The 56,203-nt window shown below is 63.9% G+C and carries 50 protein-coding genes and 1 pseudogene (2 of these 51 only partly in view); 15 read left to right on the top strand and 36 right to left on the bottom strand.

Features of this window, described 5'->3' with window-relative positions; genetic code table 11:
• A pseudogene (locus tag NKH04_RS13595) lies at positions 1–96 on the top strand (MarR family winged helix-turn-helix transcriptional regulator); its annotated part reaches 210 nt to the left of the window's first position; the annotation flags it as partial.
• A gap of 11 nt (positions 97–107) precedes the next feature.
• On the opposite strand, the gene NKH04_RS13590 reads toward NKH04_RS13595, so the two are convergent.
• Both NKH04_RS13590 and NKH04_RS13585 read right to left on the bottom strand, forming a co-directional pair.
• Positions 108–4,163: an AsmA family protein gene (locus tag NKH04_RS13590; protein WP_353044445.1), complete on the bottom strand. Its 4,056-nt coding sequence runs from the start codon at positions 4,161–4,163 to the stop codon at positions 108–110.
• 94 nt (positions 4,164–4,257) lie between these two features.
• Positions 4,258–5,673: an FAD-binding oxidoreductase gene (locus NKH04_RS13585; protein WP_353044444.1), complete on the bottom strand. Its 1,416-nt coding sequence runs from the start codon at positions 5,671–5,673 to the stop codon at positions 4,258–4,260.
• Between the two features lie 119 nt (positions 5,674–5,792).
• On the opposite strand from NKH04_RS13585, the gene NKH04_RS13580 reads away from it, so the two are divergent.
• Positions 5,793–6,278, top strand: a complete 486-nt coding sequence (locus NKH04_RS13580) for a thioesterase family protein (RefSeq protein ID WP_352471602.1) — start codon at positions 5,793–5,795, stop codon at positions 6,276–6,278.
• 147 nt (positions 6,279–6,425) lie between these two features.
• Positions 6,426–6,623: a hypothetical protein gene (locus NKH04_RS13575; RefSeq protein ID WP_023676715.1), complete on the top strand. Its 198-nt coding sequence runs from the start codon at positions 6,426–6,428 to the stop codon at positions 6,621–6,623.
• Between the two features lie 72 nt (positions 6,624–6,695).
• On the opposite strand, the gene NKH04_RS13570 is transcribed toward NKH04_RS13575, so the two are convergent.
• The gene (locus NKH04_RS13570) at positions 6,696–7,175 is read right to left on the bottom strand and encodes an Lrp/AsnC family transcriptional regulator (protein ID WP_352471646.1); all 480 of its coding nucleotides are present in this window, start codon (positions 7,173–7,175) and stop codon (positions 6,696–6,698) included.
• 90 nt (positions 7,176–7,265) lie between these two features.
• Here NKH04_RS13570 and NKH04_RS13565 point away from each other — a divergent pair, with 90 nt between their 5' ends.
• Positions 7,266–8,168: an EamA family transporter gene (locus NKH04_RS13565; RefSeq protein ID WP_352768967.1), complete on the top strand. Its 903-nt coding sequence runs from the start codon at positions 7,266–7,268 to the stop codon at positions 8,166–8,168.
• Here NKH04_RS13565 and NKH04_RS13560 read toward each other — a convergent pair whose 3' ends face one another.
• On the bottom strand, positions 8,169–9,068 hold the full coding sequence (locus NKH04_RS13560; protein WP_353044443.1) for a dienelactone hydrolase family protein: 900 nt from the start codon (positions 9,066–9,068) through the stop codon (positions 8,169–8,171).
• 275 nt (positions 9,069–9,343) lie between these two features.
• Here NKH04_RS13560 and NKH04_RS13555 point away from each other — a divergent pair, with 275 nt between their 5' ends.
• Both NKH04_RS13555 and NKH04_RS13550 read left to right on the top strand, forming a co-directional pair.
• Positions 9,344–9,493: a hypothetical protein gene (locus NKH04_RS13555; RefSeq protein WP_023676719.1), complete on the top strand. Its 150-nt coding sequence runs from the start codon at positions 9,344–9,346 to the stop codon at positions 9,491–9,493.
• Between the two features lie 9 nt (positions 9,494–9,502).
• Positions 9,503–9,934: a hypothetical protein gene (locus NKH04_RS13550; protein ID WP_352614313.1), complete on the top strand. Its 432-nt coding sequence runs from the start codon at positions 9,503–9,505 to the stop codon at positions 9,932–9,934.
• Positions 9,935–9,944: 10 nt separating this feature from the next.
• On the opposite strand, the gene NKH04_RS13545 is transcribed toward NKH04_RS13550, so the two are convergent.
• Positions 9,945–12,257, bottom strand: coding sequence for a glucose/quinate/shikimate family membrane-bound PQQ-dependent dehydrogenase (locus tag NKH04_RS13545; RefSeq protein ID WP_353044442.1), 2,313 nt, complete (start codon positions 12,255–12,257; stop codon positions 9,945–9,947).
• 252 nt (positions 12,258–12,509) lie between these two features.
• On the opposite strand from NKH04_RS13545, the gene NKH04_RS13540 reads away from it, so the two are divergent.
• Positions 12,510–15,233 (top strand): ATP-dependent helicase, encoded by a 2,724-nt coding sequence (locus NKH04_RS13540; protein WP_353044441.1) that lies wholly within the window; start codon positions 12,510–12,512, stop codon positions 15,231–15,233.
• Positions 15,234–15,245: 12 nt separating this feature from the next.
• Here NKH04_RS13540 and NKH04_RS13535 read toward each other — a convergent pair whose 3' ends face one another.
• From NKH04_RS13535 to NKH04_RS13515, 5 genes are all read right to left on the bottom strand, one after another.
• Complete coding sequence (locus NKH04_RS13535) at positions 15,246–16,295, bottom strand: ABC transporter permease (RefSeq protein ID WP_353044440.1); 1,050 nt, start codon at positions 16,293–16,295, stop codon at positions 15,246–15,248.
• Complete coding sequence (locus tag NKH04_RS13530) at positions 16,292–17,089, bottom strand: ATP-binding cassette domain-containing protein (protein WP_353044439.1); 798 nt, start codon at positions 17,087–17,089, stop codon at positions 16,292–16,294. Before NKH04_RS13530 ends, NKH04_RS13535 begins: the two co-directional genes overlap by 4 nt.
• A gap of 86 nt (positions 17,090–17,175) precedes the next feature.
• Positions 17,176–18,189, bottom strand: a complete 1,014-nt coding sequence (locus tag NKH04_RS13525; RefSeq protein ID WP_023676725.1) for a substrate-binding domain-containing protein — start codon at positions 18,187–18,189, stop codon at positions 17,176–17,178.
• A 164-nt stretch (positions 18,190–18,353) separates the two neighbouring features.
• On the bottom strand, positions 18,354–19,259 hold the full coding sequence (locus NKH04_RS13520; RefSeq protein WP_502907894.1) for a sugar phosphate isomerase/epimerase family protein: 906 nt from the start codon (positions 19,257–19,259) through the stop codon (positions 18,354–18,356).
• Positions 19,259–20,293, bottom strand: a complete 1,035-nt coding sequence (locus tag NKH04_RS13515; protein WP_353044438.1) for a Gfo/Idh/MocA family protein — start codon at positions 20,291–20,293, stop codon at positions 19,259–19,261. The genes NKH04_RS13520 and NKH04_RS13515 overlap by 1 nt, the downstream gene beginning before the upstream one ends.
• 196 nt (positions 20,294–20,489) lie before the next feature.
• On the opposite strand from NKH04_RS13515, the gene NKH04_RS13510 reads away from it, so the two are divergent.
• Positions 20,490–21,515 (top strand): LacI family DNA-binding transcriptional regulator, encoded by a 1,026-nt coding sequence (locus NKH04_RS13510; protein WP_353044437.1) that lies wholly within the window; start codon positions 20,490–20,492, stop codon positions 21,513–21,515.
• 10 nt (positions 21,516–21,525) lie between these two features.
• On the opposite strand, the gene NKH04_RS13505 is transcribed toward NKH04_RS13510, so the two are convergent.
• From NKH04_RS13505 to NKH04_RS13480, 6 genes are read right to left on the bottom strand one after another with little or no spacing between them, the layout of a single operon-like run.
• Positions 21,526–22,443: a ribokinase gene (locus NKH04_RS13505; RefSeq protein WP_352471588.1), complete on the bottom strand. Its 918-nt coding sequence runs from the start codon at positions 22,441–22,443 to the stop codon at positions 21,526–21,528.
• Between the two features lie 31 nt (positions 22,444–22,474).
• Positions 22,475–23,350, bottom strand: coding sequence for a MurR/RpiR family transcriptional regulator (locus NKH04_RS13500; protein ID WP_023721163.1), 876 nt, complete (start codon positions 23,348–23,350; stop codon positions 22,475–22,477).
• Positions 23,347–24,324, bottom strand: coding sequence for an ABC transporter permease (locus NKH04_RS13495; protein ID WP_352456543.1), 978 nt, complete (start codon positions 24,322–24,324; stop codon positions 23,347–23,349). The genes NKH04_RS13500 and NKH04_RS13495 overlap by 4 nt, the downstream gene beginning before the upstream one ends.
• Positions 24,325–24,340: 16 nt before the next feature.
• Positions 24,341–25,867, bottom strand: coding sequence for a sugar ABC transporter ATP-binding protein (locus tag NKH04_RS13490; RefSeq protein WP_353044436.1), 1,527 nt, complete (start codon positions 25,865–25,867; stop codon positions 24,341–24,343).
• A gap of 56 nt (positions 25,868–25,923) precedes the next feature.
• Positions 25,924–26,982 (bottom strand): sugar ABC transporter substrate-binding protein, encoded by a 1,059-nt coding sequence (locus NKH04_RS13485; protein ID WP_353044435.1) that lies wholly within the window; start codon positions 26,980–26,982, stop codon positions 25,924–25,926.
• A gap of 41 nt (positions 26,983–27,023) precedes the next feature.
• Positions 27,024–28,013, bottom strand: coding sequence for a TIM barrel protein (locus tag NKH04_RS13480; protein WP_353044434.1), 990 nt, complete (start codon positions 28,011–28,013; stop codon positions 27,024–27,026).
• A gap of 249 nt (positions 28,014–28,262) precedes the next feature.
• Here NKH04_RS13480 and NKH04_RS13475 point away from each other — a divergent pair, with 249 nt between their 5' ends.
• Complete coding sequence (locus tag NKH04_RS13475) at positions 28,263–29,741, top strand: esterase-like activity of phytase family protein (RefSeq protein WP_352614300.1); 1,479 nt, start codon at positions 28,263–28,265, stop codon at positions 29,739–29,741.
• Positions 29,742–29,887: 146 nt separating this feature from the next.
• Here the strand turns inward: NKH04_RS13475 and NKH04_RS13470 are convergent, their stop codons facing one another.
• Positions 29,888–30,673, bottom strand: coding sequence for a L,D-transpeptidase (locus NKH04_RS13470; protein WP_352501044.1), 786 nt, complete (start codon positions 30,671–30,673; stop codon positions 29,888–29,890).
• 191 nt (positions 30,674–30,864) lie between these two features.
• On the opposite strand from NKH04_RS13470, the gene NKH04_RS13465 reads away from it, so the two are divergent.
• The gene (locus tag NKH04_RS13465; protein ID WP_353044433.1) at positions 30,865–32,337 is read left to right on the top strand and encodes an MATE family efflux transporter; all 1,473 of its coding nucleotides are present in this window, start codon (positions 30,865–30,867) and stop codon (positions 32,335–32,337) included.
• A gap of 9 nt (positions 32,338–32,346) precedes the next feature.
• On the opposite strand, the gene NKH04_RS13460 is transcribed toward NKH04_RS13465, so the two are convergent.
• Positions 32,347–33,534 carry an MFS transporter gene (locus tag NKH04_RS13460; RefSeq protein ID WP_353044432.1) on the bottom strand — a complete coding sequence of 396 codons (1,188 nt, stop codon included), beginning with the start codon at positions 33,532–33,534 and terminating at the stop codon, positions 32,347–32,349.
• Between the two features lie 177 nt (positions 33,535–33,711).
• On the opposite strand from NKH04_RS13460, the gene NKH04_RS13455 reads away from it, so the two are divergent.
• Positions 33,712–34,287, top strand: coding sequence for a TMEM175 family protein (locus NKH04_RS13455; protein ID WP_023676740.1), 576 nt, complete (start codon positions 33,712–33,714; stop codon positions 34,285–34,287).
• 7 nt (positions 34,288–34,294) lie between these two features.
• Here NKH04_RS13455 and NKH04_RS13450 read toward each other — a convergent pair whose 3' ends face one another.
• Positions 34,295–34,576 (bottom strand): hypothetical protein, encoded by a 282-nt coding sequence (locus NKH04_RS13450; RefSeq protein ID WP_023676741.1) that lies wholly within the window; start codon positions 34,574–34,576, stop codon positions 34,295–34,297.
• Between the two features lie 130 nt (positions 34,577–34,706).
• Here NKH04_RS13450 and NKH04_RS13445 point away from each other — a divergent pair, with 130 nt between their 5' ends.
• Complete coding sequence (locus NKH04_RS13445) at positions 34,707–35,579, top strand: SDR family NAD(P)-dependent oxidoreductase (RefSeq protein ID WP_353044431.1); 873 nt, start codon at positions 34,707–34,709, stop codon at positions 35,577–35,579.
• A gap of 62 nt (positions 35,580–35,641) precedes the next feature.
• Here NKH04_RS13445 and NKH04_RS13440 read toward each other — a convergent pair whose 3' ends face one another.
• The 3 genes from NKH04_RS13440 to NKH04_RS13430 form a co-directional block, all read right to left on the bottom strand.
• Complete coding sequence (locus tag NKH04_RS13440) at positions 35,642–36,073, bottom strand: low affinity iron permease family protein (protein WP_031211766.1); 432 nt, start codon at positions 36,071–36,073, stop codon at positions 35,642–35,644.
• A 170-nt stretch (positions 36,074–36,243) separates the two neighbouring features.
• Positions 36,244–36,885 (bottom strand): DapH/DapD/GlmU-related protein, encoded by a 642-nt coding sequence (locus tag NKH04_RS13435; RefSeq protein ID WP_353044430.1) that lies wholly within the window; start codon positions 36,883–36,885, stop codon positions 36,244–36,246.
• A 96-nt stretch (positions 36,886–36,981) separates the two neighbouring features.
• Positions 36,982–37,470 (bottom strand): CreA family protein, encoded by a 489-nt coding sequence (locus tag NKH04_RS13430; protein ID WP_023676745.1) that lies wholly within the window; start codon positions 37,468–37,470, stop codon positions 36,982–36,984.
• 205 nt (positions 37,471–37,675) lie between these two features.
• On the opposite strand from NKH04_RS13430, the gene NKH04_RS13425 reads away from it, so the two are divergent.
• Together NKH04_RS13425 and NKH04_RS13420 are read left to right on the top strand one after the other, a co-directional pair.
• On the top strand, positions 37,676–38,254 hold the full coding sequence (locus NKH04_RS13425; RefSeq protein ID WP_353044429.1) for an SCO family protein: 579 nt from the start codon (positions 37,676–37,678) through the stop codon (positions 38,252–38,254).
• Between the two features lie 11 nt (positions 38,255–38,265).
• Entirely contained in the window at positions 38,266–39,138 is an 873-nt protein-coding gene (locus NKH04_RS13420; protein WP_353044428.1) for a 50S ribosomal protein L11 methyltransferase, read from the top strand.
• Between the two features lie 38 nt (positions 39,139–39,176).
• On the opposite strand, the gene NKH04_RS13415 is transcribed toward NKH04_RS13420, so the two are convergent.
• Positions 39,177–39,356 carry a hypothetical protein gene (locus NKH04_RS13415; protein ID WP_352450114.1) on the bottom strand — a complete coding sequence of 60 codons (180 nt, stop codon included), beginning with the start codon at positions 39,354–39,356 and terminating at the stop codon, positions 39,177–39,179.
• Between the two features lie 200 nt (positions 39,357–39,556).
• On the opposite strand from NKH04_RS13415, the gene NKH04_RS13410 reads away from it, so the two are divergent.
• Positions 39,557–41,401, top strand: a complete 1,845-nt coding sequence (locus NKH04_RS13410) for an aminopeptidase P family protein (protein ID WP_353044427.1) — start codon at positions 39,557–39,559, stop codon at positions 41,399–41,401.
• On the opposite strand, the gene NKH04_RS13405 is transcribed toward NKH04_RS13410, so the two are convergent.
• The 13 genes from NKH04_RS13405 to murB form a co-directional block, all read right to left on the bottom strand.
• Positions 41,391–42,281 (bottom strand): LysR family transcriptional regulator, encoded by an 891-nt coding sequence (locus NKH04_RS13405; RefSeq protein WP_352705175.1) that lies wholly within the window; start codon positions 42,279–42,281, stop codon positions 41,391–41,393. The genes NKH04_RS13410 and NKH04_RS13405 overlap by 11 nt on opposite strands.
• A 316-nt stretch (positions 42,282–42,597) precedes the next feature.
• Entirely contained in the window at positions 42,598–42,894 is a 297-nt protein-coding gene (locus NKH04_RS13400) for an AzlD family protein (protein ID WP_352501052.1), read from the bottom strand.
• The gene (locus tag NKH04_RS13395) at positions 42,891–43,619 is read right to left on the bottom strand and encodes an AzlC family ABC transporter permease (RefSeq protein ID WP_352501053.1); all 729 of its coding nucleotides are present in this window, start codon (positions 43,617–43,619) and stop codon (positions 42,891–42,893) included. The genes NKH04_RS13400 and NKH04_RS13395 overlap by 4 nt, the downstream gene beginning before the upstream one ends.
• 122 nt (positions 43,620–43,741) lie before the next feature.
• Positions 43,742–44,434: a DUF2461 domain-containing protein gene (locus tag NKH04_RS13390; RefSeq protein ID WP_353014979.1), complete on the bottom strand. Its 693-nt coding sequence runs from the start codon at positions 44,432–44,434 to the stop codon at positions 43,742–43,744.
• Positions 44,434–46,641: an NAD-dependent DNA ligase LigA gene (ligA, locus tag NKH04_RS13385; RefSeq protein ID WP_353044426.1), complete on the bottom strand. Its 2,208-nt coding sequence runs from the start codon at positions 46,639–46,641 to the stop codon at positions 44,434–44,436. Before ligA ends, NKH04_RS13390 begins: the two co-directional genes overlap by 1 nt.
• A 242-nt stretch (positions 46,642–46,883) precedes the next feature.
• Positions 46,884–48,557 carry a DNA repair protein RecN gene (gene recN, locus NKH04_RS13380; protein WP_353044425.1) on the bottom strand — a complete coding sequence of 558 codons (1,674 nt, stop codon included), beginning with the start codon at positions 48,555–48,557 and terminating at the stop codon, positions 46,884–46,886.
• Positions 48,558–48,570: 13 nt separating this feature from the next.
• Positions 48,571–49,440, bottom strand: coding sequence for an outer membrane protein assembly factor BamD (locus NKH04_RS13375; protein WP_353044424.1), 870 nt, complete (start codon positions 49,438–49,440; stop codon positions 48,571–48,573).
• Between the two features lie 204 nt (positions 49,441–49,644).
• On the bottom strand, positions 49,645–50,592 hold the full coding sequence (lpxC, locus tag NKH04_RS13370; RefSeq protein WP_352471566.1) for a UDP-3-O-acyl-N-acetylglucosamine deacetylase: 948 nt from the start codon (positions 50,590–50,592) through the stop codon (positions 49,645–49,647).
• A gap of 279 nt (positions 50,593–50,871) precedes the next feature.
• On the bottom strand, positions 50,872–52,542 hold the full coding sequence (gene ftsZ, locus NKH04_RS13365) for a cell division protein FtsZ (protein WP_254818983.1): 1,671 nt from the start codon (positions 52,540–52,542) through the stop codon (positions 50,872–50,874).
• Positions 52,543–52,610: 68 nt separating this feature from the next.
• On the bottom strand, positions 52,611–53,918 hold the full coding sequence (gene ftsA, locus NKH04_RS13360) for a cell division protein FtsA (protein WP_352471565.1): 1,308 nt from the start codon (positions 53,916–53,918) through the stop codon (positions 52,611–52,613).
• On the bottom strand, positions 53,915–54,856 hold the full coding sequence (locus NKH04_RS13355; RefSeq protein ID WP_352456163.1) for a cell division protein FtsQ/DivIB: 942 nt from the start codon (positions 54,854–54,856) through the stop codon (positions 53,915–53,917). Before NKH04_RS13355 ends, ftsA begins: the two co-directional genes overlap by 4 nt.
• Positions 54,844–55,770, bottom strand: coding sequence for a D-alanine--D-alanine ligase (locus NKH04_RS13350; RefSeq protein ID WP_352471563.1), 927 nt, complete (start codon positions 55,768–55,770; stop codon positions 54,844–54,846). The genes NKH04_RS13355 and NKH04_RS13350 overlap by 13 nt, the downstream gene beginning before the upstream one ends.
• A 314-nt stretch (positions 55,771–56,084) precedes the next feature.
• A protein-coding gene (gene murB, locus NKH04_RS13345; protein WP_353044423.1) for a UDP-N-acetylmuramate dehydrogenase crosses the window boundary here: on the bottom strand, positions 56,085–56,203 show its final stretch. The gene runs 847 nt beyond the window's last position; the window shows 119 of its 966 coding nt (coding positions 848–966); its start codon lies beyond the right edge, outside the window; the stop codon is at positions 56,085–56,087.

The raw sequence follows: 56,203 nt of genomic DNA, 5'->3' as shown, positions 1-56,203 counted from the left end.
GACGACAGTCTCGCCGATCTGTCAGCCGCTCATCTCGACGAACTCGGGCGGATCGAGCCGATGCTGAAGCGCTTGCTTGCTGGAGGCGACACATAAGGGATGCGCCGTCACCCGCCATTCAGCGATTTCAGCAGATCGTCGATCGACGAGGGATCGAGCTTGAGCTTTGGCGGGGGCTGCACTGGCGGTGGCACGTTGTTTGCGGCCGGTGGCTCCCGTTCCGCGCGCTCCGCCGCGGCCTTGCGTTCGGCGTCGAGCCTTGCCTTCTCTTCCGAGGCGATCCGCAACGCCTCTTCCGCCCTCTGGCGTTGCTGTTCTTCGGCCTGCGCTGCTTCCTCGGCAGCCTGTTGCGCCGCCTTGGCTTTGGCTTCGGCATCCGCTGCGGCCTTTGCAGCCGCCTCGGCTTTCGCCCTGGCCTCGGCTTCGGCTTTCGCCGCTGCATCCGCCTTTGCCTTGGCTTCAGCCTGCGCCCTGGCCTCCGCTTCGGCTTGGGCCTGCGCCTCAGCTTCGGCCTTTGCCTTGGCGTCCGCTTCAGCTTTCGCTTTGGCCTCAGCCTGCGCCCTCGCCTCGGCTTCGGCCTGGGCCTGAGCCTCGGCTTCGGCCTTTGCCTTGGCGTCGGCCTCGGCCTTCAGCCGCGCTGCTTCCTGTTGCCTGCGCAGTTCCTCCGCCGCTCTTTCACGCTCGGTTTGCAGCGCAGCGTAGTAGCGCACCTCACGCCGCAGCCTTTGTTTCTCGAGCAGTGCGGCTTGCATGGCTTCGACCCGCTGCTGCTCCTTTTCCAGCGCACGCTGGGTCAGGAACTGTGCCAGCGGCTCGCTGTCGAACTGCCGTTTGGTGGCGCCAAACGGCCCGTCGACGCTGAAATTCAAAATCGGTTCGGAGCCGACCAGCGCCTCATCGCCGGGCCGGTAGGCGATCTCGCCCTTGGCATCGACGGTGCTGGTGTTCAGATCGGCGGTGATGTCGGCGGACAGCGTCGCGCCCGTGCTTTCGAATTTGACCGGCGGCGCCCTTAGCGTGCCGCCGGCGATGGTGAAGGCAATATCGGTGTCCTGCGCCGGAAAACTGCCCGCCGCGGCGATCTGCGGCACAAAGCCGGCGGTCTTCGACGCGTCGATATCGCGCCCTATCGCGTCGGCCTTGGCAATGAATGCGCCAAAGGCATCGGGATTGAAGCCGGCAATAGTCATGCCCTTCAGCGTCGCCGTGCCGGAACCGGACAGCGCCGCGACCATCGCGTCGACCGATTTGCCGCTGGTCGAAAGCGCCGTCGAGAACTCGCCGCTTCCGCTGATGCCGGCCTCCGGCAGCACGGCTGCCAGATCGGCGCCGGCGAGTTTCATCTGACCGGAGAAAAGCCCGGTGCCGTCATTGTTCTTGAGCTCGAACAGGCCACTCAACGCGCCGCCGAGGAACTTTGCCTTGAGGTCGGAAACGCGGATGCCCTCCTGGTCGAGCTGCAGCGACAGCGCAGCGTCATAGGCGGTGGCAAGCGGACCGGCGGCAAGCGACGCCGCCGTCAGATCGAGATCGGCGGTAAATGGCAGACTGGATTTCTGGCTGAACGGTGCCGTCGGCCAGGTCCTGTCATTGACAAGGAAGGCCTGGTCGCCGAACAGCATCACCGCCATCGGATCGAGGTCCAGCTCGTCCAGCGACAGCGCGCCGGCAAGATGCGGCAGCCCCTCGTTGATGTCGATATTTACGTCACCGGAAACCGCCGCTTCGTTGACGGCGCCGCTGAGGCCGCTCAGCACCAGGAGACCATTGCCGTAATCGGCATCGGCTGCAAGCGACGTCGACATGCCGGTGCCCATGCCGGGCAGGCCGACCCCGGTCGTCATCAGCCATGGCTCGATGTCGGCCGTTTCAAGGCTGACCTTGCCCTTGGCGGCCGCGCCTTGAGGCGTGTCGGCAATTGTCCCGTCGAAACCAGCTTTGAAGTCATTGCCGGCCAGGCTGAATCGTGTCGCCAGGCCGCCGCCAAGCGTGCCTTTGGCCGAGACCTCGGTGGTCGCCTCGCCGAGCATGCCGAGTGGCAGCGCCGGCAGACCGTAAAGCGCCAGAAGCGCGGTGGCGTCGGCGTTCCTTGCGTTGAAGGTCAGCGTCACCGGCGCTTCGAGAGGCCGGTCGAGCGCCCCTTTGCCGGACAACGACGCCGAAAAGGCCGCGCCACCGGCCTTGCCCTGTGCGCTCATTGCCAGTCCAGTCGTACCGTCGCCATTGTCTGCGGCACTCGTGACCGCATCGATACGCGCATCCTGGAACAGCTCGGGATAGGCAGCAGCACGCTCCGCCAGGCCCTTCAGCACTGCATTGTCGGGATAATGCTGGACGGCGACGTCGATCAGCGGCTTGAGGTCGACGGCGACCACCGAGGCGTCGAGCTTGCCGGTCGGGCTCGCCGGGAAATCCTTGATTCGACCGGTAGCGCTGATCGAGGCGCCGGCAAGTCCGCCGACCGACAGGCGATCGATCTCAAGCAGCCCATCGCGCAATCTAAGCGCGGTGTCGACGCTATCGGCGGTCAACCCGCCGGCGCTGACCGGCCCGGCCTTGATCTGGAAATCGAGGTCGCGGTCGGAAAAGCGGTTGGCGCCCTTGTCGCTGACGAAGATCGAGGCGAAGGCGGCGAGCCCGTCGACATCGAGTTCGCCACCTTCCAGTTGCATCAGCACCGATGGCCTTGTGTCGTCGGGCTGGCTGGAATCGATGCGGCCGGAGAACTTCGCCTTGCCGAGGATGAGTTCGAGATCGCTGAAGGCCTGGTGCTTCTCGCTCAAATCCACCTTGGCCTTGAAGCCGGCGGCCGGCAAGCGGCGGATCGCCTCGTCGACGTCCTTCGACAGCCATGCGGCGAAGCCGGAGGGCTGCGCCACCGCCAGAAGCAGCGATCCGGTGAAACCGAAATGGTCCTCGACGCTGACCATGCCGTTGGCTTCCAGCTTGGCGCGGCCGGGCAGCGTGGCGGCCAGCGATTTTACCGCCCAGCCGCCCTCGGCTGGCTCGGCGGACAGGTGCACGTCGCGAACGGTGGTATCGCCTGCCACCACCGCCGGCAGTTTCACCTCGACCGTGCCCGGTATGGTCGGCTTCGGCAGGTCGAGCAGCGCCTGCTCCAGCGCCGCCACCCGCTCGGACAGCGTCAATCCGGCACCGGCCGCCGCCCCCACGGCCTCGTCGAACTGCACCTGCGCGCCATTGGCCTCGATCGAGAAATGCGGCTTCAGCCCAAGGTCGACCGCAGCCTTGCCGTCGGCAGTGTAGGGATTGTCGCGCGGCCCGGTCTCGAAGCGGAATTCGTCGACGCCGAGCTTCTGGTGGTCGAGCGAAAACTTGCCGTTCAGCCTGAAGCCCGGGTCCGGTTTGCCGGCGCTGACTTTCAGCGCCTCGCCGCCGGTGCCCAGCTGCCGCGCCGCAGTCTGGTCTGCGCCCGATATCTTGAACTGGCCCGAATAGACGGCGGCGCCCTCGACGAGGCCCACATTGCCGTCGGTCTCGATGACCAGCGGATAGGCGTCCGGATCGGCCTTGAGCCTGAGCCGCATTTGCCCGTCCGGTTCGGCCTTGCCGGTGGAAGCGGTGATCGTGGTCCGCAACCCGTCCAGCAACAGCGAGCCGTCCAGCCGCCAGGGGCCGGCCAGCGACTTGGCCGAGATCGTCGAGTTGATCTCGGAAATAAGATGGCTGCGCCCGCCGGCGGCGTGGCTGAGCGCGATCTGTCCTTCCGTCACCGTCAGCTTCTCGATGGAGATCTGGCCGGGATCGAAGGGCGAGGACGGCCGTATCGTCCAGTCGACCGTGCCGTCGGCGGCGATGTCAATCGTCGCCTTCGGCCGCACTAGGCGCATGTCGAAGATCAGCACCTCGCCGCGCAGGAATGGCGCGAGTTCTGCATCCATCGAAAAGGTTTCGACGGTCATCGCCGGCTGGCCGTTAGGGCCACCGGCAACGGCGACGTTGGAAAAGGTCACCGAGGGGAACGGCAACAGCCTTGCCGTCGCATCGCCTCGCACGGTCACCTTGCGGCCCAGGACGGCACTGGCCTCGCGCTCGAAATCGGCACGGTAACCTGTCCAGTCGACAAAGTACGGCACCACCAGCGCCGCACACAGCACCAGCACAAGAAGCCCACCGAAGATCACGAACAGGCGTGCGAGCATGAACTCCTGGACAGTTGATAGTAAAGTCAGTGGCACTCTACCCGCATCAGCGTGTCGATAAAGAGGCAAATCGGGGCGCGGCAGCGGCCTGATGTCAGTCCTTTCCCGGCAGTATCTTCCCCGGGTTCATGATGTTCAGCGGATCGAGCGCCTGCTTGATCGTGCGCATGATGTCGACGCCATGGCCGAGCTCATGCCGCAGGAAGCCGATCTTGCCTTGCCCTATGCCATGCTCGCCAGTGCAGGTGCCGTCCATGGCGATGGCGCGCAAATTGAGCCGCGCCACGAATTTTTCCGCCAATGCGATCTCTTTCGGGTCGTCCACGTCCATCAGCACCAGCACATGGAAATTGCCGTCGCCGGCATGGCCGACGATCGGCGCGATCAGGCCCATCTCGGCGATATCCGCCTCGGTCTCGGTGACGCATTCGGCAAAGCGCGAGATCGGCACACAGACATCGGTCGACAGGCCCTTGGCGCCCGGCCGTAGCGTCAGCGACGACCAGTAGGCATCGTGCCGGGCTTTCCACAATTTTGTCCGCTCTTCGGCGACGCTGGTCCACAGGAACGGACCGCCGCTATTTTCCTCGGCGATCATGCCGAAGGTCTCGGCCTGTTCGGCGACGCTGGCATCGCTGCCGTGGAACTCGACGAACAGGCACGGGCTCTCCGGATAGTCGAGCTTCGAATAGGTCTTCATCGCCCGCATCTGCAGCGCGTTGACCAATTCTATGCGCGCCACCGGAATGCCCATCTGGATGGTCGCGATCACCGCGTTGCACGCCGCCTCGAGGCTGGGAAACGGGCAGACGCCGCCTGAAATCGCCTGCGGAATGCCCTGCAGCTTCAAGGTCAGCTGGGTAATGATGCCAAGCGTGCCTTCCGAACCGATCAGCAGCCGCGTCAGATCATAGCCGGCCGAGCTCTTCTTGGCGCGCTTGCCGGTCGTCACTGCCTCGCCATCGGCCATCACCGCCGTCAGCGACAGGACGTTCTCGCGCATCGTGCCGTAGCGCACCGCGTTGGTGCCCGACGCTCGTGTCGCCGCCATGCCGCCGAGCGAGGCGTTGGCGCCCGGGTCGATCGGAAAGAACAGGCCGGTGTCGCGCAGATGCCGGTTGAGATCCTCGCGCGTCACGCCGGGCTCGACGATGCAGTCGAGGTCCTGCGGATTGACCGCAATGATACGGTTCATGCGTGACGTATCGAGCGAGATGCCGCCGCCCGGCGCATTGGTGTGGCCTTCCAGCGAGGAACCGACGCCAAAGGCGATCACCGGCACGCGATGTGCCGCGCATGCGCGCACGATCTCCTGCACCTCCTCCGTCGTCTCGGCAAAGGCGACGCCGTCCGGCGCCTGCGTCGGGATATAGGTCGTGGTGTGCGCGTGCTGGGCCCGGATCGCCTGGCCGGTCTGGAATCGCTCGCCGAGCCGCTGCTTGAGGATGCCGAGTACGGCGGCAATGCCTTCTTCGTTGCGCTCGACCGGATTGAGGTCGCTTAGAGCCATCGATTCCTCCGCGAATGGACCAGCGTCCACCCTTGTTCTGCATCTACGGATGCGTAGTCTCACCAACCACGCTCTGTCCAGTCCACGCTCATCCCGGCATGACGAGAAGGAAGTTTCCGATGCCCATCCCTGCCCCTTTCGTCTCTCGCGCCATGGACATCGAGGAGGCCTGGATCGACTACAACGGCCATCTCAACATGGCCTACTACAACGTGCTTTTCGATCGTTGCTCCGACGAAGCCTTCGAGATGATGGGGATGGGGCCGGATTACGTGAAAGAACGACGGCTGACCATCTACACGGCGGAAGTCCATGTCTGCTACGTCCAGGAGTTGCATCTCGACCACAAGGTCACGGTTTCGTTCCAGCTGCTGGACCATGACGAGAAGCGGCTGAGGGCCTATCAGGAAATCCGTCATGTCGACGGTTGGCTCGCCGCCACATCCGAAACGCTGTCGCTGCACGTCGACATGGCTGGCCCGAAGGTCGCGCCCTTCCCCGCCGACGTCCTGGCCCGGGTGGAAGCGATGCGCGCCGCCCACGCCGCCCTGCCGATGCCGGAGCGCGCCGGCCGCTCGATCGGGATTCGTCGTAAGCCGGCTTGAACCACCGTCCAACCGCCGTTAACCTTACCGAGGTTTTAACGTGAACAAGCCGAATTGAGACGTTGAACGACTCAGCGCGGCGTTGGAAAACCGTCCGCATCGAATTGCGATACGGGCGGCGGAGCAGCAGCGGTTCGGGGAACGTGCATGAAAACCGACATCAAGGTCGAGGCGGACAGGCTGGCGGCTGATCCACGCATCACCGACTATGATTTCTGGCGCTCGCTGAAGAACCTCAACAACGAGATCTTCCACATCGCCAACAACAACGAGCCGATCCCCTTCGCCATGATCCGCTGGCGCGCCATCCTGAAGCAGGCGCGGATGAAACGCGGCCACGCCTGAACGGTGGGGGAAGAAACAGACCGGCCGTCCGGTTTGCATTTCTGACGACGTGCTGACGAACGATCCCAAGTGTCAAGGCAGCCGCTTCACCGCCCCCAGCGGCGAACGCGCCACGACAGGCGACGACTGGATAATCGCCGTATTGGTCATCGCGAACGGAATGATCCGGTCGATCACCCGCTCGAGCTCGGCCACCGAGGCGACATGCGCCAGCGCGATGAAACAGTCTTCACCGGCGACCCGGTCGCATTGGGCGATTTCCGGTAGGTCGCGGATGATTTCGGCCACGACAGCGAGCTGGCCCGGCACCGGCCTGATCCGCAGCCACGCCGACAATTTCATGCCGAGCGCGGCCGGATTGATGCGCACCGTGTAGGCCTCAATCACGCCGCTTTCCTGCAGCCGCTTGATGCGCTCGGCCACGCTCGGCGCCGACAGGCCGACCGACCGCGCCAGTTCGGCGGTGCTGGTGCGCGCGTCCTTTTCCAGCAGGCGCAGGATTTTCAGGTCCGCCGGATCCAGATCGCTATTTTCATTTCGAAGGCGTTTCAGCGGAATACTCCTTGCTTTCGGAAAGGAAATGGCCGCAATGCCCGGCCATCATCCATATCAATGGCAAAAATCGCCTGCGATACTGATCCCATGCAAGATCGGACGCAAGCCCCAGCGGCAAGTCCGGCACTCGCCGGCCCCGCCTTTACCTTGGCAAACGCGGTCCCGCCGCATCTCTGGTTCGGCGTCAGCGCCGTGTTCCACTATCTCGGACCGGCCTTCGCGGTGCTGCTCTTCCCGCATGTCGGCGTGCTGGGCATGGCTTGGCTGCGCATCGCCACCGCGGCACTCGTCTTTGCCCCATTGACCCGGCCATGGGCGGTCTTCGCCCGCGCCGATCGCTCGACGCGGTTGTTGCTTGTGGCTTTCGGCGTCTGCCTTGGGGTGATGAATTGCTCGTTTTACCTGGCGCTCGACCGGCTGCCGATCTCGCTGGTGGCGGCGATCGAATTCGTCGGCACCATCGCCGTTGCGCTTGTTGGCCTCAAAAGCCCGCGCAATCTCGCCGCCCTCGCAATCGCTGTCGCCGGCACCCTGTTGCTGATCGACGTCAAATGGTCGAGCGATCCCGTCGGCCTGTTCTGGGCCTTCCTCAACGGCACGCTGTTCGTTAGCTACATCGTGCTCGGCCACCGCGTCGCGCGCGGCGGCGCCGGCGATGGCATCGCCGGGCTGGGTGCCGCCATGGCGGTCGCCCTTCTCGTCGTTCTTCCGATCGGTTTCGCCGATGCTCTGCCGGCTTTCTCGGCGCCGCCGCTGCTGTTTGCGGCGGTCGGCGTCGGCATCTGCTCGTCGGTTATTCCCTATATTTGCGACCAGCTTACCATGTCGCGGCTGCCGCGCTCCAGCTTCGCGCTGATGCTGTCTTTGCTGCCGGTCACCGCGACGTTGATCGGCATCATTGTGCTGCGGCAGGTGCCGAGCCTCACCGACTGCCTTGGCATCGCCCTGGTGGTGGCCGGCGTGGCGTTCCATAAGCCGGCGCCGGACTGATCAGGCCAGTTTCTCCTTGAGGAAGGCGATCGTCCTGCCCCAGGCGAGGTCAGCCGCCTTCTTGTCATAGCGGGCCGCCGACGTTTCGTTGTTGAAGGCATGGTTGGCGCCTTCATAAACATAGACCGAGTATTCGACATGGGCCGCGTCGAGTGCCTTCTTGAAGGCATCGATGCCGGCATTGGTGCGGGTGTCGAGCCCGGCATAATGCAGCATGAGCGCGGCCTTGATCTTCGGCACGTCCTCGGCCTGTGGCTGCATGCCGTAATAGGCGACGGCGGCGGCGAGGTCCGGCGCGTTGACGGCCAGCATGTTCACCGTGCCGCCGCCCCAGCAGAAGCCGACAGCGCCGACCTTGCCGTTGCCGTCCTTGTAGCCTTTGAGGTAGGCGACGGTTGCCACGGCATTGGCGGCGACCTGTGCTGGATCGAGCTGGGAAAACAGGTCACGTGCCCTGTTTTCATCGTCCGGCGTGCCGCCGAGCGGTGCCATGAAGTCCGGCGCAAGCGCCACGAACCCTTCCAGCGCCACGCGCCGCGCCACATCGCGAATATGCGGGTTGAGACCCCTGTTCTCGTGCACCACGATGACCGTGCCAAGCTTGCCGGTCTGCTCCGCCGGCCTGACCAGATAGCCCTTCATCTCGCCGGCGCTGCCGGGATAGCTGATGTCCTCGCCTTTCACACGCGGATCGTCTTCCGCCACGATTGCCGCCTGGGCCGAGTTCGCCGCCAGCAGCGGCGCGATCGCGGCAGCTGCCGCACCCGATCCGGCAAGCCTGGTCAATTGCTCCATGAAGCGCCGCCGGTCGAGCGTCAGGTGCGTATATTCGTCATAGGCATCGATCATCGCCTGGGTAATGACAGGCTCGGCGGCGGTGGGTTCGGCAGGTGTTGTCATGGCGCGCTCCTCGTCGGCGCCCCCCGCGGCAACATAGAGCCGAAGCTTGCCTGGTCCAGTCACGGCTGAGTGAGGCTGCCATAAGTCCCTGCGCGAGGGCCGTGATGCCGCTAGCCCCACTGTCGTTAAATTTTGGTCCTTTGTGGCAATGCTAAATGCACGCACCACAATGTAAAAAGAAGTTACCGGGCTATGCCTCACTCGGGCCATTTGGCGAACGACAATGGCCATTTGGCGGGAAAAGAATGCCTGATTGACGACGAAGGAACACGCCCATGACCTTTCCCTCCCCGCTTCTGGCAAGTGGGTTCGCCCTCGCCGCTATGGCTTTGCTGGCGCTGCGGTTCACTGCCTTCACCGCCTTCAAACGATCGTTGATCAAGATCCGCGCCAACCGGCACCCGCCCGCAAACACCAAAGCCTGAGGAAAGGTCATGGACGTTCAGGACATCATCAACACCGTCTCCCAGAAATCCGGTCTCAACCAGGCTTTGACGGAAAAGGTCGCCGGCACGATTTTCTCGGTGCTCGAACACGAGGCGGAAGGCACGACTCTGTCCAGCTTCTTTGCCAAAATCCCGGGAGCCGACGCCCTGGCCAAGCAATATGATGTCATGGCTCCCGGCGCGGCTTCCGGTGGTGGCCTCCTGTCCTCGCTGGAGGGCGCGCTCGGCGGCGCTCTCGGCGAAAAGACCGGCGCGCTGATCAACGGCGTCGCCATACTCAAGGCATCAGGCCTCACGCTCGCACAGATCAGCCAGGCCGGCACGATGCTGGTCCAGCAGGCCGAGACAGCCGCTGGCCCGCAGCTGACCAGTGAGGTACTTGCATCGGTACCCGACCTGAAAGGGCATCTCGGGCTCTGAAGGAACTTCTCTATTTCGGCAGCGTATAGGCCATCACATAGTCGCCCGGCTTGGTACCGACCGAGCCGTGGCCGCCGGCAACGATGACGACCAACTGGCGTCCGTCGGCTACCGTGTAGGTCATCGGTGTCGACTGCCCGCCGGCCGGCAGCCGCGCCTGCCAGAGCTGTTTGCCGGTCGTCAGGTCATAGGCGCGCACATAGTCGTCGACCGCCGCACCGAGGAAGGCGACGCCGCCGGCAGTGATCATCGGCCCGCCAATGCCGGGCACGCCGACCTTGAATGGCAGCGGCAGCGGCGTCATGTCGTAGACGGTGCCGTTGCGATGCTTGTAGACGATCTTGCCGGTCCGAAGGTCGGCACCCGCCACATAGCCCCAGGGCGGCGCCTGGCAGGGAATGCCGAGCGGCGACAGGAACGGCTTCAATATTACTGCGTAAGGCGCACCGTCATTGCGGTTCAGGCCCTGTTCGCTGCCCTTGGTGTCACCGGGCGGCGGCACGTCGGCGCGCGGCACCAGCTTGGAGATGAACGCCAGGTATGTCGGCATGCCGAACATCACCTGCCGGACCGGATCGACTGCCACGCCGCCCCAGTTGAAGGTGCCGAAATTGCCGGGGTAGATCAGCGAGCCCTGCAGCGACGGCGGCGTGTAGCGGCCCTCATAGCGCAACTTCCGGAGCTCGATCCGGCAGGCCAGCTGGTCGAACATGGTAATGCCCCACATGTCGGCACCGGTCAGCGGTTTCGGACTGAAGCTGAGATCCGAGACCGGCTGCGTCGGCGAGGTATGGTCGCCCTCGATGGCGCCGCCCGGTGCCGGCACTTCCTTGACCGGAACGATCGGCTCGCCGCTGCGCCGGTCGAGCACATAGAGGTCGCCCTGCTTGGTCGGCCCGACCAGCGCCGGCACCACGCCACTTTCCGTGGTGATGTCGACCAGCGTCGGCTGCGCCGGCACGTCCATGTCCCAGAGATCGTGGTGCACGGTCTGCCGCACCCAGCGCAATTGTCCGCTGTTGAGATCGAGCGCGGTGATCGACGAGGAGAATTTCTCGTCATTGGCGCTGCGCCCAGCGCCGAGCTGGTCCGGCGTCTTGTTGCCGAGCGGCACATATAGCAGCCCGAGCTTCTCGTCGACGCTCGCCGTCGACCACATGTTGGGTGAGTTGTTGGTGTAGGTCTGGTCCGGCGGCAGCGGCATCGTCTGGTCGGGATTGCCCGAATCCCAATTCCACAACAGCGCGCCGGTGTCGGCATCGTAGGCACGGATGACCCCGGACGGCTCCTGCGTCGAATAATTGTCGTTGACCGCGCCGCCGACGATGATCTTGTTGGCGACGATCAGCGGCGCCGAGGTCGAATAATAATAGCCCGGCTTCGGATATGGCATGTTGGCGAGCAGGTTCAGCGTGCCGCCTTCGGCGAAAGTCGGGCAGACCTGGCCATTCGCCGCATCGAGCGCGATCAGCCGGGCGTCGGATGTCGGCAGGTAGATGCGTGTGGCGCAGGGCTGGCCGGCGGCGACCTTGGCATCGGCATAATAGGCCACGCCGCGGCAGGTCTGGTGCTGGCGGTCCTTGTTGAGCTTGACCTGCGGATCGAAGCGCCATTTCTCCTTACCGCTCGCGGCATCGATGGCGATGGCGAAATTATGCGGCGTGCAGATGTAGAGCGAGTCGGCGATTTTTAGCGGCGTCACCTGATAGGTCGTCTCGCCGATGTCGTCGGGCCCTTTCACGTCGCCGGTGCGATAGGTCCAGGCCGGCTGCAGATTGGCAACGTTTTCGGCGGTGATCTGGTCGAGCGGCGAATAGCGCTGGCCGTATTGCGTGCGACCGTAATAGTGCCATTCGCCAGCCGGCACGTTGCCGCCAAGATCGGCCGTCGGCGTCACCTTGTCGGTGTTGAGTTCACCCGTAATATCCTTTGGATCGGTCGTCATCGAATAACCGGCGACGGCAAGCGATGCCAGTACGGCGAGGATAAGCGGTGCGCGTCCGTCGGGACCGGTAAGCCCGCGCCGCGCCCATGGCGTCAACAGCCATAGCGCGACAAGCACGATGATGCCGCCGCGCGGGCCGAGCTCCCACCAGTCGAAGCCGATCTCCCAAACCGCCCAGGCGAGCGTGCCGAGCACGATCGCCGCGTAGAGCCACAGCGCCGTGGATCTGCGCCTGTAGAGCAGCCAGGCCGCGACAAGGAAAGCTAGACCGACGATGACGTAGTACCAGCTGCCGCCCAGCGTCACGAGCCAGATGCCGCCGCCGCCAATCGCCAGGCCGATGAGGAAAAGGATCAGGGAGGTGATGACCACAGCCAAGACGGTGCTCCTTCGACTGGTGCGCTCCGCGACGCGTCCATGGGCAACCCCGCATTGCGTTCCTGCCCCCACGCAACTTTCTCCGGCCCGCTTCCACTGTCAAGCAAGCTCGGCGTTTTACGGTGCCGGCCCATCGCAAGCCCGGCGTTTTGGTTAGCAGACCCATCCAGATTGTGAGTCCACCGACTGGACAGAGAACAAAACGGAGACACTTCTGGCCTTTCGCTGCCGAATCACTACATTCGGGGGGAGATGTCCGGCTTTTCGGAAGACATGCCCTTTTTTGACGAACCGAACGCGCGGCCCGTGGCCCCGTCGGGCATTGCCGCGCGCGCCATGGCTGCCCGCAGCAACCAGAACAACGCGCCCGATTATCTCAACGGCCTCAACCCCGAGCAGCGGCTGGCGGTGGAAACCACCGAAGGCCCGGTGCTGGTGCTGGCCGGCGCCGGCACCGGCAAAACGCGCGTCCTGACCACCCGCATCGCCCACATCCTTGCCACCGGCAAGGCTTTCCCCTCGCAGATCCTCGCCGTCACCTTCACCAACAAGGCGGCGCGCGAGATGAAGCAGCGCATCGGCCTGTTGATCGGTGAAGGCAATGTCGAGGGCATGCCGTGGCTCGGCACCTTCCACTCGATTGGAGTGAAGCTGCTGCGCAGACATGCCGAGCTGGCCGGGCTCAAATCCGACTTCACCATTCTCGACACGGATGATGTCGTGCGCCTGCTCAAGCAGCTTATCCAGGCCGAAGGGCTGGACGACAAGCGCTGGCCGGCCAAGCAGTTCGCCCAGATGATCGACGGCTGGAAGAACAAGGGCCTTGGCCCCGCCGACATCCCCGAGGGCGATGCCCGTGCCTTCGCCAACGGCAAGGGCCGCGAGCTCTACAAGGCCTATCAGGAGCGGCTGCAAACGCTGAACGCTTGCGACTTCGGCGATCTCCTGTGCCATCCGATCCGCATCTTCCGCGCCAATCCGGACGTGCTGAAGGAATACCACAAGCGCTTCCGCTACATCCTCGTCGACGAATATCAGGACACCAACACCGCCCAGTACATGTGGCTGCGGCTGCTGGCACAGCGGCCGCAATCCTCCCCCCTTGAGGGGGAGGTGCCCGCGAAGCGGGCGGAGGGGGTTGCCGCAGAAGGCACCGCTAGAGCGTCGAGCACTGCCGCCGGTAGGTCAAGCACTGCCGCACGGACCCCACCCGACCGGGCTTCGCCCGGCCACCCTCCCCTCAAGGGGGAGGGAAGCCCGCGCCTGTCCACCGTAAATATCTGCTGCGTCGGCGACGACGACCAGTCGATCTATGGCTGGCGCGGCGCCGAGGTCGACAACATCCTGCGCTTCGACAAGGATTTTCCCGGCGCCACCATCATCCGGCTGGAGCGCAACTATCGCTCGACCGCGCACATCCTCGGCACCGCCTCCCACCTCATCGCCCACAATGAGGGCCGCTTCGGCAAGACGCTGTTCACCGAAAAGATCGCCGAGGACGACGAGAAGGTGCATGTCCACGCCGCCTGGGATTCCGAAGAGGAGGCCCGCGCCGTCGGCGAGACCATCGAGGCTTATCAGCGCCAGAAGCACAATCTCAACGACATGGCGATCCTCGTCCGCGCGTCCTTCCAGATGCGCGAATTCGAGGACCGCTTCGTCACGCTCGGCCTCAACTACCGCGTCATCGGCGGCCCGCGCTTCTACGAGCGCCTCGAAATCCGCGATGCGCTGGCTTTCCTTCGCGTCGTCGCACAAGGCGCCGACGACCTCGCCTTCGAGCGCATCGTCAACGTGCCGAAGCGCGGCCTTGGCGAGGCCACCATCCGCCAGATCCACGACACCGCACGGGCGCTGCGCATCCCGATGCTGGAGGCGGCGGCAAAACTCGCCGAGAGCGACGAGCTGAAGCCGAAGCCACGCGCCGCGCTGCGCGAGGTATCGGCCAATTTCGAACGCTGGCAAAAGGCTCTCGAAACCACGCCGCACGCCGAGCTCGCCGAGACCATTCTGGAGGAGAGCGGCTACACCGACATGTGGAAGAACGACCGTTCGATCGAAGCGCCCGGCCGGCTCGAGAACTTAAAAGAACTGATCCGCTCCATGGAGGAGTACGAATCGCTGCGCTCCTTCCTCGAACATGTCGCGCTGGTGATGGACGCCGAGCAGAACGCCGAGCTTGACGCCGTCAACATCATGACGCTGCATTCGGCCAAGGGCCTCGAATTCGAAACCGTGTTCCTGCCCGGCTGGGAAGAAGGCCTGTTCCCGCACCAACGCTCGCTCGACGAGGGCGGCCGCTCAGGGCTGGAGGAGGAACGCCGCCTCGCCTATGTCGGCCTGACCCGCGCCAAGAAGAACCTGCACATCTGGTTCGTCTCCAACCGCCGCATCCACGGCCTCTGGCAATCGACCATCCCGTCGCGCTTCCTTGACGAGCTGCCGGAAGCCCATGTCGAAGTTTCCGAGAGCGGCAACTCCTACGGCGGCTACGGCAATGCCTATGGCGGCGGCTCGTTCGCCTCCGGTCGTGGAGGCCAAGGTGCAGGCAGGCAGAACCCTTATGGGGCATCGCGCTTCGACAACATCGGCGGCAATAACGGCGCCGAAAAATCCGGCGCTTTCTCCAGCACCTATGCGACACCGGGCTGGCAGCGCGCTCAGGCCAACCGCACCGAGGCGACCGACCGCAATTGGGGCACGCGCTCCGGTCACCAGGTCGAGCGCATCGGCTATGGCGAAACCGACTCCGGCTACGGCGCCGGCCGCACCTCGGTCAAGGGCCGCACCATCGACGGCGAGCTGGTCGCCAAATCCGTCGCCGACACGCCGTCCCCCTTCAGCGTCGGCGACCGCGTCTTCCACCAGAAATTCGGCAACGGCAACATCTCGGCCATCGAAGGCAACAAGCTGACCATCGACTTCGACAAGGCCGGCCAGAAACGCGTGCTGGACGGGTTTGTCACCGGGGTGTGAGGCCGCCGGGCGCTAGCGATACCGCGCCTGGTTCCACTTATGGCCGAGCAGCGACAGGATGATGATCAGGCCGTTGAAGAACTGGACATAGAAGCCGCTCAGGCCTGCCGCGACGACGCCGGTCTGGATGAACGAGACCGTGACCGCGCCGATCGCGCCGCCGACAACCGTGCCGATGCCGCCCCAGGTCGGGGTGCCGCCGACGAACACCGATGCCAGCACCGGCAGCAGGTATCCGTCGCCCGCCGTCGGCCACCAGGTGAAGTTGATCATCACCGAGAAGGTGCCGGCGATCGCCGCGCCGATACCGACGAAGACGAACACTTTCACCCGCACGCGCTTGACGTCGATACCCATCTGCTGGGCGCTGTCTGGATTGTCGCCGACCACCTTGACCTGGGCACCGAAGCGATGGCGGTTGTAAAGCAGCGCCGACAGCACGACGAAGCCGATGGCCCAGAAGATCTGCACCGGAATGCCGTAAAGCTGGCTGGAGAAGATCTTGTAGGCCCAGCTGTCGGCAAGGCCGGTCAGCGCCGTCGACCTGCCCTCGTTGATGATCTGGATCAGGCCGCGCAGCAGGAAATTCATGCCGAGCGTGGCGATCAGCGACGACAGCCCGCCATAGACGACCAGCGAGCCGACCAGGAAGCCGAGCAGCATGCCGGTGACGATTGCGGCGGCGATGCCGAGGAACGGGTCGTAGCCAGCCTGCACGACCAGCGCAAACACCCAGGAGGCAAAGCCCATCGTCGCCGGAAACGACAGGTCGATCTCGCCGCAGGTGACGACGAAGACCAGCGGCACCACCACGAACAGCGCCACCGGCAGCGTGGTGAGTACGGAGCTGTAGAGATACCAGGTGGTGAACACAATCGGGTTGGCGATCATGAACACCGCCATCATGACGATGAACACGGCAAGCGTGCCGAGCGCGGCGCGGTTGTCGAGGATGAACCCGCGCAGCCAATTGTCGGACGGGTGTCTCCACTCTTTCCCGGCGGCCTCATTATGCCTGCCGCCGAGGGGGCTCTGCAGATCGGGTTCCATGGTCTTGCTCATCGTGCCGCCCTCCCCGAATCCCCCGCGTCGTGCAACCCCGGCAATCCGCTGGGGTGGGCGACGTCTTCCATGAAATTGATCAGGTCTTCGGCCGATTTGACCTCGCTGCGGTCGGCGCTGAGCGCGACCTTGCCGCGGTCCAGCACCACGAAGCGATCGGCAATATCGAAGACGTGGTGGATATTGTGGCCGATGAACAGGATCGAGCGCCCGCTCGCCCGCACCTGGCGCACGAAGTGGAAGACCTTGGCGGTCTCGGTCAGCGATAGCGCGGTCGTCGGTTCGTCGAGGACTATCAGCTCCGCCTTCTTATAGATGGCCCGCGCGATCGCCACGCCCTGCCGTTCGCCGCCCGAGAGCTGGCCGACGATCGACTGTGGCGTGAACACTTTCGAGGTGAAGCCGATCTCGCGCATCAGCCGGCTCGCCTCCGCGATCTCCTTGTTGACCTTCAGCCAGCCAAGCCAGCCGGTGAGCTCCCGGCCCATGAAGATATTGCGCACGATCGTCTGCTGCACGGCGAGCGCCCGGTCCTGGAACACCGTTTCGATGCCGGCGTCGCGTGAGCGCGCAGGGTTCCATCCGGTCACCGGCTTGCCGCGGACGAGAATCTCGCCGCTGGTCGGTTTGACCACGCCGGACAGGATCTTGATCAGCGTCGACTTGCCGGCGCCATTGTCGCCGATCAGGCCGACCACCTCGCCGCGATCGACGCTGAGATTAACCCCGCCCAGCGCATAGACCTGGCCGTAGGACTTGGTGATGTCGCGCAGTTCGATGATGCGTTCGGCCATGGCGATCCTCGCTTGATTGTCGCGTGCCGGCCTTTTCGCCGGCGGTCCCGCCGGCCGGGCTCGATCCCGGCCGGCGGCTTGGGAGGTCAGCGCAGCGCCTGCTTGGCGAGCTCGGCGACGATCTCGTAATTCTGCGGCGTGACGAAGCCGGCGCCGGTGTCGACATTCATCGGTGCGAGACCCAGCACAACCTGCTGGCAGAGGCTGAGGATCGGCAGATAGCCTTGCAGGAACGGCTGCTGGTCGGCCGTCAGCTGCACCCAGCCGCCCTTGAAGCCCTCGACGATCTGCGGGCTGGTGTCGAAGCCGAAGTTGAAGATATCGCCCGGCTTCCTGCCCGCCGCCTGCATATAGGTGGGCACATTGCCCAGCATCTGGCCGCCGGGATAGCCAACCGCCTTGACGTCGGGATTGTTGAGCAGTGCCGCGGTGATCACCGGAAGGGCCAGATTTGGGTCGGAAGCCCATTCGCCGCTCGGCGGCGAGGAGAGCTGTATGACCTCGACACCCGCTTCCTTGAGGGCAGCGACAGTGCCGCGTTCTCGCGCGCCGCGGCTCTCGTTCTCGAACGGGCCGATCATGATTGCCTTGTCGCCGGCCTTGAGCCCGGCCAGCTTGACCGCCTCGGCGCCGAGCGCGCGGCCCTGCTGCTCCTGCTGGGCGCCGACATAGCCGCCACCGAACGCCGCCGTGACCGTCGGCACCGGCACGTTCTGATACATCATCTTGATGCCGTCCTTGTGTGCCTGTTCGGCCAGCGGCATGATCGCGGCGTCGCCGGGGTGGCCCATCATGGCGATGCCTTGGGGCTTGACCGCGACAGCCTCGCGCAATTGCTGCACCATCTTCTCGACATCCCACTGGGAAAAGATGTAGTCGACCTTCGGCCCGAGATCGGCCGCGGCCTGCTTCGCGCCATTATAGACGATTGTGCCGAAGGCATCGCCCTCGGCGCCGCCGACGAAGAAACGGATATGGACATCCTTACACCACTGGGCATCGAGCGCCTGCGCCGGCAAGGTCGAGAGTGCGGCGGCGAGCGCCATCGCGGCCGCCGCGACGGTCGAGCGCAGAACTGTCCTTCTCATCGTAATGCTCATGCACTTATCCTCCCTTTGTTCCCTCGCTAGCCGAGGGGTGTTGACGATCGCTTCGGCATTGCGCCGCAATCTTTCGCTGGCCGGCACCTCCCGCCGGCTTGTCCTGTTTTATGCATGTCGTTATCGCAAAACCGCTGGGCACTTTTGCGCGACATGCATTAGCCTCACACCGGGTTCGGCAGATAGCTCGCGCCTCCCCGGCATTGTTGGAGATAGTCCAGTGCCCGCGCCTGGCCGGTGATCTCGAGATCGCCGCGGTAGACCGGGTCGTGCCAGCCCTCGATGTCGATGGCGCCCTTGTAGCCGGCCAGCCGCAGCTCGCTGATCACCCGCGTCCAGTCGCTATCGCCGAAGCCAGGGGTGCGCATCTGAACGAACGGCAGGCGGCCGAACACGCCATGTTCGCGGATCACGTCCCAGCGCACCGTCGCGTCCTTGCCGTGGACGTGGAAGATACGCGGCGCCCATTTGCGGATCTGCGGGATCGGATCGATCAGATAGACCAGCTGGTGGCAGGGCTCCCACTCCAGGCCGAGATTGTCGTCCGGCAATTCGTTGAACATCAGCTCCCAGGCGTCCGGATTGTGGGCGATGTTCCAGTCGCCGCTGGCCCAGTTGCCGTCCATGGCGCAGTTCTCGAACGCGATGCGCACGCCCTTGTCGGCGGCCCGCTTTGCCAGCTTCCCCCAGACCTCGCGGAAGCGCGGCAGGCTGTCGGGCAGCGGCTTGCCGCGGATGCGGCCGGTAAAGCCGCTGACCACATTGGTGCCGAACAGATGCGCGTTGTCGATGATCGTTTCCCACGCCTCGAGCACGCCGCGATCGACTTCACCGCTCTCCAGCGGGTTGCCGAACACGCCGATTGACGAGACGACGACATCGGCATCGCCGATCGCCTCGCGGATCTCGCCTGCCAGCCGTGGAATGTCCTTGCCGCCCAGCGTCTGCCAGAAGAACGGCTGGATGCTCTCGAAGCCGAGCGGCAGGATCTGCCTGACATAGGCGGCCGGGTCGTCGAGATTGGCCCGCACCATTGTGCCGATCCTGATGTCGAGCAGCGGGTTTGGCATCATGATCCTTCCTGTGCAGCGATAGCGACCCGGCGCCCGGTCTCGGCGCTCTCGATCGCAGCGAAAACCATGGCCAGGCTCTTGATGTTGTCGGCGCCGCGCGTCTCCGGCTCGGTGCCGGTCTCGACGGCGCGGACGAAATCCTGGAGGATGCCGAGATGGCCGCCGACGCGATCGGCCGGGTCGAGCGGCGGCACGGCTATCGATTCGGTGCGGTCGAACAGGCCTTCACGGACCGGCCGCACGACTTCCGCCTTCAACCCGTCCGCGCCGTCCCAGACAATGCTGCCGCGCTCGGCGACGATCCGCCATGTACTGTCCCAGCTGGTACGGAAGCCGGCCGCGCACCAGCTGCCGGCATAGGTGAACAGCTTGCCGCCGCCGAGGTCGAAGCTTGCGGTTGCCGACGACCCTTGCCGATACCAGGAATTGACCGGCTCCCACTCCTGGCAATAGACGCCGGCCGGTTCGCCGGCCACCATGTAGCGGGCTGCATCGAATGTGTGGATCGCCATATCGAGCAGCAGCACATGGCGCATCTCTTCGCGAAAACCGCCGAAATGCGGCGCAACGAAGAAATCGGCGTGGATGCTGGTTGGCGCACCAATGGCGCCGGAATCGAGAAAGCGCCGGATGCGCCTGACGTTGGCGACATAGCGGCGGTTCTGCACGACGGCATGGATGCGGCCGGCGCTGCGGGCCGCCTCGACAATGGCACGCGCATTGTCCGGGCTGTCGGCGAGCGGCTTTTCGGTCAAGAGATGGCAATGGTGGGCAAAGGCGGAAAGCGCGACCTCGCGGCGGGCGGCGGGAACCACGACGTCGAATACCGCGGCGGGCCTGGTCTGGTCGAGCACGGCGTCGAGCTCGGTTCCGATGACGGCGCCGGAAAGCTCGTATTCGCGCGCCCTTGCCCGCGCCCTTTCGGCGTCGATATCGACTAGGCCGACAATGGCGAGCCCGTCGATCTGCTTGGCTGCATCGAGCCAGGCCTTGCTCATCGCTCCGCAGCCGACCAGGACGACATTGATCATCCAGCACTCCTCCCTCTCGGCCCCTCCAGACCGATCGCCACGGCGTTCACGGCAGAGCCGCAAACGTTCTTCCGTAAACGTTTACGAGAACACACCCGATGGCGTAGAATGTCAATTGGCCGGCTGTGAAAAATCGTGGCGTCGGCTTGGCCCGGAGAGCAGCCGGTGCTAGCCAAGCAAGGGGGAGAACTGTCCTTTGGCGTCCAGCATTCACGACCTTGCACGTCACCTGAATATTTCCATCGGCACGGTGTCGCGCGCGCTCAACGGCCGCGCCGACGTCAATGCCGACACACGCCAGCGCGTGCTCGATGCGGCCAAGAAGCTGAATTATTCGCCGAACCAGTCCGGCCGCAGCCTGCGGCGCGGCGCCACCCATTCGATCGCCTTCATGCTGCAGCCGCATCCGGGCGACCAGGATTATGGCGAGCCGTTCTTCATTCCGTTCCTGACCGGGTTGCAGGCCAAGCTCGCCGAAAGCGGCCTCGACCTGATCGTGGTGATGGGCGCGCCGGGCGACTATCAGCAGGAGCGCCTGCGCCGTGTCGTCGAGACGCGGCGGGCCGATGCCGTGGTGTTGGCCTGGACGCGGCGCGAGGACGAGCGCATCGACTATCTGACCCAGGCCGGTTTCCCGTTCGCGACGCTCGGCCGCAGCCGCTCCGGCGGCGATTCCTATCCCTCGCTCGACCTCGATTTCGAAAAAGCCGGGGCTGACGCGGTCGATCGTCTCGTCGCGCGCGGTCACCGCCGCATCGCCGCCATCCGCCCGTCGCTCGACCTCAATTTCGGCTATCTGTTCCTCGCCGGCTATCGCAAGGCGTTGCGGCGGCACGGCATCGAATTCGACCCCGCGTTGATCGCCGACGGCTTCATCAACGAGGCCGGCGGCTACGCGGTGACGCCGAAGGTCATGCACTCCAAGGACCCGCCGACGGCCATCATCTTCAACAACGACGCGATGGCGCTTGGCGGCTGCAAGGCTCTGGCCGAGGCGGGCATCAGGCCCGGCCACGACGTTGCGGTGATCGTCATCGTCGACACCCCGCTCTGCCGCTATTTTTCGCCGGCGCTGACCGGCTTCCGCCCGGCGCTCGAGCCGATGGGCGAGCGGTTGGCCGAAATGCTGCTGGCATCGATCCCGGCTTACGCCGGCGCCGAAGGCGCACGCATCATCCGTGAAGTCTGGCCACTGGAACTGATCGCGCGCGACAGCGATTGAATCGCGGCGGTCACTGAGCAGGCTCAGATTGATCAAGACCCCCGCGCCCGCGCTCCGGCGTTGCGACCAGCGAGGCAGCGGCGGCATTGGCGGCGCCAAGTGCCGCCTCGACGGGCTCTCCACGCGCAAGCCCCGCCGCAAAGGCGCCGACGAATTCATCACCGGCACCGTGGGTGCTGACCACCTCCACCGGCATCGCCGGCAAGGCGAATGCCTGGCCGTCGCGGCCGCAATACGCAACGCCCTCGCCGCCGGCCGTGACGATTGCAGCCGGATAGAAACCGACGAGCATGCCGGCCGCCTTCGCAGCACCCTCGAGCGTGTCGACGACCGAAACGCCGGCCAGGAACTCCGCCTCGATGGCGTTGACGACGACGATGTCGGTGAGCGCGATCAGCTCGGCGGAGAGGTTTCGGGCGGGTGCCGCGTTGAGGAGGACGCGGCCGCCAAACGCCTTCACCGCTCGCGCCGCGGCAATGTTGGCGGCTTCCGGTACCTCGTTTTGCAGCAGCAGAACCGCCGTTTGCGCGATCAGCTCGGCCGCCTCAGTAATGTCCTTTTCGCCGAGAGTGAGATTGCTGCCCGAGACGATCACCGCGCCATAGTCGCCGCTGTCGTCGAAAATCGCTACGCTCATGCCCGAGCCGGCGCCCGAAGCCACTCCCACGAAGCGCTGGTCGACGCCGTTGCGATCGAGATTGTCGAGAAGCGCGCGGCCGAAATCATCGTCGCCGACAGCTCCGATCATCGCCGCACGCACGCCGGCCCGCGCTGCCGACACCGCCTGGTTGCCGCCCTTGCCGCCGCATTTCGGATGCCAGGCATGGCCGGTGACCGTTTCGCCCTTGCGTGGGCGATCGGGGGCTTCGACCATGATATCGTAATGCAGGCTGCCGAATACGGTCACCAGCGGCGGAGGAGCCGTCATGTGCCCCTGACTTTCACGAGCCGCTTGCCTTTCATGAGTTCTTGTCTTTCCGTTTCGACGTCACCGCAGACATGGTGCGGCCGAGATTGCGCTCCGCCGCCTGGTAGTCGCGTTGCGCGACCGCGACGAACAGCGCGTCGAGAATGTTGAGCTGGGCAATGCGCGCCGCTGCGTTCTCACCCATCAACGGCGAGCCTTGGGCGGTCGAGCAAAGCACGATGTCGGCGACGGCTGCCAATGGCGAGTTGTCATAGTTGGTGATGGCCAGCGTGCGCGCGCCGCTTTTGCGCGCAAGTTGGATGGCGTCGATAACAGCGCTCGTGTTGCCGGAATGCGAGAAGCCGACGGCGATGTCGTCGGCGCCGAGCAGCGAGGCCGACATCAGCATCATGTGCGAATCGTCATAGACAGAGGTGCGGATGCCGATGCGCAGGAATTTGTGCGAGACGTCGCGTGCGATCTGCGCCGAACCGCCGACGCCGTAGAAATCGCGGTTCCTGGCGCGGTAAAGCAGATCGGCGGCACGGTCGAAATCGTCCATGTCGAGGATGGCGAGCGTCTCCTCCAGCGCCTGGATGGAGGTGCGGAACACCTTCTGCACGATCTCGGCCGAACTGTCGTCCACCGACAGCTCCTGATGCATCTCGGCGGTCGGTAGGCGACTGTATTCATAGACCGCCGTGCGAAAGTCGCGATAGCCGGAAAAACCCAGCTTCTTGGCGATCTTGACCACCATCGCCTCCGAGACACCGGCCTCCTCGGCGATCTGCTTGAGCGGTATGGTCTCGTCGAAGCCGCGCCGTCCGAAGACCGTTTCAACCACCTTCGCCTCGAGCGGCGTCAGATGCGGCATCATCATGCGAATGCGCGGTCCTACTGCTTTCAGGTCCAGCCCGGTCAAGGTCATCCACGTCCCCTCGTCACGCGATCGATAAGCATCGCGGCGAGGATTATAAGGCCAGTTGCCAGGAGCTGATAGAAGGACTGCACGTTCATCAGCGTCAGGCCGTTGCGCATGCTGCCAAGGATGACGGCACCCAGGATGGTGCCGACGACGCTGCCCTTGCCGCCCATCAGCGAGGCACCGCCAATCGCCGCCGCCGCTATGGCGTCGAGCTCCCAGAGATTGCCGAGAATGGGTTCGGCCGCACCCAGCCGGCCGATCAGGATCTGCGCTGCAAGCGCTGCCAGCAGGCCCGAGATCATATAGGCGGCGATCTTGGTGCGGGCGATCGGCACGCCGGCTATGTAGGCCGCCTCCTCATTGCCGCCGACGGCGAGCAGATATTCGCCAAACGGTGTCTTCTTGAGGATGATCCAGGCAATCAGCGCGACCACGGCCACGATGATGACCGCCAACGGCAATCCGAACAGCGAGCCGTTGAAGATGGCACGGAAGCCGGCAGGCAGGCCGAGCACCGGATTGCCGCCGGTATAGATCAGCGCCAGCGCCCGGTAGGTGCTGAGCGTTCCCAGCGTGACGATGAAGGGCTGCAGCCCGACATAGGCAACCAGCACGCCGTTGAGCAGTCCGCAGGCGAGGCCGATGGCGAAGCCGGCGGCGATGGCCAGCGGAAACGGCACTCCGGCAACCAGCATCGAGGCCGAGATGACCGCCGAAAGGGCTGCCGTCGGCCCGACGGACAGGTCGATGCCGCCCGAGATGATGACCAGCGTCATGCCCAACGCCAGGCAGGCATTGATGCTCGACTGCTGCAGGATGTTGATAAGGTTACGCTCGGCAAAAAAGCCGGGGACCAGCGCCCCGAAGACGGCAAGGATCACCACCAGGCCGATCAGCGTGCCGGCGTCGCGCACGGAAAACCGGTGCAGGAAATCTGCCCTTGGGCGCGCTGCTGTGTGTTGGGTTATATCGGTCATCCGCTGGTCCTGTCCGTTATGCACCGGCCCGATGGCCTTGCGCCTTGCCGGCCTCAATCTCCGTTTGGGGTATGGCGTACGCGGCGATCGCCTGTTCGCTGAGACTTGCGCGGCCCAGTTCGGCGGCGACCGTGCCGTCGCGCATGACCAGCACGCGGTCGGCGAGCCGGATCACCTCGGGGAGTTCGGACGACACGACGATTACCGAATGGCCTTCGGCGGCGAGTTCCTCGATCAGGTGGTAGATCTCCGCCTTGGCGCCGACATCGATGCCGCGCGTCGGCTCGTCGAACAGAAGGATCCGCGTTCCCGCCGCCAGCCAGCGGCCGATGATCGCTTTCTGCTGGTTGCCGCCGCTGAACAGCCGAATTGGCCGGTCGAGCAGGAACGGCCTGAGATTGACCCGCTTCATCTTCTCGGCCGCGACCCGTTTCAGCCTTTTGTGATCGATGACGCCGCGCGGCGCGAACACGCCCATCGAGGCCAGCGCCATGTTGCTGGAGATCGACCGCAACGGCACGATGCCTTCGCGCTTGCGCTCCTCCGGCACCAGGCCGATTCCGGCCGCGATCGCGTCGCGCGGACTGGAAAGCTTTACCGCCTTGCCGTCGATCTCTATTGCGCCTGATGAGGTCCGGTCGGCGCCGGCCAGCAGCCGCAGCAGCTCGGTGCGGCCGGACCCGACCAGGCCGGCAATGCCCAACACCTCGCCGCGATGCAGGTCGAACGAAACGTCACGGACCTTGGTTGCCGAGGCGAGGCCACGCACGCTCAGCCTGATCTCGGGGGAAGCATGCGAGCGGTGTTGTTCCTGGGCAAGCTCGCGGCCGACCATCATCGAAACGACGGCCCTTTCCGACACCTTTGCAAGATCGACGGTTTCGACCACAACGCCGTCGCGCATGATGGTTGCGCGCTGGCAGATGCCGAACACCTCGTCCAGCTTGTGCGAGACATAGACGACCGCGACACCGTCGCGTGCCAGACCGGCAATAACTTCCGCCAGCCGTTCGAACTCGCTCGGCGTGAGGCTCGACGTCGGCTCGTCCATCGCCACGATCCTGGCGCGGTCGAGCAGCGCCCGCGCGATCTCGACGATCTGCCGCTGCGCCACCTTCAGGCTGCCAAGCGGGGCTGCCGGATCGATGGTCGGGTCGATGGCGGCCAACGCTTCCGCAGCGCGGCTCTCCTGCTCGCGCCGTGCGACGAAGACGCCGCCGCGCCTCAACGGATGGCCGAGGAACATGTTCTGGGCGACGCTGAGGCGTGGCACCTGCTGTAATTCCTGATGGATCATGGCCACGCCGGCGGCGCGCGCCGCGACCGGGTTGTTCAGCGTCACCGGTTTGCCGTCGATCAGCACGCTTCCCGCCGTCGGCCGGTAGACGCCTGACAATATGCGCAGCAGCGTCGATTTGCCGGCGCCGTTTTCACCGAGCAGGCCATGGATCTCGCCGGCGCCGACCGAAAACGACACTTCGCTCAGCGCCCGCACAGCCGGAAACTCTTTGGAAATGCCCTCGAATTGCAGCCGCGCTGACATTGCTTCGGTTCTCCAGGCAAGGTGCCGACCCAAGGCCGGCACCTGCCGGCCCTGCTCTACTGGCCCGCTGCCGCGTCCTCGAGCAGCGCCTTGCGCACGGCATCGCCGCCGCCGGAGTAACGGTCGGCATTGTCCTTGGTGATCAGCGCCTGCGGCGTGGCAACGACGCGCGGCAGCTTCTGCCCGGCCACCAGCCGCAGCGCCGATTCCAGCGCCACCTCGCCGGTCAGCACCGGGAACGAATCGACGGTGCCGGTCAGCTCGCCGGCGCGGATCGAGGCATAGGCGTCGGAGATGCCGTCGGTGCCGAAGACCGCAACCTTGTCCTGCAGCCCGGCAGCCTTGACCGCCTCGACGATGCCCAGCGCCATGCCGTCATTGTTGGCATAGAAGCCGATCAGGTCGGGGTGCTGCTGCAGGATGTTGGTGGCCGCGTCGTAGGAGGTCTGGCGATCCCAGTTACCGGGGACGCTGGCGACGACGTCGAACTTGCCGGCCTCGGTGATCGTGGTCTTGAAACCGTCGGTACGCTGGACGGCGGCGTAGACGCCGGCCTGGCCCTCGACGATGGCGACCTTGCCGCCGTCCGGCCGGTTCTTGATGAACCATTTGGCGACGCGCACGCCATTGTCGCGCTGGACATTACCGACATAATGCTCGGCCTGCGGGATGACCGCGTCGTTGACGTTGACCACCGGCACGTTGGCCGCCTTGGCCTGTTCCATAATCGGCTGCAGGTTGGAGTCGGTCTGCGGCGAGACGAGCAGCACGTTGTAGCCCTGTGTGACCAGGCCTTCGGCGATGGTGAGCTGGCCGAGCTGGTCGCCCTCGCTCTGCGCTGCCTGGTAGACGACGGGCACGCCGGTGCGGTCGCCGAACGACTTGTAGCCCTCTCCCAGCGAGCGCCAGTATTCATTGGTCAGCGTCTTGGAGACCGCACCGGCCTTGGTACCCTCGGGCAGCTTGGGGAACGCCCCGAACCTGGCCTCGAGCTGCGACCAGTCGATGCGATCCTTCTCGGTGTCGGAATTGAGCGGCGCGAGGTCCGCGGAAAAAGCCGAGCCGGTGGACAGTGCCATCAGGGCAGCGGCAGCGGTGGCAAGTAGAAATTTCATGGTCTTCCTCCCTTGTTGAAAAACGGTCTATGCCGCCGGCCTCAGCTGTCCGGCCCGAGCATGGCTTCCTGGATGATGGCCTGCGAGGCGATCGCGTCCTGACGGTCGACGGCGGCTGACAGGCGGTTGTCCCCGTCCAGCCGATCGACGACGCGCAGCATGCGCTTGACGGTCGCGATGTTGACTTCGCATTCGTGGACCGGGTCGAGCCCGGTCATATCGGGAAACGTGTCGAAGTAGATGGCGCCGGCGTAGCCGTCTCGACGGATCTGCCTGAGCAGCTCGATCGTTTGCAGCGTGTGCACGGCGCCGACCATCAGGCCGTCGTCGCGCTTGGCGTAGCCGTCGTTGAGATGCACGCCGAGCAGCTTGCTATGGCGCGCCACGAGTGCTGCGGCAAAGGCCGGCTGCTCGTCGGCATAGAGCACATGGGCGAAATCGAGCGTCACGCCGAGATTGGGCAGGCCGATCTCGCGGATCGCCAGCAATGTAGTCGCCGCATCTGGCATCAGGCTGTAGGAGCGCGGCTCGTTGGGTTTGTATTCAAGGCTGATTTGGCAGCCCGGATCATGCGCCGCAACTTCACGAATGCCATCGATTTCGTGTTGCCAGAGCGCTGCGTAGTCCACCTGGAAGGCATAGTCGAAGCCATCCTGCCCGAGCCACAAGGTCATCAGGCTGGCGCCCGCCTCGCGGGTGGCGTCGATGCCGGCCTTGGTCAGGTCGATGGCTTCGCGGCGAATGGCAGGATCCGGGTTGGTGAAGGCGCCGAGCTTGAAAGCCGGATTGGAATAGTAGCGCATGGCGAAACCATTGATGGAAAGCCCGATATCGCCGAGTTTGCGCGCTATTGCCGCAGGCTTTTCATCGACATGGTCGGGAAAGTTGAGGTCGAGATCGGTCAACTCCGCAACCTTCGCCGCACGTGCCGCCATTTGCAGCATGGACGGTTTGCCGACAAGATCGGGCCACTCGGACTGTGGCCGCGAGGCAAAGGAATTGAGGCGGGTGGCGAAACGATAGGCAGTCATCGGGGACCTTCCATTGTCATAACTTTACATTAGAAAGATTATTTGTAAAGTTGTTAATTGCTCGCTCGGCGACGACGAATTCGCCATACCCAGGCCAGTTGCGACCACGGGGGGACAAGCAAGCGCGGCACTGTCACGCAAGTATCATGTTCGAGTCCTAGATCGCTTCTCCGAAGGCTTTCGCGGCATCCTCGATGCCACGCGGCGCTTTTTCAGATCCCGGCAGCTTTGTCTCAAAAGAGGATATCCATGAAAAACCTGCTCCGAACCGCGTCCCTCGCCGTCGCGCTGGCGATGTTCACCGCCTTGACCCCGGCCTTGGCAGAAAACGCCGCGACCGTCGGCGGCGTCGGCTTCGTCAACAAGGGCCTGGTCGGTGTCGGCCGCATCCCGGCCAGCCAGAAGGACAAGTTCGGCGAGACGTTTGGCTCCGGCTCGGGCATGTCGATCGACGCTGCCGGCTGGACACATGGCGCCGATGGCTATAAGGGCTCGTTATGGCTGTTGCCGGACCGCGGCTACAATGTCGTCGGTACCACCGATTACCGCCCGCGCCTCAACACGATCGCCCTCGAGTTCGCCCCGATCGCGCCGGGTGCAGTGCCGGCCACCGGCCAGGAACAATCGGGCCTCAAGGCGACGCTTGCCGACACCATGCTTTTGACCGACGACAAGGGCGCCGACGCAACCGGCCTCGATCCGCTCAACGGCGTGCGTGCCGCGACCGACGACATGCCGATCCTGCCCGAAGCCAACGGCAAGCTCGCGCTCGATAACGAAGCGATCGCACGGCTGCCCGACGGCACGATGTTCATCTCGGACGAATACGGTCCGAACATCTACCGCTTCTCCGCCGATGGGCGTCTGATGTCGGCAACGCAGCCGCCGGCGGCGCTTGTCCCGATGCGTCACGGGACGCCAAACTTTGCTTCCAACAATCCGGGACTTGGCGCGGCAGACCCGGATCCGAAGGATCCCGAAACCGGCCGTCAGAACAACCAGGGCCTCGAAGGCATGGCGCTGACGCCGGACGGGAAGTTCCTGATTGCCGTGCTGCAGTCGGCCCCAAGGCAGGATGGCGGCGATTCCGCCTCGACGCGTCAGAACACGCGCGCGCTGGTCTACGATGCCTCGGATCCCGGCCAGCTCAAGCTCGCGCATGAATATGTCGTGCCGCTGCCGGTGTTCACCGATGCCAAGGGCAAAACCAAGATCGCCGCGCAGAGCGAAATCGTGGCGCTGTCGGACAAGACCTTCCTGATGCTGGCGCGCGACAGCGGCAATGGCCAGGGGCTGAAGGGCGACACCTCGCTCCACCGCGAGATCAGCGTCGTCGATCTGTCTGCGGCAACCGATGTCGCCGGCACAGAATTCGACAAGGACAAGCCGCTGGCGCCCAAGGGTGAGCTCGATCCATCGGTGACGCCGGCCAAGCTGACGCCGCTCATTGACATCAACGACAAGACCGAGCTCGGCCGCTTCGGGCTGCACAATGGCGCGCCCAACGACCGCAACAACCTTTCGGAGAAGTGGGAGGCGATGTCGGTGGTGAGCGTCCTCGATCCGACACTGCCCGACGACTATTTCCTGTTCGTCGCCAATGACAATGACTTCCTCACGCAGGACGGCTTCCAGGTAGGCGCGGCCTACAAGGCCGAGGATGGCGCCGATGTCGACACCATGTTCCTGGTCTATCAGGTCACGCTCCCAGGCCTCGCCAAGAAGTAGCGGCACCCATACAGGCGGACGCGCGGAACGCGTCCGCCTGAGCTGGCGCGATTGAGCGGTCGTGCCCTTCAGTTGCGGCTCGCCCGCGCAAGGACGGTGTCCTGGTGCGTTGCAAAACCTGCGACTGACGATCCAGTCGAAGGCACTTACCTCAACATCTCCGCGTCCTTTGGCACGCCGGCATCGATCGGCTCGGCCGTCCTGTTCGACACGGCGGCGATCTTCCCGGCGGCCGACAGGTTCGGGCGCACGAAGACCGGCGCGACGCCGTCGACGCGGCTGTAGAGGTCGATAATGTCCTGATTCATGAAGCGCACACAGCCGGAGGAAGCGTTCTTCCCAATGGAATCCCACTCCGGCGTGCCGTGCAGCCTATACATCGTGTCCTTGCCGTCACGGAAGAGATACAGCGCGCGGGCACCAAGCGGGCTCTGCGGGCCGGGCGGCATGCCGTCCTTGTATTTCGCCAGTTCCGGCCGGCGTTGGATCATTTCCGGCGGCGGCGTCCAGACCGGCCACTTCTTCCTCGCCTGTACCACGGCGCTGCCGGTCCATCCGAAACCGGCCTTGCCGAGGCTGACGCCATAGCGAATTGCCTTGCCGCCGTCGCGCACCAGATAGAGGAAGTGCTCGGAAGTATCGACGACGATCGTGCCGGGTTTTTCTCCAGTCGGGTCGGCCACGATTTGACGCACGAATTTCGGATCGACCTTGGCTACCGGGATTGCCGGCAGTTGATAGCCCTCGTCCATGCGCGCGGCATACATGCTTGCGGCATCGCCGAAAGCCGGATCGCTTGGTGCCGCGGGCACCGGCGCCGCCACGTCCGTCGTAGTGCACGACGAAAGAGCCACGGAGGCCGCGCCCAGAGCGGATGCACCAAGAAAGGCGCGCCGGTTCAGGCGCTCAAAAAACAACGGAATATCGGACATGAGCCCCCCGGCCTACCCATGAGATCCAGGAAAATGCGGCCCCACGCGTGCGGGATCAATATACGATTCCGGAAGGTTGAGAAATGCTTAGATCAAGGCACGCCAGGCGGAATTTACAGCGCCGCATCGACCTCTCCCGTTAAATCGGCAATCATTGCGGACTCAGACAAGCCTTCGCCGAGTTGCCTGCCATGGACGACAACATGCCCCCGCGCCGGCAGACCGGCGACCTCACCAGTGGGCCTATCCCGCGCACCCTGTTGCTGTTTGCCCTGCCGGTGCTCGGCTCCAATGTGCTGCAGTCGCTCAACGGCTCGATAAATGCCGTGTGGGTCGGCCGTTTCCTCGGTGAAGCGGCGCTGACCGCCACGTCCAATGCCAACCTCGTGCTGTTTCTCATCCTCGGCACCGTCTTCGGCATCGGCATGGCGGCGACCATCCTGGTCGCACAATCCGTCGGCGCTCGTGACCTGCCCGAAGCCCGGCGCATCGTCGGAACCAGCGCCACCTTCTTCTTCCTCGTCTCGGTGGTGTTCGCGGTCTGCGGCTGGATCTGGGTCGATGCGATCCTCGATGCGCTCGGCACGCCGGCCGACGCGTTGCCGCTGGCGCGCTCCTATCTGCGCATCATCTTCCTCGCCGTGCCGATGATGAACCTGCTGTCCTTCGTCATGACGGTGCTGCGCGGCGCCGGCGATTCGCGCACGCCTTTCCTTTTTATGGCGCTGGCCGTCATGCTCGACGTCGCTTTGAACCCGTTGCTCATCCTCGGCATCGGCCCGTTCCCCGAACTCGGCATCGCCGGCTCGGCCACCTCGACGCTGATCGGCCAGACGGTAAGCGTGGTTGCCATCCTGATCGTGCTTTATGCGCGCAAGCACCCGCTGCGGCTGGCCGGCGCTAATCTCGCTCTGCTGCGGCCGGACCCGGCGCTGCTGCGCATCGTCGTCTTCAAGGGCGTGCCGATGGGCCTGCAGATGATCGTCGTTTCGGCCGCGGCGCTGACGGTGATGGGCATGGTCAACTCGTACGGCTCGCAGGTCGCGGCTGCCTACGGCATAGCCGCACAGCTCTGGACCTATATCCAGATGCCGGCGCTCGCCATCGGCGCCGCGGTGTCGTCCATGGCGGCGCAAAATGTCGGCGCCAGGCGCTGGGACCGGATTGGACGCATCGCCACCTCCGGCGTCGGCTTCAACCTTGTGCTCACCGGGATGCTCGTCGCGCTGCTGTTCGTATTCGATCGCGCGGTGCTCAGCCTCTTCCTTGGCAGCGACAGTGCAGCAATCGACATCGCCACTCACATTAACAAGATCGCGTCGTGGTCCTTCATCCTGTTCGGCATCACCATCGTGCTCTTCGCCACCGTGCGTGCCACCGGCGCGGTGATGCCGCCGCTGATCATCCTGGTGATCTCGGTGCTGCTGGTGCGCACCAGCTTCGCCTATTTCTTCCGAAGCGTGATCGGCGAGGAAGCTCTGTGGTGGAGCTTTCCGGCTGGCTCTGTAACCTCGCTCGTGCTGGCCGCGGCCTATTATCGCTTCGGCCGCTGGCGCAGCCTGCACATGATCGAGAGCCGGCCGGCTGCCGGCGAACCGCCGGATACCGGCCTCGGCGTACCGCGCCAGCGCGCGCACCTTTCGCCCGAGACACCGAACGGCTGAAAGGTCGGCTCAGCGCGCGTATTTCGCGCCAAACCCGAGAGCGACCAGGGAAAAGACGACAATCATGCCGGCAAAGGCCAGGCTTGCCGCGGTCGCACCTGCCACCGTCGACAGAACGCCGATGCCGATGACCGGCAGCGCGTTGCCGCAAAAACAGCAGATGAAGAAGGCCGAGACGACTTCGGCGCGCCGGTCCGCCGGCGCGATCTCGTTCACCACTTGCAAGCCGCCGCGATAGCCGAGCGCTGCCGCCACGCCGCACAAGGCGGTGCCGGCAATCATTATGGTCATCGAGGCGAAGACCTGCGCCGCAACAATCAGCGCGACGGTTGGGATCATCAGCGCAAGCGCCGCGAACATCGCGGCTCGGCTCGAAAGACGTGCCGTCGCTACAATGGTGGCGGCCGTCACGATCGCCAATTCAAAGAACAGAGCGCCGGCTTCGGCATGGTTGGTTACCTGCAGTTGCTGCGCCAAAATGCTCGGTGCGAGTGCTGCATAAAAGCCGACCAGCGCCATTGCGCCAAAGCCGGTCACCGCCGGCGCAACGAAATTTGCGCGGATGGCATCGGGCACGGAAAGGCGCGGCCGCATCGAAACGTCAGCCAGTTTCCCCGGCCGCGAAACGGTTTCCCGCGTGCGCCAGACCAGCAGGGTTACAGTCGCGAGCATCGCCAGGTAGACGACGAATGTCAGCCTGAGCGGCCAAGGCGCGTATTCGGCGAGCAACCCGGCTCCCAGCGCACCGAGGCCGAGGCCGAGAAAATTGGTGCTGGTGGCAATCGTCGCCGCCTGTGACTTGTCGTCGGTCGGGAGCAATTCGGCGAGCCAGGCGGTGCCGGTGCCCGCGCCGACGCCGATTCCCAGTCCGCTCAGAATTCGGGCGATGTCGAGCCATGCGACATTTTCAGCGAACAGGAAAACCACCGCGCTGACCACGGCCACCGCCATCCCGGCCAATGCCATTGGACGGCGCCCGATGACATCGGACACACGCCCCAACATCAGCAGCGCCGCCAGATTGCCGATGACATAGACGGCGTAGACCAGCGTCAAAGTGATCTGTGAGAAGCCGAAGACCTGCTTGTAGATGATGTAAAGCGGCGTCAGCGCCGTGCTGCCGGCGAAAAGAGCCGCGATCATAGCGGCCACGGTGGCCGCTGCAGCGCGGCCGCCGAGTTCGTAATCGCGCGTCATGACTTGAGCGTGAGCGGTCATTTTTTCGACCTTTTGCTGTTCGGGATCTGACATCCTAACGCCTTTTTCGCGTCAGCCGTTCCCCCTCCCCGGCTTGCTCCTGACAAGTTTGGCAGCTTTGCCGATGGCGCTGAGCGAGATCCTCTTTTAACTTCAGCGGATTGTCAGGGGAGATTCATGGGCAAGGGACGAGTCGAGGCATTCACCGATGGCGTGGTCGCCATCATCATCACCATCATGGTGCTGGAATTGAAGGTGCCGCATGGCGAGGATTTTTCCGCGCTGGCACCACTCTGGCCGATCTTCCTCAGCTATGTGCTGTCCTTCATCAATGTCGGCATCTACTGGAACAATTTGCACAACATGTTCCATACCGTGCAGCGGGTCGACGGCCGCGTGCTGTGGGCGAACCTCAACCTGCTGTTCTGGCTATCGCTGATGCCGGCGACGACAGCCTTCATGGGTGAGAACCATTTCGCGCCGGTGCCGGTTGCCGTCTATGGCGTCGACCTGGCGCTCTGCGCCATCGGCTTCAACATCCTCACCATGGCCCTGCATCGACTGCACGGCAACGAGACCCTTTTCGCCAGGGCGTTGGGCAATGACCTCAAGGGAAAGATCTCGCTGGTCCTCTATCTTTCCGCCATCGCGCTGACCTTCGTCAATCACTGGATCGGTGTCTCGATCTATGTCCTGGTGGCGATGATCTGGTTCGTGCCGGACAGGCGCTTCGAGCGGCTGATTGAGAAATAGGCCCCGTCTAGCCTCGCATTGCTTTCAGCTTTTCCGCTACCGACGCGGCAAGGTCGGCGTAGCGCTCCTCCAGCCGCTCGGCCGCCTTGATCACTGAAAAATCATGGCCGAATTTTTCCAGCGCCATACGCAGCTTTTCGACGAATTCGGCCTGTTTTTCGAGCGCCGAAAACAGCGTCATAACTTGCGCTTCGCTGATGTCGGGATTGGCGAGCATCTGCGGTACCTCGCGGCTCATCTGGTCGCCGGTGGCGGTCTGTTCTTTCAGGATCTCGATCCAGTCGGTCAATCGTCAGGTCTCCTTTTTCGATATCAGCATGCGCAGCGCCCGCCGATGCGGTCAACCCGAAGATGCCGGGACCGGCTTGCGCGAGCCTTTTTCCGCGCTAAGTTCGCCGCGGCCAGAACAGGAGAAAATCATGACCACCGACGCCGAGATCCAGACCGCCCTGCCTGCACTTGCCTCCGGCAATGTCGCCGTCATTACCGGCGCGGCCAGCGGCATCGGCCTTGCCGCCGCCAAACGGCTGGCGGCGATGGGCATGAAGATCGTGCTGGCCGATATCGGCGGCGAACGCCTTGATGAGGCTGCCCGCGCCGTCGCTGCTATCGGCGGGCAGAGCGCCGTACTTGCCGTCGCCACCGATGTCTCGAGGGCCGAAGACCTCGACCGGCTGGCCGAACGGACATCCGGCACTTTCGGCGACGTCTCGCTGCTGATGAACAATGCCGGCGTCGGCAACAACCCCGGCAAGCCCTGGGAGAACCGTGACGCCTGGAAGCGACTGCTGGACATCAATTTCTGGGGCGTCGTCCATGGCGTCGAGGCCTTCGCGCCGCGCATGCTGGCGGCGGGAAAGCCCGGCCTGATCGTCAACACCGGCTCCAAGCAAGGCATTACCACGCCGCCTGGCAACCTCGCCTACAACGTCTCCAAGGCTGGCGTGAAGACCTATACCGAGGGCCTTGCACACGCGCTGCGCAACGAGCCCGGCGCCAATGTCGCGGCGCATTTGCTCATTCCCGGGTTCACTTTTACCGGCCTGACCGAAGGTGCGACCGAAAAGCCGGCCAGCGCCTGGACCGGCGAGCAGGTCATCGACTTCATGCTGGCCTCGCTGCTGCGTGGCGATTTCTACATCCTGTGTCCCGATAACGAGGCGACCCGGCCCATGGACGAAAAGCGCATGGCCTGGGCAATTGGCGATATCATTGAGAACCGTCCTGCTCTGTCGCGCTGGCATCCGGACTACAAGGATGCTTTCGCGGCATTCATGACACGCAGCGCATGATCCCGAACCGAAGATCACCAGAGCAAAGAATCGGATCCGCAGGTATGCGCCGGACCTTTATATCACGCCGCTGCGTGCTTCTTCGTGTTCCGCTTCTTCGCCATGGCTTTCTCGGCTGCCAACTCGGCAAGCTTCTGATCATGCCGCTTCGCTGCCTGTTCGCATTTCTTGCGGATCTCTTCGACCTCGGTCTCAGTCAGGTGTTCGATACCGATGAAGGTGTTCTGGGCTGTGCTGACCCGGATCAATTCGTCGAGCTTCGCCTGGATCGCGGCGCCATCGCGGTTCTGGGTGTTCTGGATGAGAAACACCATCAGGAAGGTGACGACCGTCGTGCCGGTGTTGATGACGAGCTGCCAGGTGTCCGAAAAGCCGAACATCGGCCCGCTTGCCGCCCAGACGACGATGATCAGGAAACAGACGGCAAACGTCGGCGGCAGGCCGGCAAAATGGGCGACGTTGTTGGCGATCCTGGTGAAAAGCTTCTCAATCATTCAAACTCCCTCAACAGCCGGGCGACGAACCCGGACGGAAGCCGAGTTCATTGTGTCTGCAGAAACAGTTGGCAGCCGCTCCTGGTTCCCTCGTGGCGGAAGATCGCGGGTACATTGTTGGAGGAGCAGATCGCGCAGGCCGTCGGACCGCTTGCAGATACGCCCCGAAGTCAGGGCGCGCCGTTTTCCCAGCGGTCGAGGAAAGCCTCGATGGGCAAGGCCTGCATGTCGGGGACTGCCCTGGCCAGTTTCTCGACCGGCCAGTCCCACCAGGCAAGACGTTCGATCCGGGCCGCAGTTCCCGCGCTGAAGCGCTGCCGCAATGGCGTGGCCGGAACGCCGGCGACGATTGCATAGGCCGGCACGTCGCGCGTCACCACCGAGTTGGCACCGACGATCGCGCCACTGCCGATCGCCACGCCCGGCATGATCACGGCGCCATGGCCGATCCAGACATCGTGGCCGATGCTGACGGCTCTCGCCCGCCGCCGGTCGCGGAATGCCTGATCGACACCCAGCCAGCGGAAGTACTCGTTGGGCCGATAGCTGATTTTGTGCTGCGTCAGCCGCTCGACCGGATGCTCCAGCGCATTGATGCGGCTGTTGGCGGCGATCGAGCAGAATTTGCCGATCGTCGTATAGATCGCCTCGGCGTGGCGCTCGAAGTAGGAAAAGTCGCCGACCATCACCTCGCGCAGGATGACGCGCTCGCCGATCGACGCATAACGTCCAAGCTTGCACGCCTTCAGCTCCGCCGTCGGATGGATGCGCGGCTCGGGATCTTTTAGGACAAGGTGTTCAGGACGGTCCATGCGGGCGCTTTACGCCCGCGCGCATAGTCTCGCAAGCCGAGTGCAGCGCCGCGCATCAGTTTGGACGCGCCAAGGACACTGTAGCACCTTAAGTCTCTATTTCGGCTTGCCGCTGGTCCACACCACGTTCTGGCCGTAGAGCGGCACGGTGGTGACCGACATTTTTGCCGAGCCATCCTGCACCTGGCGTGAATGCGACAGGTAGATCAGCGTCTCGTTGGCCTTGTCGTAGATGCGGTTCACCACCTGCTTTTTCCAGATCAGGCTGATGCCTTGCTTGAACACCTCCTCGCCGGCCTCGCTCATGTCGATGTCGCCAATGGTGATCGGCCCGGTCTGGCGGCAGGAGATCGAGGAATCGGACGGGTCCTCGAACCAGTTGCCTTTCTGCAGGCGGTCGATCACGCCACGGTCGAAATAGGAGACGTGGCAGGTCACGCCCTCGACCTTCGGATCCTTGATCGCCTCGACGATGATATCGTTGCCGAGCCAATCGACGCCGACCTTGCCGACTTCCTCGGCGGCGGCCGCGCCGGCGCCAATGACAAGGCATGCGGCTAACGCGCCGCCAATCAGTTTTCGCAAAGAGGCCTCCTGCGGTTCAAATTTTGCCGACCTCAGGTGGGACGAACGGCAGCGCTTTGCAAGCAGATCGCCTCCCACAGGATTGCCGGTTGCGGCAACGCGACATCTTTGCGTCGGCGCGACCGAACCGCTAAGAGTGTTCGCCAAGCCAGGGCCTTCACGGCGCCAACCCGGCGCCCGATGGAATAACGACGGACTTTCACTGATGATGCGTTCAATTCTGGTCGGTATTCTCGTCCTGATGGCCGCCGGAATCGGCTGGCTCACCTTCGACTGGTACCGCGGACATTATGGCGGCGAGCCGTTCGGAGCACCGTTCACGCTGGTCGACCAGAAGGGCGCGCCGGTCACCGAAGCCGCGTTTCGCGGCCACCCCAGCGTCGTCTTCTTCGGCTTCACGCATTGTCCGGAAGTCTGCCCGACCACGCTTTTCGAGTTGGCCGCCTGGCTGAAGACGATGGGCGACGACGGCAAGAACCTGCGTGCCTATTTCGTTACGGTCGACCCGGAGCGCGATACGCCGGAAATCATGAACACCTATGTCAGCAATTTCTCCGATCGCATCCTCGGCATATCAGGCGATCCGGATAAGGTCCACGCCATGGCCAAGTCCTTCGGCATCTACTGGAAGAAAGTCGACACGAACGACGGCGACTACACGATGGACCACACCGCTTCGGTGCTGCTGCTCAATGCCAAGGGCGATTTCGCCGGCACTATTGCCTATGGCGAAAGCCCGGACGCCGCCATCGCCAAGCTCAAACGGCTGGCGGCGGAAGGTTGACACATCCGGTAATGACGCAGACGCGTTTGTATTTCACCGCGGGCAAGATCGAGGCTGATCGCATCTTCGCGGCGCTCGGTGCGGCGTTCGACGATGAGGGCCTGCCGATTGCGGTGCTCGAGGTCGACGAGGACCGCGACATCCACGAAGTATCGCTCTATGCCGGCGACGACGTCCATGCGGTCGAGGCGCGGCTCAGGGATGTACTTGCCGGACTGTCGCTGTCGAAGCCTATAGCGCGCGAAACGCTGCCCGACATCGACTGGGTGGCGCGCTCGCTGGAGGGATTGAAGCCGGTGCGGGCCGGGCGCTTCTTCGTCCATGGCGCGCATGACCGCAGGAAGCGACACAGCGGCGAACTCGCGATCGAGATCGAGGCCGGCCTTGCCTTCGGTACCGGCCATCACGGCACCACCGCCGGCTGCCTCGAAATGCTGGAGCAGGTCATACGGCGCGAGCATCCGCGCAACGCGCTCGACCTTGGCACCGGCAGCGCGGTGCTCGCCATCGCGGTGGCCAAGCTCGCGCATATACCGGTGCTGGCGACCGACATCGACCCGGTCGCCGTCAAGGTGGCCGCCGCCAATGCGCGACTGAACCACGTCAAGGGGCTCGTCGAAACAGTGACGGCTCCCGGATTCCACCACCCGATCTTTGCCGCGCGTGCGCCCTTCGACCTGATCGTCGCCAACATATTGGCGCGGCCGCTGATGCGTCTGGCGCCGCAAATGGCCGGACATATGGCGCTCGGTGGCTCGATCGTTTTGTCGGGCATCCTCGAGCGCCAGCGCGATGCGGTAATCGCGGCCTATGTCGGCCAGAAATTCCGGCACGTCCGCACCTTGCACCGCGAGGGCTGGGTGACGATTCACCTCAAGCGCTGAGGCGCAGCGCCTTCAACGCAGTCGGAATCCGCTCGGACTTAGCGCGAGTTCGCCGCTTTCTTCAGCTGTTCGCGATCGTAGCCGTGAGCTTTCAGCGTTTCGTCGTCAAAGCCAAGCAGAACGCCGCTCACATACCGGCTCGCTTCGCGCTGGCGAGCTTCGATCAGCGCTTTCACAGCGTTTTTGAAAAATCCGCGTCTAGGTGAAATCGTGGACATGACGGTCTCCTTTGCAGGGCAACCGGACTTTTCCTCCACATTAAGAAGGTAAGCTCCGCTGACGCTTTTTGAAATCGTCGATTCTGCATGGCGTCCATGCGCAAAGAGACACGCAGCAACCGGGAATGATCGGTCCGAAAATCGATTCCGATTTTCGAAGTCATGCGCTACGGTCGCGCCAGCATTCGAGGAGAGCCGACATGTTCCAGACCTTCGATTCCGCCGGCGATCCGGCTGTTGGCAAGCCGCGCGTAGCAATGCTGCGCCAATGGTTGGCGGCGAACGGGCTGGATGGCTTCATCGTGCCCCGTGCCGACGAGCACCAGGGCGAATATGTCGCCGACCGCTCGGCACGGCTGAAATGGCTGACCGGCTTCAGCGGCTCGGCCGGCGTCGCCATTGTGCTTGGCGAGCGCGCCGTCATGTTTGTCGACGGGCGCTACACGCTGCAGGTGCGCCAGGAGGTCGATCTCGACATCTTTTCGATCGAGAGCCTTGTCGACAGCCCGCCGGCCCACTGGATCAAGGACAATCTCGGCAAGGGCGTGCGGTTGGGCTTCGATCCGTGGCTGCATACGATCAGCGACGTCAAGGCGCTGAAGGCCTCGGCCGAGAAATCCGGCGCGATACTGGTGCCGCTCGAAGAGAATCCGATCGACGCGATCTGGCAGGACCAGCCCGGGCCGCCACTGGCACCGGTCGAGATCCACCCGATCGGCTTTGCCGGCGAACTGGCCAAGGACAAGCTGGTGCGGCTGGCAGCGGCCATCGAGAAGGACGGCGCCACCCATGCCGTGCTGACCGACCCCTCCTCCATCGCCTGGGCGTTCGACATCCGTGGCGGCGACGTACCGCACACACCGCTGGCGCTCGGCTTTGCCGTGCTCGCCGCCGACGGCTCGCATCTGCTTTTCATGGACCAGCGCAAGTTTTCGCGCACCGTCGCGGCCTACCTGACGCAGCTCGCCGAATTGCACGAACCAGGTGAATTCGAATCGGCAGTCGTCACCCGGGCCAAGGGCGGCGCAAAAATCGCGCTGGACCCGGTTCTCGCGGCGGACAAGCTCAGAATGCTGGTCGAGGATAATGGCGGCACCGTCATTGCCACGGCCGATCCGGCCCGCATTCCACGCGCAACAAAGAACAAAGCTGAGATCGCCGGCGCACGCGCCGCACATCGCCGCGACGGCGCCGCGGTCGCCAAGCTGCTGTGCTGGCTCGACCGCCAGAAGCCCGGCACGCTCGACGAAATCGCCGTTGTCACCAGGCTTGAGGAGACGCGCCGTCAGACCGGCGAAGAAACGCAGATGCCGCTGCGCGACGTATCGTTCGATACCATCTCCGGCGCTGGTCCTAACGGCGCCATCATGCACTACCGCGTCTCCCGCGCCACCAATCGCAAGCTGGGGGATGGCGAGCTGTTCCTGCTCGATTCCGGCGGGCAGTACCAGGACGGCACCACCGACATTACCCGCACCGTGCCGATCGGCACGCCAACGGAAGAGATGCGCGAACGCTTCACGCTGGTGCTGAAAGGCATGATCGGCATCTCCATGCTGCGCTTCCCCCAGGGCACGCGCGGCTCCGAAATCGATGCAGTGGCGCGCCTGGCGCTATGGAGACACGGCTGCGATTTCGCCCATGGCACCGGGCACGGTGTCGGCTCCTATCTTGCCGTGCATGAGGGCCCGCAGCGTATCGCCAAGACCGGTACCGAAAAGCTGCTGGCCGGCATGATCGTCTCCGACGAGCCCGGCTATTACAAGGAAGGTTCCTACGGCATCCGCATCGAGAACTTGATTCTGGTGACACCGGCCGAGGCAATCGAGGGCGGCGACATCGCCATGCACGGCTTCGAGACACTGACGCTGGCGCCGATCGACAAGCGGCTGGTCCGATCGGACCTTTTAACCCGCGACGAGTTGCATTGGCTTGACGAATACCATGCGCGCGTACTGGCCGAGATCGGACCGATGCTCGACGGCGAAACGCTGGCCTGGCTGGAAAAGGCAACCGCGCCGCTGCCGCACGACTTCAAGCAATAGCCGCGGCGGCAACGCCGGTTGACAGGCTTTGCTCCGCAAGCAGTCCCTGCAAAGCGGTGACGTTGGGAGAACCGGCTCCCTTGCGCCAGAACAACACCGTGACGGCGTTGTCTTCGTCAGAGGGCAGTTCGTGCAGCTTTAGCCAGCGGCTTTCCGGGAAACCCGAAAGCACGCTTTTCGGCATCAGCGCTATGCCCATGCCAGCCACCACGCAACCAAGGATGGCATGGTATGAACCAAGCTCGATGGTTTTCTCGGCCATGAACCCTCTGCGCGCATACCATTGTTCCAGCCGCTTGCGGTGCGGACAACCGTGCTCGAAGGCTATCATGGTTTTGGGCATGTCCAGGTGGTCTTCGACCGAAACGCGCGATGCCGCCGAGACAATGACCAGCTGCTCGTGGAATGCGGGCAGCTTTTCGAACGGAACGTCAGCGATCGGCTCGGCGGCGAACGCTGCATCGAGCTCACCGGCAAGCATGGCGGTCGCGAGAACCTGCGGATTGCCGGTGCGCAACTGGATTTCCACTTCGGGATGCCGTGCATGGTATTCGGCGAGCAGACTTGGAAGCCGTGCCGCGGCGGTGCTCTCCATAGCACCTAGGCGAAGAGTGCCGCGCGGGCGTGGATCGAGCATCGCCGTTCGCGCCTCCTCCGCAAGCGCCAGCAGCCGATCCGCATAGCCGACCAATCTGTGACCGGCCGGCGATACGTGCAGGCGCTTGCCCTCCCGGATAAACAGCTGCACGCCGAGATCCTCCTCGAGCTGCCGGATGCGTGTGGTCACGTTCGACTGCACGCGAAACAGTTTTTCCGCCGCCCTGGTGATTCCGCCCTCGCGCACCACCGTGCGGAAGATGCGCAGATCGGCCAAATCCATACATCTCTCCTGGAGAACATAACGATCTTAATTATTCATTTTAACTGATTATGCCTTTCCCGTAAATCGCCGGTGTAGCTGCCGATCAACACGGCAAACCAGGGGAGATGGAAATGTCGCGTAAGCCCTTCGGCATCCAGCCGACCGATCTAAGCGCATTGACGCCGAAGCAGCGCGAAGCGCTCTATACCGACGCCGTGCGTCGCGCCCACCAGGAGAGATCGGAGGCGGTCCGGCTGAGCCTGTCGCGGGTCGGCGCGGCAATAGTCGCTGCGGTAAAGCGCATGTGTGCTCTCGCCGCCAAGGCAAAAGTCGATCAGCCGACGAGCTGCCGGGCGAGGATCAGCACGGCAGCACCCGCCAGGAACATCGCCATCAGGCCGCCACGCAGCGAGACCAGGCCGGCGACGATCAAGGCTGCCCATTCCGCCGGCCCGGCACTCACGGCCGCCGGCGCCACCAGCGTCGTCAGCACCGCCGCCGGAACGGCGCTGAGCCCGGCTTCGACGCGCGGATGGATATGATCGAAGCGGGAGATCACCAGATGACCGCCGATGCGGGTCAGATAGGTCGCGATCGAAGCGGCGATGATGATCCACAAGGTCGTGCTCATGGCCGTGCCCCCACGCCGCTGTGGCGGGGCGGCAGGATGACGGCGAGCAGCACGCCCGCCAGCGCACCTATGGAGACATGCCAGGGCGAGCCGACCGTTTTGTATGCAATAATGGAGGCGGCAGCGCTGGCGACGACCACCGGCAGCCACAGCGGCCGCTTGCGGAAGCTCATGACCAGGCCGAGAAAATAGATCGGCAGCAGGAAATCGATGCCCAACGCATGGGTGTCGGGAATAAGCTTGCCGAACATCGCGCCGAGCGCGCTTTCGATGACCCAGAACACATAGACCGGCAGCCCAAGGCCCATATACCAGGTGAACCCGACGGTCTCGCCGGCCTCCGCCTTGCGCTCGGCCACCGCGAACTGCGGATCGGTCAATACAAAATAGCCTATCGCCTGCTGCACCAGCGGCCAATGCGCAATGCGCCGGCCGATGCCAGCCGAATAGAGCACGTGGCGAAAATTCACGGCGAAGATCGACAGCACGATCAGCCACGGCGCGACATGCTGGCCGAACAGCTCGATGCCGACCATCTGGCTGGCGCCGCCGAACACCGTTGCGCTCATCAGGAACGCTTCGAGCACGGAAAACCCGTTGTCGACTGCGAGCGCCCCGAACAGCAACGCGAACGGCGCCGACGCCACCACGACGGGCATGCTGAGCCGCACGCCGTCCCAGAAATCGCTTTTCGCTCCGTTTTCGGAGATTGCTTCCGCCGACATCGATCGCTCCTTGGGAACGGCCGTATGTAGAGAGAGCGGCCCGGCTTGTCACACCAATTTGCTTGAGGCAAACGATCAGCGGAAATGATGGCTGAAGCGTCGCGGCAAGCTCGCTTCCGAGCCTAGCGCGGCGAAGCCTTGCCTTCGATCGCCCTGCCCCAGTCAAGCAGCGGTTTTGCCTGCATGACGAAGTCGACGAGTTCGTCGACCAATCCAGCTCCGTAGATATCCGCCGGCTCGATTGCGTGCCGGACGGCAAAATGCCGGTTGCGGATCGCGGCAGCGAGATCGGGCTCGGCGATATGCTCGAAGCCGCGCGGCGTGCGCTTCATGCAGCCGTCCGGGTCGAGCTCGAGGCCGTTCTTCTTCAGCGCCGCAACGAGGCTACGGAATTCAGCGGGCCGCTTCGCGATCGCGTTGCGCAGCGCCAGCAATAGCTCCGGTCCGGGCTGCCACCAGGCAATGGCGGCAAAGCAGCGCTCCAGCCCGATATGGACGTAAAACACGCCCTGTTCCATCTTGGTGCCGTCGGGCGAAAGGATCGCCGACAAATGCCGGTTATAAGGCCGTTTGTCCTTGGCAAAACGCACGTCGCGATTAATCCGGAACAGCGATTTCTTGCGGTCGCCGCGCAGGCCGAGCCCCAATGCCGTGAAGCGCTCGGAGAGCGTCTCGACCAGATCGCCGAAGGGATCGCGCAGGTCGCGCTCGAAAAGATCGCGGTTTTCCAAAAACCACTCCCGGCTCTGATGAAAATCCAGCGCCTTGAGGAAGGGAATGGCCTTTTGCCCAAATCCATTGAACGCAGCCGCCATCACCCGCCCTTGCCAATCCGCTGCAGCCAGGTGTCCTCGTCGATCACCTCGATGCCGAATTTGGTCGCATCCTTCAGCTTGGAACCGGCGCCTGGCCCTGCCACCAGGAGATCGGTCTTCGCGGAAACCGAGCCGGCGACCTTCGCCCCGAGACGTTCGGCCATCGCCTTGGCCTCGGGGCGCGTCATCTTTTCCAGCGTGCCTGTAAACACGATTGTCTTGCCGGCGACCGCACTATCGGCTGAGACGTTCACAATGTACGGCTTCGGGTGGACCTGTGTGAGCAGCGCTTCAAGTACGGCGTCGTTGCGTTCATTGCCGAAGAAATCGCGAAGCGCGCCTATCACAGTATCGCCGATGCCGTTGATCGAAGGAAAAACGGTGTGTGGATCGGCTGCTGCTGCTGTCTCCTTGCCAATGCGGATCAACTCCTCGATCGTCGAGAAGGTTCGGGCGAGCACAGCGGCCGTCGTTTCGCCGATATGGCGGATGCCCAGCGCAAAGATGAAGCGATCGAGTTCGGGTTCGCGGCGGGCGTCGATGGCAGCGAAGAGCTTGTCGAGGCCGTCATAGTTGCGTTCCTCGACGCTGCGTACATTCTTGCGCGTTTTGCCCGATGCGGCCTCGCGCTGCCTGGCCTGCTCCTCCCGTCGCTCCGCCAGCGCCTTGGTGACGGCGGGACGGCGGTCCCGGAGGGTGAAGATATCGGCGGCTGTCTTGACCAACCCGGCATTGAAGAACAGGTCTATGTTTTCAGCGCCCAGGCCTTCGATATCCATGGCGCCGCGCGACACAAAGTGGCGTAATCCTTCCACGGCCTGCGCGGGGCAGATCAGCTCGCCGGTGCACCGTCGGCGGGAATCCTCCTTGCCGGTCTTCTCGTTGATCTCGCGCGTTGCGGGTGAGCCGCAGATCGGACATTTGTGCGGGAATTCGTAGGGCACGGCATCTGGCGGACGCTTGTCGACGACGACGCTGACGATCTGCGGAATGACGTCCCCTGCCCGCTGGATGACCACCGTGTCGCCGATACGGATGTCGTTGCCGTCGCGGATCGGCTGGCCGTTGCTGTCCAGACCCTTGATGTAGTCTTCGTTGTGAAGCGTGACATTTTCGACCACGACGCCGCCGACCGTGACGGGCGCAAGCCGGGCAACGGGCGCCAGCGTACCGGTACGGCCGACCTGAATGTCGATCCTGAGCACGGTCGTCATCGCCTGTTCGGCCGGAAATTTATGAGCGATCGCCCAGCGTGGTTCGCCGGTGACGAAGCCCCATCTGCGCTGCAACTCCAATTGGTCGACCTTGTAGACGACGCCGTCGATGTCGTAGCCGAGCGATGAGCGCTGGGCCTCGATAAGGTGATAATGCGCGATCAGTTCGTCGACCGACTTTGCCCGGACCATCAGCGGACTGACCTTGAACCCCCACTCCGCGAATTTTTGCACGGAATCGTATTGGGTCGGAGCTGGATCCTTTGAAGTATAGCCCCAGGCGTAGGCAAAGAATTTGAGGTTGCGGCTGGCGGTAACCGACGGGTCCTTCTGGCGCAGCGATCCGGCCGCCGTGTTACGCGGATTGACGTAATCCTGGCCGCCTATCGCCGCCGAACGCTGCTTCAGCGCCTCGAATTCCGCGTAGGTCATATAGACCTCACCGCGTATTTCGATGACCTCGGGCCAGTCCGATCCCTTCAAGGTCTTGGGAATATCGGCGATGGTCTTGAGATTGGCGGTGATGTCCTCGCCGACGACGCCGTCGCCGCGCGTTGCCCCCTGCACGAACACACCGCCTTCATACCGCAGGGAAGCCGATAGCCCATCGATCTTCGGCTCAGCCGTGAAGGCGATGTTCAGCTCCTTGTCGCGATCAAAGAATCGCCGGCCCCGTTCTATGAAGTCCGCGACGTCCTGGTCGGTATAGGCCTTGGCGAGGCTGAGCATCGGCACCGCGTGGCGCACCTTTGCAAAACCTTCCGCCGGCGGCGCGCCGACCCTGCGTGAGGGCGAATCCTCGCGCACAAGATGCGGGAACTGCTGCTCGATGGCGAGGTTGCGCCGGGTCAGCGCGTCATATTCCGCATCCGTGATTATAGGCGCGTCCTCGCCATGGTAGCGCCGGTCGTGCTCGGCGATCTCCTGCGCCAACCGCTTCAACTCGCTTGCCGCCTCGCTTTCGCTGAGCGAATCGATTGGTTTTTCGTCCATGCACTGCTCCCTCCACGGTGGCGCGACACAATAGAACAGGATTTTCTCATGAGGGAGAGACCAGACACAGAAAATCATTCCTGAACAGCAGGATGGCGCCATACCCTGACTCAGGTCACGAGCGCCGGAAACGAACTCGCCTGGAGCAATTCCAGGAAAAGTGTGAAACGGTTTTCCGTCCGGAACTGCGCAGAAACAAAGAGGTAGAGCGGTTCGGCGTTTCGGTGAAACGATGAACAGCTCTACGCTGCCGCGGTGTTCTCCCGCAGCAGCCGCTCGGCCGCCGCACGCGCCTCGTCGGTGATGGTGGCACCGGCGAGCATGCGTGCGATCTCTTCCTGCCGCGCCGCCCGGTCCATCTCGGCGATGCCGGTCGAGACCCGGTCGGCACCGCCCGATTTGGAGATCAGGAAATGCGTCGCCGCGCGCGCCGCCACTTGCGGTGCATGCGTGACCGAAAGCACCTGCACGCGTTTTGCCAGCCGCGCCAGCCGCTGGCCGATGGCGTCGGCAACCGCGCCGCCGACGCCGGTGTCAATTTCGTCGAAGACCAAGGTCGGCGCCGACCCGCGATCAGCCAGCGCGACTTTGAGCGCCAGCAGGAAACGCGAAAGCTCGCCGCCGGAAGCGACCTTCATCATAGGGCCGGGCCTGGTGCCGGGATTGGTCCGCACCCAGAACTCGACCTGGTCGATGCCTTCTTCCATGCGGCTCTCGGCATCGCTAGCGATCTCGACGATGAACTCGGCGCGTTCGAGCTTCAGCGCCGGCAGTTCGGCCATCACCGCCTTGCTCAGCCCGACAGCCGCCGCATGGCGAAGCGACGACAGCTGGGCCGCTGCAATGTCATAGGCCTGGCGCGCCGCCGCAGCCTGTTTCTCCAGCGCCTGCAGGCGCTCTTCGCCGGCGTCGAGATCGGCAAGGTCGGCAGCCATGGTGTCACGCAATTGCGCCAGGTCATCGACGGCGACGCTGTGCTTGCGCGAGGCGGCACGCAGCGAAAACAGCCGCTCCTCAGCCTTCTCCAGCCGCTGCGGATCATATTCGGTGGCGCGAAGTGCTGCTTCGACGCCCGACTGCGCCGCGTCGAGCGACAGCATCGCCTCGTCGAGCGACTTGACGACATCCTCGAGCAGCCCGGGCGCTTCGGTGACCTTGCGCTGCAGCCGCCTGAGCAGGCTGGCCAGTTGCGGCAAGGGCGAGGACGGACCCGAGAGCACATCCTGCGCATCATGGATTTCCGAGGCGATCTTTTCGGCACGCATCATCAAGGCGCGCAATTCGGCCAGCTCGGTCTCTTCGCCAGGTTGCGGATCGAGCCTGGTCAATTCGGCGACCGCTGCACGCAGATAATCGGCCTCACGGGCAGCTGCTTCGACTTTGGCCCGGTGCCGTGAAAATTCCTGCTCGCAGGTACGCCAATGCCGCCACGCCTCGCCGGTTGCCCGAGCAGCGCCGAGATGGCCGCCGAAACTGTCGAGCAACTCGCGATGGGCGCCGGGATCGACCAAAGCGCGCTCGTCATGCTGGCCGTGGATCTCGACCAGCGCACGGCCGATGTCGCGCATCAGCGTCACGCTGGACGGCTGGTCGTTGACGAACACGCGCGTGCGGCCGTCAGCCGTCTGGACGCGGCGCAGGATGATGTCGCCGTCGTCCTCGATGGCATTCTCGGCAAGCAACATGCGAGCCGCGTGGTTGCGCGGCACGTCGAACACGGCGATGATCTGGCCTTGTGCCGCGCCATGCCGCACCAGCGAAGCGTCGCCGCGGGCGCCAAGCGCCAGCGACAATGCGTCGAGCAGGATGGATTTTCCGGCGCCGGTTTCGCCTGTAAGGACCGAAAGGCCGGACGAGAAGTCGATGTCCAGCTTCTCGATCAGAACGATATCGCGGATCGACAGTCTGGAGAGCATGGTGACGCGCCGCTCAGGCGCCGGTGATCAGCTTCCCGGCCTTGGAGATCCACGATCCGGCATTCTCGCGCGGCTCGAGCCCACCACTCTGCAGGAGCTTGTAGGAGTCCTTGTACCACTGGCTGTCGGGATAGTTGGTGCCGAGCACGGCCGCAGCGGTCTGGGCTTCCGACGTCAGCCCCATCGCATAGTAGCTCTCGGTCAGACGCGCCAGCGCTTCCTCGACATGACGTGTGTTGGAATAGTTCTCCACGACGTTGCGGAACCGTTTAACGGCCGCGATATATTCGCGGCGCTCGAGATAGTAGCGGCCGATCTGCATCTCCTTGCCGGCGAGCTGATCGTTGGCGAAGCGGATCTTCTCCTTGGCATCATCAACATATTCGGAAGTCGGCCAGCGCGTTACCAGATCCTGCATCGTCTGCGCGGTAAGACGCGCTTCCTTCTGGTCCTGGGTGATGTCCTTGATCTGGCGGTAGTAGCTCAGCCCGATAATATACTGGGCATAGGCTGCATCGTCGGTCGACGGGTAGAGGGTCAGGTAGCGCTTGGCCGAACCGATCGCCTCATCGTAATTGCCCTGACGGTAGTCGGCAAAGGCACCCATCACCATCGATTTGCGGGCGAATTCGGAATATGGATGCTGGCGGTCGACGGCATCGAACTTGCGGCTTGCCTCCTGCAGTCGCCCGGCATTCAGATTGGCGAGACCCTGATTGTAGAGCACGTCGGCCGGCTCGGTCTGATCGACATAGGTCGACAGATCGACGTCCTTCTCGGACGACATGCAGGCCGACAGAAACAGCGATGGAACGACCACCGAAAGCGCCAGGAAAACAGCCCGCCGCGGCGCCTTCGATTGACCAACTCGCTTGAAAAACATGTTTGGATTCCGCCCTTTCGGCGTCATTTCAGTCGACGGCAGCAGCCATAAACCATAATTGCCTTGCCCGGCAACGCTATCCCCGGCCAATCGCACATTTTTGTGGCGCTTTGGCGCTACCTGGAAAGCTGTGTAATTTGGCAGGCCGGTGATGCATCCATGCAACACAGCTTGACCGCAACGGGAGCCGCAAGACCTTAAGAATCAGATCATCCAGGGCGCATAGAGGGGTGCGTTGACGGCGCTCATCTCCGCGGTACGCCCGCGCTCGCGGCGCGTCGTCTCAACGATCTCGAAAGCCGAACGGTCGGACAAGAGACGGCGCAGCGCAGCTGCGTTCAGCCTGTGGCCGCCACGATAGGAGCGGAAGCAGCCGATGAACCGGGCACCGGCGAGCGCCAGGTCGCCCATCGCATCCATCGTCTTGTGGCGCGCGAACTCGTTGGGATAGCGCAGGCCTCCCATATTGATCACGCGGTTGTCGTCGCCGATCACCAGGGAGTTTTCCAACGAGGAGCCGAGCGCATAGCCGGCCGCCCACAGCCGCTCGACGTCCTTCATGAAACCGAAAGTGCGGGCCCGCGCGACGTCACGCCGGAAAATGTCGGCGTTCATGTCGGATGCAAAAAGCTGGCGCCCGATCGCCGGGCTTTCGAAATCGATCTCGATCTCGAAGCGCGTGCCGTCATAGGGCCGGAACTCCGCCCAGCAGGCGCCGTTCTCGATGCGAACCGGCTTGACCACCCTGATGTAGCGACGCTTGACCGGCAGCGTTTCGACGCCTGCCTGGTCAATGGCCTCGATGAACATCACTGCGCTACCGTCGAGGATAGGCACCTCATGGCCGTCGATTTCGATGACGAGATTGTCGATCCCAAGCCCGAAAAGCGTCGCCATCAGATGCTCGACCGTGGCAATGTGCTCGCCCTGCGGATCGCCGAGCATGGTGCAGAGGTCGGTGGCACCGACCTCGGAAACGAGCGCGCGAAATTCGTGGCTTCCGCTTGCATTCGAAAGCTGGAAGACGACACCCGTATCGGCGTCCGCCGGCAGGAAATGGACGGTGACCGGATTGCCACTGTGAACGCCGATGCCGGTCAGCGTCGCACGCGATTTAAGTGTCGTCTGATAGTCGTGCAAAACAATCCCCATAGCCCATGCTGCCTAGGTCCGCTTCATCTGCCCTGAGGGCGCGGCTCTTGATTAATCGGCAGGCAGGGCCACTTCCCCGAGACTCCCAGCAAACCGACTTTGGTCGGTGGCGAAGATAATGGTCCCGCAGGGAGACTCCAAATCACGGTTTCTTACTCGTTGTAACCGCGCTCCAGCGCGGGATTGCCCCGTAAGTCCTTGTTTTGAAATTGCTTTTAATATTAACAGGCGAACAGTTTCCTGCTCGCCTGTTAATAACTGTTACGAACCGTTAACAGATCAATTGGCCTGTCGGCGCAGGAAGGCGGGAATCTCCAACTGATCGTCTTCCTGGACAGCCCGGCTCTGCGGCGTCAGTCGGCCCTGCTCGTCCAGCTGGCCGCGGCGCGGCGCGTAAAGCTGTGGATCCTGGCTGGCAAGGCGGCGCACTTCCGCCGGCGCCTGGCGCAGTTTCGGTTCGCGCGGCTGCGCCGGCTGCAGCCTTGCAGGCTCCTCTTCGCGGCGGGTCAAGCCGTTGGTCAGGCGCTTGAGCAAGCCCATCGGGCCGCTGTTTTCGTGGTCGGCCGGGCGCGCCTTGGCCTCCACTTCGGCCTTCACCTGCGGCGGGAAATCCTCGACCCGCGGCATGCGCTGGGGTGCCGCGGCAACCGGCTGCGGCATTTCACGATGCGGAGCGGGCTGCATCGCTTGCTGAACCGCTGGCTGCATCATTGGCTGCGGTTGAGCGGGAGGCGCCTGGAAAATCTTGCTCTGCGGACGGAAGTCTTCCGCATGGGCGACCGGTGCCGGGCGGGCCTGCGCCATCGCTGCCGCATTCGCTTCGGCGAGCTGAATGGCCTCGGCGACCGGGTCGGCAGCACGTGGTTCATAGATTGGTTGCTGGACAGGCGCCGGGCGCATTTCCGTGACCTGGGCCGCCGGGCGGCTGACCGGCTTCGGCGGAGCCGCGCGGATGGCGATCGGCGCGGCAGCGATTTCGGCCGCCGATTTGTCGATGCCGGTGGCGACCACCGACACGCGGATGACGCCTTCGAGTTCCTCGTCGAAGGTGGCGCCCAGAATGATGTTGGCGTCCTGGTCGACCTCTTCGCGAATGCGGGTTGCCGCCTCATCGACTTCGAACAGGGTCAGGTCACGGCCGCCGGTGATCGAGATCAGCAGGCCCTTGGCGCCCTTCATCGAGGTCTCGTCGAGCAGCGGGTTGGCGATGGCGGCTTCCGCCGCGGCCATTGCGCGGCCCTCGCCCGAAGCCTCGCCGGTTCCCATCATCGCCTTGCCCATTTCGCGCATGACCGAGCGGACGTCGGCGAAGTCGAGATTGATCAGGCCTTCCTTGACCATCAGGTCGGTAATGCAGGCAACGCCCGAATAGAGCACCTGGTCGGCCATCGCGAAGGCATCGGCGAAGGTGGTCTTGTCATTGGCCAGCCGGAACAGGTTCTGGTTGGGAATGACGATCAGGGTATCGACGCATTTCTGCAGTTCCTCGATACCCATGTCGGCCGTCTTCATGCGGCGCTGGCCTTCGAAGTGGAACGGCTTGGTGACGACGCCGACGGTGAGGATACCCTTTTCGCGGGCAGCGCGGGCAACGACGGGAGCCGCCCCGGTGCCGGTGCCGCCGCCCATGCCGGCAGTGACGAAGCACATATGCGTGTTGGAGAGATGATCGATGATCTCGTCGATGCATTCCTCCGCCGCCGCGCGCCCGACTTCAGGCTGCGATCCGGCGCCGAGACCTTCGGTGACATGCGCGCCGAGCTGGATCAGCCGCTCGGCCTTCGACATCGTCAGTGCCTGCGCGTCGGTGTTGGCCACCACGAACTCGACGCCGCGCAAGCCGGCGGTGATCATGTTGTTGACGGCATTGCCGCCGCCGCCGCCGACACCGAACACGGTGATGCGCGGCTTGAGCTCGGTGATATCCGGCTTCTGCAGATTGATGGTCATTGTCTTCGTCCTTTGCCTTTCCCGCCGCTTCGCCGCCGCGGCCGCCTATGGGGCTGTCCCCGTCAAAATTAAAAACTGTCTCTCAACCACTGACTCATTCGATGCAGTTTTCCGCCTGTTCCGGTCATCCGAAGACCGGAAATTCCCTTCGCCGGCCGGCTCTCGAAGCTCGCCATCTGTGGATAGATCAGAAGTCCGACCGGGGTCGAGAAAGCCGGCCCCTTGGCCGCCTCGGGCAAGCCTGCCACGCCAAGCGGGCGTCCGATGCGCACATTGCGGCCGAGAATGCGGCGTGCAGCTTCTGGCAGGCCGGCAAGCTGGCTGGCACCGCCGGTCAGCACCACGCGCTTGCCGACGGCGTTGCCGTAGCCGGATTTGTTCAGCCGGTCGCGCAGCAATTCCAGCGTCTCGTCGATGCGGGCGCGGATGATGCGCGTCATCACCGAGCGCGGGATCTGCAACGGCACCTCGCCGTCCTCGCCGATCGGATGGATGGAAACCAGGTCGCGGTCGTCGGCACTGCCAGGCAGCGCCGAGCCATGCATCACTTTCAGCCTTTCGGCGGCATCGAGCGAGGTCGACAGGCCCTTGGCCATATCCAGCGTGACGTGGTTGCCGCCGATCGCGATGGCATCGCCATGGACGAACTTGCCTTCCGAAAACACCGAGATCGTCGTCGTGCCGCCGCCCATGTCGATGCAGGCCGCGCCCATTTCGAGCTCGTCGTCGACGAGCGCAGCAAGCCCACTGGCATAGGGCGTCGCCACCATGCGTTCAACCGACAGATGCGAGCGGTTGATGCAGAGCTCCAGATTGCGCAAGGGCGCTGCGTCGCCTGTCAGCACGTGCATGTCGACCCCAAGCTGGTCGCCAACCATGCCGCGCGGATCGCGCACACCGCGCTCGGCATCCAGCGAAAAGGCTACGGGAAGCGAATGGATCACCTCGCGCTCGGCCCGCAACGCCTGCTTGGCGCCGGCGGCAAGCACGCGCTTGATGTCGGCCTCGTCGGCCTCATGGCCGCCGAGATTGATGGTGGCCGAAAAAGCCTCGCTCTTCAGCCGGCCGGCAGTCATGTTGACGATCAGCGAATCGACCGTCAGTCCCGCCATGCGTTCGGCGGCGTCGACGGCAAGACGGATGGCGTGCTCGGCACGGTCGAGATCGATGACGACGCCGGATTTCACGCCTTGCGATTTCTGGTGGCCGATGCCGATCACCTGGACGCGATGCGAGCGTCCGCGCAGCAGCTTGCCATCCTCGCGCGGCTTGAGTTTGGCCACCACGCAGCAGACCTTGCTGGACCCGACATCCAGCACCGTCAGGATGCCGGACCGGCGCGACGAGGCATCGCTATTGCCGCCAAGCCAGCTCATATCTTCGTCTCCGGCTTGCGCTTCAGCATCTTGGGCTTTTCGTCGAGCGCGGCTTGGCGCTGTGTCGCCGCTTCCGGCGTCAACTGGACGACCAGACGATCGGAAAGGCGCATGTCGACGGCGGCGATGTCGCGCGTCAAAAGCCCGTTCTCGTGATCCATCCTGACCAGGTCGGCAATCGCCTGGTCCTCACCGTCTTCGGGAAGCTTGATCGTGATGCCGTTTTCAAGCTTGAGATCCCAGCGCCGTTCGCCGATGCGGATATAGCCCTTGATCCGCGCGGCGAGCTCCGGATAATTCTTGATCTTGGCCAGGAAATCCGGCGCTTTGGCCGGTGCGCCGGTGCCGATAATCAGCGGCAGCAATATCTGCTTGCCGCCGGAGAACGGCGCAATGACGGTGCCGGATTTCTCGATGACCGAAAGCGCGCTGCCTTGCTGCCACAACGCGAACGGCTCGCGCTCCTCGACGCGCACTTCCAGCGTATGCGGGTAGACCTTGCGCACTGCCGCGGCTTCGACCCAGGGCAGCGTGGTGATGCGTTCGCGCGCGGCTTCGGCATCGAAGCCGATCAGCGAGGTCCAGCCGTCGAGTTCCAGCCTGTCGAGAATATCGATCTCGGACGTTTCGCGGTTGCCGACGACCTTGACCTGGTCGACGGCAAAGCCGGTGCGGGCAGTGACACTCTGGACGATGGCGTCGGAATATCCGCCGAGATAGGCGCCATAGGCACTGCTCGAAACAAGCAGTGCCGCCGACAGCATGGCAGCGCAATAGGGCGGCGCTTCGAAGTCGCCTTCGCCGAGGCGCGCCAGCACGCGCACCGGCCGGCGGAGCAGGCGCGGCAGCACGAAATGGTCGAACGACAACGGCATGCCGAACAGCGCCGGCCCGGCCGCGCCCTTCCCCTTGCCCTGTCCCCACTTCAACGCAGACACGAAGCGTCCTCCACCATCCAACTCAACAAATCGCCGAACGAGTGTCCCGCTTGCGCGGCGATTTCCGGCACCAAAGACGTCGGCGTCATGCCCGGCTGGGTGTTGACCTCGAGCCAGACAATTTCGCCGTTTTCGGAGTGACGATCGTCATAACGGAAGTCCGACCGGGAAACGCCCCGACAGCCGATAGCTTGGTGAGCCTTGAGCGTCAGTGTCTGTATTTTTTGGTAAATATTCGGTGAAAGTTTTGCCGGGCATTCGTGTTTTGATCCTCCCGCGACGTATTTTGAATCATAGTCGTAGAAGGAATGGCCGGTCGGGATGATCTCGCAGACACCGAGCGCCACATCGCCCATCACCGCGCAGGTCAATTCCCGCCCGTGCACATAACGCTCGACCATCACCGTATCGCCATATCTCCACTCGGACGAGCCGATGATCTGCGGCGGATGCGACTGGCCTTCATGGACGATGACGACACCGAAGCTCGACCCTTCGTTGACCGGCTTGACGACATAGGGCGGCTTCATCGGGTGCTTGTTCTGAATGGCGAAGCGATTGGCTACCTTCGATTCCGCCACCGGAATGCCTCCCGCCTTGGCGACCTTCTTGGCCTGTTCCTTGTTCATCGCGAGCGCCGAGGCAAGCACGCCGGAATGGGTGTACGGAATGGCGAGGTACTCGAGGATGCCCTGGATGGTGCCGTCCTCGCCGAAAGGGCCGTGCAGCGCATTGAAGACGACGTCAGGCTTGAGCGCGCTGAGCACCGAGCCGATGTCGCGCGAGACGTCGACGCGGGTGACTTGGTAGCCCTCTCCCTCGAGCGCATCGGCGCAGGCCTTACCCGACGACAGGGACACGGGCCGCTCGGACGAGAATCCCCCCAGAAGAACGGCCACATGCTTGCTTGTCATTCCCCGTCATTTCCTCTCACAGCAGGCCTGCACCATCGTGCATGCCCCGAAAAGCATCGCGCGCACTCAAATGCGCCCGAGCAACTTCGCTCCCGTGTTTCCGCAACATTGAGTCCGAGTCTCCCGGCAGGTTGCCCCCCAGACGGAAACGCGAGTAACGCGTCGAAACGACTCAAATCAGGAAACGCTTCAGGGCAGAGAATCAGAGAGTTGATTCGCTGGCAAGTGCTTACGATTCCGATGGATTCACTTTCCGCAAAAACGGCAGCAAAATGTGAATTCATGAGTCCGAAAGGCAACGGCGGTCAGCTTGCCTAAAGCAACTGCCCGAGAAATTCCTGGACGGCATGGCCCGGCCGAAAATTACCGATGCGCTTGATCTCCCACTGCAGCCGGATGCCTGATCTTTCGAGCACGCGCGCACGCACCGTCT

Source organism: Mesorhizobium sp. M1365 (genome assembly GCF_040317865.1).
In the GTDB taxonomy this organism is placed as follows: domain Bacteria; phylum Pseudomonadota; class Alphaproteobacteria; order Rhizobiales; family Rhizobiaceae; genus Mesorhizobium.
Note: the sequence above shows the minus strand (reverse complement) of the source record. Positions and strands in the feature narration are given on the sequence as shown.

What these genes read in the sequence shown, in the direction of transcription:
- NKH04_RS13550 (WP_352614313.1), top strand. Translation starts at nt 9,503, where the DNA reads ATGGACGTTCAGGACATCATCAACACCGTCTCCCAGAAATCCGGTCTC.
- NKH04_RS13465 (WP_353044433.1), top strand. Translation starts at nt 30,865, where the DNA reads ATGGACGACAACATGCCCCCGCGCCGGCAGACCGGCGACCTCACCAGT.
- NKH04_RS13555 (WP_023676719.1), top strand. Translation starts at nt 9,344, where the DNA reads ATGACCTTTCCCTCCCCGCTTCTGGCAAGTGGGTTCGCCCTCGCCGCT.
- NKH04_RS13490 (WP_353044436.1), bottom strand. Translation starts at nt 25,867, where the DNA reads ATGTCAGCGCGGCTGCAATTCGAGGGCATTTCCAAAGAGTTTCCGGCT.
- NKH04_RS13425 (WP_353044429.1), top strand. Translation starts at nt 37,676, where the DNA reads ATGATGCGTTCAATTCTGGTCGGTATTCTCGTCCTGATGGCCGCCGGA.
- NKH04_RS13475 (WP_352614300.1), top strand. Translation starts at nt 28,263, where the DNA reads ATGAAAAACCTGCTCCGAACCGCGTCCCTCGCCGTCGCGCTGGCGATG.
- recN (WP_353044425.1), bottom strand. Translation starts at nt 48,557, where the DNA reads ATGCTCTCCAGACTGTCGATCCGCGATATCGTTCTGATCGAGAAGCTG.
- NKH04_RS13395 (WP_352501053.1), bottom strand. Translation starts at nt 43,619, where the DNA reads ATGTCGGCGGAAGCAATCTCCGAAAACGGAGCGAAAAGCGATTTCTGG.
- NKH04_RS13535 (WP_353044440.1), bottom strand. Translation starts at nt 16,295, where the DNA reads ATGAGCAAGACCATGGAACCCGATCTGCAGAGCCCCCTCGGCGGCAGG.
- NKH04_RS13420 (WP_353044428.1), top strand. Translation starts at nt 38,266, where the DNA reads ATGACGCAGACGCGTTTGTATTTCACCGCGGGCAAGATCGAGGCTGAT.
- NKH04_RS13525 (WP_023676725.1), bottom strand. Translation starts at nt 18,189, where the DNA reads ATGAGCATTACGATGAGAAGGACAGTTCTGCGCTCGACCGTCGCGGCG.
- NKH04_RS13495 (WP_352456543.1), bottom strand. Translation starts at nt 24,324, where the DNA reads ATGACCGATATAACCCAACACACAGCAGCGCGCCCAAGGGCAGATTTC.
- NKH04_RS13585 (WP_353044444.1), bottom strand. Translation starts at nt 5,673, where the DNA reads ATGGCTCTAAGCGACCTCAATCCGGTCGAGCGCAACGAAGAAGGCATT.
- NKH04_RS13455 (WP_023676740.1), top strand. Translation starts at nt 33,712, where the DNA reads ATGGGCAAGGGACGAGTCGAGGCATTCACCGATGGCGTGGTCGCCATC.
- NKH04_RS13540 (WP_353044441.1), top strand. Translation starts at nt 12,510, where the DNA reads ATGTCCGGCTTTTCGGAAGACATGCCCTTTTTTGACGAACCGAACGCG.
- NKH04_RS13400 (WP_352501052.1), bottom strand. Translation starts at nt 42,894, where the DNA reads ATGAGCACGACCTTGTGGATCATCATCGCCGCTTCGATCGCGACCTAT.
- NKH04_RS13500 (WP_023721163.1), bottom strand. Translation starts at nt 23,350, where the DNA reads ATGACCTTGACCGGGCTGGACCTGAAAGCAGTAGGACCGCGCATTCGC.
- lpxC (WP_352471566.1), bottom strand. Translation starts at nt 50,592, where the DNA reads ATGGGGATTGTTTTGCACGACTATCAGACGACACTTAAATCGCGTGCG.
- NKH04_RS13590 (WP_353044445.1), bottom strand. Translation starts at nt 4,163, where the DNA reads ATGCTCGCACGCCTGTTCGTGATCTTCGGTGGGCTTCTTGTGCTGGTG.
- NKH04_RS13445 (WP_353044431.1), top strand. Translation starts at nt 34,707, where the DNA reads ATGACCACCGACGCCGAGATCCAGACCGCCCTGCCTGCACTTGCCTCC.
- NKH04_RS13560 (WP_353044443.1), bottom strand. Translation starts at nt 9,068, where the DNA reads ATGACAACACCTGCCGAACCCACCGCCGCCGAGCCTGTCATTACCCAG.
- NKH04_RS13350 (WP_352471563.1), bottom strand. Translation starts at nt 55,770, where the DNA reads ATGACAAGCAAGCATGTGGCCGTTCTTCTGGGGGGATTCTCGTCCGAG.
- NKH04_RS13520 (WP_502907894.1), bottom strand. Translation starts at nt 19,259, where the DNA reads ATGCCAAACCCGCTGCTCGACATCAGGATCGGCACAATGGTGCGGGCC.
- NKH04_RS13390 (WP_353014979.1), bottom strand. Translation starts at nt 44,434, where the DNA reads ATGGCGGCTGCGTTCAATGGATTTGGGCAAAAGGCCATTCCCTTCCTC.
- NKH04_RS13485 (WP_353044435.1), bottom strand. Translation starts at nt 26,982, where the DNA reads ATGAAATTTCTACTTGCCACCGCTGCCGCTGCCCTGATGGCACTGTCC.
- NKH04_RS13410 (WP_353044427.1), top strand. Translation starts at nt 39,557, where the DNA reads ATGTTCCAGACCTTCGATTCCGCCGGCGATCCGGCTGTTGGCAAGCCG.
- NKH04_RS13460 (WP_353044432.1), bottom strand. Translation starts at nt 33,534, where the DNA reads ATGACGCGCGATTACGAACTCGGCGGCCGCGCTGCAGCGGCCACCGTG.
- NKH04_RS13565 (WP_352768967.1), top strand. Translation starts at nt 7,266, where the DNA reads ATGCAAGATCGGACGCAAGCCCCAGCGGCAAGTCCGGCACTCGCCGGC.
- NKH04_RS13470 (WP_352501044.1), bottom strand. Translation starts at nt 30,673, where the DNA reads ATGTCCGATATTCCGTTGTTTTTTGAGCGCCTGAACCGGCGCGCCTTT.
- NKH04_RS13375 (WP_353044424.1), bottom strand. Translation starts at nt 49,440, where the DNA reads ATGTTTTTCAAGCGAGTTGGTCAATCGAAGGCGCCGCGGCGGGCTGTT.
- ligA (WP_353044426.1), bottom strand. Translation starts at nt 46,641, where the DNA reads ATGGACGAAAAACCAATCGATTCGCTCAGCGAAAGCGAGGCGGCAAGC.
- NKH04_RS13435 (WP_353044430.1), bottom strand. Translation starts at nt 36,885, where the DNA reads ATGGACCGTCCTGAACACCTTGTCCTAAAAGATCCCGAGCCGCGCATC.
- ftsZ (WP_254818983.1), bottom strand. Translation starts at nt 52,542, where the DNA reads ATGACCATCAATCTGCAGAAGCCGGATATCACCGAGCTCAAGCCGCGC.
- NKH04_RS13480 (WP_353044434.1), bottom strand. Translation starts at nt 28,013, where the DNA reads ATGACTGCCTATCGTTTCGCCACCCGCCTCAATTCCTTTGCCTCGCGG.
- NKH04_RS13405 (WP_352705175.1), bottom strand. Translation starts at nt 42,281, where the DNA reads ATGGATTTGGCCGATCTGCGCATCTTCCGCACGGTGGTGCGCGAGGGC.
- ftsA (WP_352471565.1), bottom strand. Translation starts at nt 53,918, where the DNA reads ATGAGCTGGCTTGGCGGCAATAGCGATGCCTCGTCGCGCCGGTCCGGC.
- NKH04_RS13580 (WP_352471602.1), top strand. Translation starts at nt 5,793, where the DNA reads ATGCCCATCCCTGCCCCTTTCGTCTCTCGCGCCATGGACATCGAGGAG.
- NKH04_RS13575 (WP_023676715.1), top strand. Translation starts at nt 6,426, where the DNA reads ATGAAAACCGACATCAAGGTCGAGGCGGACAGGCTGGCGGCTGATCCA.
- NKH04_RS13530 (WP_353044439.1), bottom strand. Translation starts at nt 17,089, where the DNA reads ATGGCCGAACGCATCATCGAACTGCGCGACATCACCAAGTCCTACGGC.
- NKH04_RS13515 (WP_353044438.1), bottom strand. Translation starts at nt 20,293, where the DNA reads ATGATCAATGTCGTCCTGGTCGGCTGCGGAGCGATGAGCAAGGCCTGG.
- NKH04_RS13505 (WP_352471588.1), bottom strand. Translation starts at nt 22,443, where the DNA reads ATGACGGCTCCTCCGCCGCTGGTGACCGTATTCGGCAGCCTGCATTAC.
- NKH04_RS13415 (WP_352450114.1), bottom strand. Translation starts at nt 39,356, where the DNA reads ATGTCCACGATTTCACCTAGACGCGGATTTTTCAAAAACGCTGTGAAA.
- NKH04_RS13440 (WP_031211766.1), bottom strand. Translation starts at nt 36,073, where the DNA reads ATGATTGAGAAGCTTTTCACCAGGATCGCCAACAACGTCGCCCATTTT.